General features: G+C 66.0%; 53 protein-coding genes and 1 tRNA gene (2 of these 54 running past the window's edge). 31 read left to right on the forward strand and 23 right to left on the reverse strand.

From position 1 onward, the window contains the following. A protein-coding gene (locus A3CW_RS0123420; protein ID WP_028205739.1) for a glycoside hydrolase family 15 protein crosses the window boundary here: on the forward strand, window positions 1-1,570 show its 3' portion. 293 nt of this gene lie to the left of the window's left edge; 1,570 of the gene's 1,863 nt are visible here — the last part of the coding sequence; its start codon lies off the left edge, out of view; it ends in the stop codon at window positions 1,568-1,570. A 305-nt stretch (window positions 1,571-1,875) separates the two neighbouring features. Beyond that, a complete protein-coding gene (locus A3CW_RS47315) occupies window positions 1,876-3,183 on the forward strand; it encodes a polyhydroxyalkanoate depolymerase (RefSeq protein ID WP_051481659.1) in 1,308 nt (435 codons plus the stop codon). Between the two features lie 131 nt (window positions 3,184-3,314). Here A3CW_RS47315 and A3CW_RS0123430 read toward each other — a convergent pair whose 3' ends face one another. Continuing rightward, window positions 3,315-3,947, reverse strand: a complete 633-nt coding sequence (locus tag A3CW_RS0123430; protein WP_028205740.1) for a TetR family transcriptional regulator — start codon at window positions 3,945-3,947, stop codon at window positions 3,315-3,317. A gap of 444 nt (window positions 3,948-4,391) precedes the next feature. Here A3CW_RS0123430 and rsxB point away from each other — a divergent pair, with 444 nt between their 5' ends. The 3 genes from rsxB to A3CW_RS0123445 all read left to right on the forward strand — a co-directional run bounded on the left by rsxB (window position 4,392) and on the right by A3CW_RS0123445 (window position 6,445). Further along, a complete protein-coding gene (rsxB, locus tag A3CW_RS0123435) occupies window positions 4,392-5,237 on the forward strand; it encodes an electron transport complex subunit RsxB (protein ID WP_028205741.1) in 846 nt (281 codons plus the stop codon). A gap of 35 nt (window positions 5,238-5,272) precedes the next feature. After that, complete coding sequence (gene nth / locus A3CW_RS0123440) at window positions 5,273-5,917, forward strand: endonuclease III (protein ID WP_028205742.1); 645 nt, start codon at window positions 5,273-5,275, stop codon at window positions 5,915-5,917. Window positions 5,918-6,010: 93 nt separating this feature from the next. Next, window positions 6,011-6,445, forward strand: a complete 435-nt coding sequence (locus tag A3CW_RS0123445) for a DUF1841 family protein (RefSeq protein WP_028205743.1) — start codon at window positions 6,011-6,013, stop codon at window positions 6,443-6,445. A gap of 129 nt (window positions 6,446-6,574) precedes the next feature. Here the strand turns inward: A3CW_RS0123445 and A3CW_RS0123450 are convergent, their stop codons facing one another. Further along, window positions 6,575-6,970 (reverse strand): c-type cytochrome, encoded by a 396-nt coding sequence (locus A3CW_RS0123450; protein ID WP_028205744.1) that lies wholly within the window; start codon window positions 6,968-6,970, stop codon window positions 6,575-6,577. A gap of 18 nt (window positions 6,971-6,988) precedes the next feature. After that, complete coding sequence (locus tag A3CW_RS0123455) at window positions 6,989-7,354, reverse strand: c-type cytochrome (RefSeq protein ID WP_028205745.1); 366 nt, start codon at window positions 7,352-7,354, stop codon at window positions 6,989-6,991. A gap of 419 nt (window positions 7,355-7,773) precedes the next feature. Between A3CW_RS0123455 and A3CW_RS0123460 the strand changes: the two genes are divergently transcribed. The 5 genes from A3CW_RS0123460 to A3CW_RS0123480 all read left to right on the forward strand — a co-directional run bounded on the left by A3CW_RS0123460 (window position 7,774) and on the right by A3CW_RS0123480 (window position 13,141). Then, on the forward strand, window positions 7,774-8,625 hold the full coding sequence (locus A3CW_RS0123460; RefSeq protein WP_028205746.1) for an AAA family ATPase: 852 nt from the start codon (window positions 7,774-7,776) through the stop codon (window positions 8,623-8,625). 34 nt (window positions 8,626-8,659) lie between these two features. Then, entirely contained in the window at window positions 8,660-9,832 is a 1,173-nt protein-coding gene (locus A3CW_RS0123465; RefSeq protein ID WP_028205747.1) for a vWA domain-containing protein, read from the forward strand. A gap of 113 nt (window positions 9,833-9,945) precedes the next feature. Further along, window positions 9,946-11,172 carry a benzoate/H(+) symporter BenE family transporter gene (locus A3CW_RS0123470; RefSeq protein WP_028205748.1) on the forward strand — a complete coding sequence of 409 codons (1,227 nt, stop codon included), beginning with the start codon at window positions 9,946-9,948 and terminating at the stop codon, window positions 11,170-11,172. 307 nt (window positions 11,173-11,479) lie between these two features. Continuing rightward, entirely contained in the window at window positions 11,480-12,439 is a 960-nt protein-coding gene (gene tal / locus A3CW_RS0123475) for a transaldolase (protein WP_028205749.1), read from the forward strand. A gap of 276 nt (window positions 12,440-12,715) precedes the next feature. Then, complete coding sequence (locus tag A3CW_RS0123480) at window positions 12,716-13,141, forward strand: VOC family protein (RefSeq protein ID WP_028205750.1); 426 nt, start codon at window positions 12,716-12,718, stop codon at window positions 13,139-13,141. Window positions 13,142-13,177: 36 nt separating this feature from the next. Here A3CW_RS0123480 and A3CW_RS0123485 read toward each other — a convergent pair whose 3' ends face one another. The 5 genes from A3CW_RS0123485 to A3CW_RS0123505 all read right to left on the reverse strand — a co-directional run bounded on the left by A3CW_RS0123485 (window position 13,178) and on the right by A3CW_RS0123505 (window position 18,217). After that, entirely contained in the window at window positions 13,178-14,296 is a 1,119-nt protein-coding gene (locus A3CW_RS0123485; protein ID WP_051481666.1) for an FUSC family protein, read from the reverse strand. A 228-nt stretch (window positions 14,297-14,524) separates the two neighbouring features. Then, window positions 14,525-16,075 (reverse strand): monocarboxylate uptake permease MctP, encoded by a 1,551-nt coding sequence (gene mctP, locus A3CW_RS0123490; RefSeq protein WP_028205752.1) that lies wholly within the window; start codon window positions 16,073-16,075, stop codon window positions 14,525-14,527. Next, window positions 16,072-16,308, reverse strand: a complete 237-nt coding sequence (locus tag A3CW_RS0123495; RefSeq protein ID WP_028205753.1) for a DUF3311 domain-containing protein — start codon at window positions 16,306-16,308, stop codon at window positions 16,072-16,074. The genes mctP and A3CW_RS0123495 overlap by 4 nt, the downstream gene beginning before the upstream one ends. A 303-nt stretch (window positions 16,309-16,611) precedes the next feature. Beyond that, the gene (locus A3CW_RS0123500; RefSeq protein WP_028205754.1) at window positions 16,612-17,553 is read right to left on the reverse strand and encodes a class I SAM-dependent methyltransferase; all 942 of its coding nucleotides are present in this window, start codon (window positions 17,551-17,553) and stop codon (window positions 16,612-16,614) included. A gap of 130 nt (window positions 17,554-17,683) precedes the next feature. Next, complete coding sequence (locus tag A3CW_RS0123505) at window positions 17,684-18,217, reverse strand: energy transducer TonB (protein WP_028205755.1); 534 nt, start codon at window positions 18,215-18,217, stop codon at window positions 17,684-17,686. A 351-nt stretch (window positions 18,218-18,568) separates the two neighbouring features. On the opposite strand from A3CW_RS0123505, the gene A3CW_RS0123510 reads away from it, so the two are divergent. Together A3CW_RS0123510 and A3CW_RS0123515 are read left to right on the forward strand one after the other, a co-directional pair. Continuing rightward, complete coding sequence (locus tag A3CW_RS0123510) at window positions 18,569-19,129, forward strand: hypothetical protein (RefSeq protein ID WP_035513706.1); 561 nt, start codon at window positions 18,569-18,571, stop codon at window positions 19,127-19,129. A 32-nt stretch (window positions 19,130-19,161) separates the two neighbouring features. Next, the gene (locus A3CW_RS0123515; protein ID WP_028205757.1) at window positions 19,162-19,749 is read left to right on the forward strand and encodes a hypothetical protein; all 588 of its coding nucleotides are present in this window, start codon (window positions 19,162-19,164) and stop codon (window positions 19,747-19,749) included. Window positions 19,750-19,818: 69 nt separating this feature from the next. Here the strand turns inward: A3CW_RS0123515 and A3CW_RS0123520 are convergent, their stop codons facing one another. From A3CW_RS0123520 to A3CW_RS0123535, 4 genes are all read right to left on the reverse strand, one after another. Beyond that, window positions 19,819-20,319, reverse strand: coding sequence for a DNA-deoxyinosine glycosylase (locus tag A3CW_RS0123520; RefSeq protein ID WP_028205758.1), 501 nt, complete (start codon window positions 20,317-20,319; stop codon window positions 19,819-19,821). A 19-nt stretch (window positions 20,320-20,338) separates the two neighbouring features. After that, window positions 20,339-20,995, reverse strand: a complete 657-nt coding sequence (locus A3CW_RS0123525; RefSeq protein ID WP_028205759.1) for a chorismate--pyruvate lyase family protein — start codon at window positions 20,993-20,995, stop codon at window positions 20,339-20,341. 113 nt (window positions 20,996-21,108) lie between these two features. Then, window positions 21,109-23,022 carry a molecular chaperone HtpG gene (gene htpG, locus A3CW_RS0123530; RefSeq protein ID WP_028205760.1) on the reverse strand — a complete coding sequence of 638 codons (1,914 nt, stop codon included), beginning with the start codon at window positions 23,020-23,022 and terminating at the stop codon, window positions 21,109-21,111. 132 nt (window positions 23,023-23,154) lie between these two features. Further along, the gene (locus A3CW_RS0123535) at window positions 23,155-24,651 is read right to left on the reverse strand and encodes an aminotransferase-like domain-containing protein (protein ID WP_028205761.1); all 1,497 of its coding nucleotides are present in this window, start codon (window positions 24,649-24,651) and stop codon (window positions 23,155-23,157) included. A 194-nt stretch (window positions 24,652-24,845) separates the two neighbouring features. On the opposite strand from A3CW_RS0123535, the gene A3CW_RS0123540 reads away from it, so the two are divergent. The 7 genes from A3CW_RS0123540 (at window position 24,846) to A3CW_RS0123570 (ending at window position 33,343) form a co-directional block, all read left to right on the forward strand. Next, on the forward strand, window positions 24,846-25,547 hold the full coding sequence (locus tag A3CW_RS0123540) for a VOC family protein (protein WP_028205762.1): 702 nt from the start codon (window positions 24,846-24,848) through the stop codon (window positions 25,545-25,547). Window positions 25,548-25,569: 22 nt separating this feature from the next. Beyond that, the gene (locus A3CW_RS0123545; RefSeq protein WP_028205763.1) at window positions 25,570-26,475 is read left to right on the forward strand and encodes a DMT family transporter; all 906 of its coding nucleotides are present in this window, start codon (window positions 25,570-25,572) and stop codon (window positions 26,473-26,475) included. Between the two features lie 109 nt (window positions 26,476-26,584). After that, window positions 26,585-27,784, forward strand: coding sequence for an aminotransferase-like domain-containing protein (locus tag A3CW_RS0123550; RefSeq protein ID WP_028205764.1), 1,200 nt, complete (start codon window positions 26,585-26,587; stop codon window positions 27,782-27,784). Window positions 27,785-27,855: 71 nt separating this feature from the next. Next, a complete protein-coding gene (locus A3CW_RS0123555) occupies window positions 27,856-28,320 on the forward strand; it encodes a RidA family protein (protein ID WP_028205765.1) in 465 nt (154 codons plus the stop codon). Window positions 28,321-28,453: 133 nt separating this feature from the next. Beyond that, entirely contained in the window at window positions 28,454-29,332 is an 879-nt protein-coding gene (locus A3CW_RS0123560; RefSeq protein ID WP_028205766.1) for a PhzF family phenazine biosynthesis protein, read from the forward strand. A 318-nt stretch (window positions 29,333-29,650) separates the two neighbouring features. Next, on the forward strand, window positions 29,651-32,026 hold the full coding sequence (locus A3CW_RS47325; RefSeq protein ID WP_051481660.1) for a bifunctional diguanylate cyclase/phosphodiesterase: 2,376 nt from the start codon (window positions 29,651-29,653) through the stop codon (window positions 32,024-32,026). Window positions 32,027-32,137: 111 nt separating this feature from the next. Beyond that, a complete protein-coding gene (locus A3CW_RS0123570) occupies window positions 32,138-33,343 on the forward strand; it encodes a chromate transporter (RefSeq protein WP_028205767.1) in 1,206 nt (401 codons plus the stop codon). Window positions 33,344-33,363: 20 nt separating this feature from the next. Here A3CW_RS0123570 and A3CW_RS0123575 read toward each other — a convergent pair whose 3' ends face one another. The 3 genes from A3CW_RS0123575 to A3CW_RS0123585 are packed head-to-tail and all read right to left on the reverse strand — an operon-like array spanning window position 33,364 to window position 37,043. Beyond that, window positions 33,364-34,386 (reverse strand): histone deacetylase family protein, encoded by a 1,023-nt coding sequence (locus tag A3CW_RS0123575; protein ID WP_028205768.1) that lies wholly within the window; start codon window positions 34,384-34,386, stop codon window positions 33,364-33,366. A gap of 23 nt (window positions 34,387-34,409) precedes the next feature. Continuing rightward, a complete protein-coding gene (locus tag A3CW_RS0123580) occupies window positions 34,410-35,675 on the reverse strand; it encodes a Zn-dependent hydrolase (RefSeq protein ID WP_028205769.1) in 1,266 nt (421 codons plus the stop codon). 45 nt (window positions 35,676-35,720) lie between these two features. Next, window positions 35,721-37,043: an MFS transporter gene (locus tag A3CW_RS0123585; protein ID WP_028205770.1), complete on the reverse strand. Its 1,323-nt coding sequence runs from the start codon at window positions 37,041-37,043 to the stop codon at window positions 35,721-35,723. Window positions 37,044-37,194: 151 nt separating this feature from the next. On the opposite strand from A3CW_RS0123585, the gene A3CW_RS0123590 reads away from it, so the two are divergent. After that, on the forward strand, window positions 37,195-38,145 hold the full coding sequence (locus A3CW_RS0123590; RefSeq protein WP_028205771.1) for a LysR family transcriptional regulator: 951 nt from the start codon (window positions 37,195-37,197) through the stop codon (window positions 38,143-38,145). Between the two features lie 38 nt (window positions 38,146-38,183). Here A3CW_RS0123590 and A3CW_RS0123595 read toward each other — a convergent pair whose 3' ends face one another. From A3CW_RS0123595 to A3CW_RS0123605, 3 genes are all read right to left on the reverse strand, one after another. After that, window positions 38,184-38,642 carry a CopD family protein gene (locus A3CW_RS0123595; protein ID WP_028205772.1) on the reverse strand — a complete coding sequence of 153 codons (459 nt, stop codon included), beginning with the start codon at window positions 38,640-38,642 and terminating at the stop codon, window positions 38,184-38,186. A 221-nt stretch (window positions 38,643-38,863) separates the two neighbouring features. Further along, a complete protein-coding gene (gene parC / locus A3CW_RS0123600) occupies window positions 38,864-41,179 on the reverse strand; it encodes a DNA topoisomerase IV subunit A (protein ID WP_028205773.1) in 2,316 nt (771 codons plus the stop codon). 39 nt (window positions 41,180-41,218) lie between these two features. After that, window positions 41,219-43,210, reverse strand: a complete 1,992-nt coding sequence (locus A3CW_RS0123605) for a DNA topoisomerase IV subunit B (protein ID WP_028205774.1) — start codon at window positions 43,208-43,210, stop codon at window positions 41,219-41,221. Window positions 43,211-43,553: 343 nt separating this feature from the next. Here A3CW_RS0123605 and A3CW_RS0123610 point away from each other — a divergent pair, with 343 nt between their 5' ends. Together A3CW_RS0123610 and A3CW_RS0123615 are read left to right on the forward strand one after the other, a co-directional pair. Beyond that, entirely contained in the window at window positions 43,554-43,844 is a 291-nt protein-coding gene (locus tag A3CW_RS0123610) for a nucleotidyltransferase family protein (protein WP_028205775.1), read from the forward strand. Next, window positions 43,841-44,194 (forward strand): HepT-like ribonuclease domain-containing protein, encoded by a 354-nt coding sequence (locus tag A3CW_RS0123615; RefSeq protein ID WP_028205776.1) that lies wholly within the window; start codon window positions 43,841-43,843, stop codon window positions 44,192-44,194. The genes A3CW_RS0123610 and A3CW_RS0123615 overlap by 4 nt, the downstream gene beginning before the upstream one ends. Window positions 44,195-44,228: 34 nt before the next feature. On the opposite strand, the gene A3CW_RS0123620 is transcribed toward A3CW_RS0123615, so the two are convergent. Continuing rightward, entirely contained in the window at window positions 44,229-46,157 is a 1,929-nt protein-coding gene (locus tag A3CW_RS0123620; RefSeq protein WP_028205777.1) for an ATP-binding cassette domain-containing protein, read from the reverse strand. Between the two features lie 219 nt (window positions 46,158-46,376). Between A3CW_RS0123620 and A3CW_RS0123625 the strand changes: the two genes are divergently transcribed. The 9 genes from A3CW_RS0123625 (at window position 46,377) to A3CW_RS0123665 (ending at window position 52,472) form a co-directional block, all read left to right on the forward strand. Beyond that, window positions 46,377-46,601, forward strand: coding sequence for a rubredoxin (locus A3CW_RS0123625; protein WP_081771775.1), 225 nt, complete (start codon window positions 46,377-46,379; stop codon window positions 46,599-46,601). 185 nt (window positions 46,602-46,786) lie between these two features. Further along, a tRNA-Arg gene (locus A3CW_RS0123630) sits at window positions 46,787-46,861 on the forward strand. 107 nt (window positions 46,862-46,968) lie between these two features. Beyond that, window positions 46,969-47,241 carry a hypothetical protein gene (locus A3CW_RS0123635; RefSeq protein WP_028205779.1) on the forward strand — a complete coding sequence of 91 codons (273 nt, stop codon included), beginning with the start codon at window positions 46,969-46,971 and terminating at the stop codon, window positions 47,239-47,241. 118 nt (window positions 47,242-47,359) lie between these two features. Continuing rightward, window positions 47,360-47,623 (forward strand): hypothetical protein, encoded by a 264-nt coding sequence (locus A3CW_RS47330; RefSeq protein WP_051481667.1) that lies wholly within the window; start codon window positions 47,360-47,362, stop codon window positions 47,621-47,623. Between the two features lie 139 nt (window positions 47,624-47,762). After that, window positions 47,763-49,112 (forward strand): DNA (cytosine-5-)-methyltransferase, encoded by a 1,350-nt coding sequence (gene dcm / locus A3CW_RS47335; protein ID WP_081771776.1) that lies wholly within the window; start codon window positions 47,763-47,765, stop codon window positions 49,110-49,112. A 40-nt stretch (window positions 49,113-49,152) separates the two neighbouring features. After that, on the forward strand, window positions 49,153-49,602 hold the full coding sequence (locus A3CW_RS0123650; protein WP_028205780.1) for a very short patch repair endonuclease: 450 nt from the start codon (window positions 49,153-49,155) through the stop codon (window positions 49,600-49,602). Window positions 49,603-49,788: 186 nt separating this feature from the next. Beyond that, window positions 49,789-50,292: a YbhB/YbcL family Raf kinase inhibitor-like protein gene (locus A3CW_RS0123655; RefSeq protein ID WP_028205781.1), complete on the forward strand. Its 504-nt coding sequence runs from the start codon at window positions 49,789-49,791 to the stop codon at window positions 50,290-50,292. 72 nt (window positions 50,293-50,364) lie between these two features. Then, entirely contained in the window at window positions 50,365-51,771 is a 1,407-nt protein-coding gene (locus tag A3CW_RS0123660; protein ID WP_051481661.1) for an MFS transporter, read from the forward strand. A gap of 110 nt (window positions 51,772-51,881) precedes the next feature. After that, entirely contained in the window at window positions 51,882-52,472 is a 591-nt protein-coding gene (locus A3CW_RS0123665) for a hypothetical protein (protein WP_028205783.1), read from the forward strand. Window positions 52,473-52,625: 153 nt separating this feature from the next. Here the strand turns inward: A3CW_RS0123665 and otsA are convergent, their stop codons facing one another. The 4 genes from otsA to A3CW_RS0123685 form a co-directional block, all read right to left on the reverse strand. Further along, a complete protein-coding gene (otsA, locus tag A3CW_RS47340) occupies window positions 52,626-54,098 on the reverse strand; it encodes an alpha,alpha-trehalose-phosphate synthase (UDP-forming) (RefSeq protein ID WP_081771777.1) in 1,473 nt (490 codons plus the stop codon). Between the two features lie 223 nt (window positions 54,099-54,321). Next, entirely contained in the window at window positions 54,322-54,543 is a 222-nt protein-coding gene (locus A3CW_RS0123675; protein WP_028205784.1) for a hypothetical protein, read from the reverse strand. Between the two features lie 163 nt (window positions 54,544-54,706). After that, window positions 54,707-54,928, reverse strand: a complete 222-nt coding sequence (locus A3CW_RS53385) for a hypothetical protein (RefSeq protein ID WP_035513709.1) — start codon at window positions 54,926-54,928, stop codon at window positions 54,707-54,709. A gap of 91 nt (window positions 54,929-55,019) precedes the next feature. Continuing rightward, a protein-coding gene (locus A3CW_RS0123685; RefSeq protein WP_028205785.1) for a sigma-54-dependent transcriptional regulator crosses the window boundary here: on the reverse strand, window positions 55,020-56,067 show its 3' portion. The gene runs 338 nt beyond the window's last position; 1,048 of the gene's 1,386 nt are visible here — the last part of the coding sequence; the start codon falls outside the window, past its right edge; it ends in the stop codon at window positions 55,020-55,022.

Consider the following 56,067-nt stretch of genomic DNA (forward strand, 5'->3'; position numbering starts at 1 on the left):
GCCCGGCAACGGCTGGTCCGAACTCGTGCGCATCGTCGTGGGCCGGCGCGGCACCGTGCGCATGGAAAGCCAGCTCGTGCTGCGCTTCGACTACGGCTTTTCGGTGCCGTGGGTGAGCCGCCTCACCTACGAGAGCGGCATCAAGGCCACGGTGGGCCCGGACACGGTCGTGCTGCGCACGCCCGTGGACCTCCAGGGCGAAAACATGCACACGGTGGCACAGTTTGACGTGAAGGAAGGCGAACGCGTGCCGTTCTCGCTTTCGTATGCGGCCTCGCACTTGCGTCTGCCGCCGCCGCGCGACCCGTTCACGGCGCTTGCGCGCACGGAGAACTTCTGGACCGAATGGGCCTCGCGCAGCACCGTGGAAGGCCGCTGGGCCGAACCCATCCGCCGCTCGCTCATCACGCTCAAGGCGCTGGCCTACGAGCCCACCGGCGGCATCGTCGCGGCGCCCACCACGTCGCTGCCCGAACAGCTGGGCGGCACGCGCAACTGGGACTACCGCTACTGCTGGCTGCGCGACGCGACCATCACGCTCCTCGCGATGATGCGCGGCGGCTACTACGACGAGGCGCGAGCCTGGCGCGCCTGGCTGGGCCGTGTGATGGCAGGCTCGCCCTCGCAGTTGCAGATCATGTACGGGCTCGCCGGCGAGCGCCGGCTGCCCGAATTCGAACTCGACTGGCTGCCCGGCTACGAAGGCGCGAAACCGGTGCGCGTGGGCAACAATGCGGTCGGCCAGCTGCAGCTCGACGTGTACGGCGAAGTGATGAACGCGCTGCACCTCGCGCGCGTGGGCGGCTTGCAGGCCGACGACACCGCATGGTCGATCCAGTGCGCGATGCTCGAACACCTGGAAACGATCTGGACCAAGCCCGACGAGGGCATCTGGGAAACGCGCGGCGGCCGCCAGCATTTCACGTTCTCGAAGGTGATGGCGTGGGTCGCCTTCGACCGCGCGATCAAGTCGGCGGAGAAATTCGAGCTGCCCGGGCCGCTCGATCACTGGCGCGAACTGCGCTCGACGATCCACGCGACCATTTGCGAGCGCAGCTTCAACAAGGATCTGAATTCCTTCACGCAGATCTACGGCGGCACCGATCTCGACGCGAGCCTGCTGCTGATGCCGCTGGTCGGCTTCCTGCCCGCGGCAGATCCGCGTATCGCCGGTACCGTCGCGGCGATCGAGCGCGATCTCATGTGTGAAGGTTTTGTGATGCGCTACCGCACCACCGAATTCAACGATGGACTGCCGCCGGGCGAAGGCACCTTCCTTGCGTGCAGCTTCTGGATGGTCGACAACCTGGCCCTGCAAGGCCGCATGGACGACGCACGCCGCATGTACGAGCGCCTGCTTTCGCTCGCCAACGACGTGGGATTGCTCGCCGAGGAATATGACCCCATTGCGGGGCGCCTGGTCGGCAATTTCCCGCAGGCGTTCTCGCATGTGGCGCTCGTGCATACGGGCCTGAACCTCATGCGGCACGAACAGGAAATGGCGAAGGAAACGGGACATCCCGCGGTCGACGGCGCGTCGGCCGAGCCGGCTGTTGTATCCGCATCGTGAATGTTCGAAAGCGCCTGGACGTTTTCGCGGGCTGGGGTACACTAGGGATGCTGCGTTGCACAACAGCCGGACGGCACAATGCCGTCCGCGCCGCCTGGCAACGGGGCGAAACGCGTGTGCCGCCTTGCAGCGCGCTTGCAGTCACGAGCTGCGAACGCATGCGGGTGTGCCCGCGCTAAAGCCCTCCGGGCGGCGGCCGATAAACAACCTGACTGACCGACCAACCTTGCCGGCCCGCATCTGCTCCGCGCCTCATCCGCGCGCGACCTGGGTGCGAACCGCTCCTTGAAGAAGCCGGAGCGCCCATGCTCTATCAAATCCGTGAATTCCAGCGCGCGTTGCTCAGCCCGCTGACCGCCTGGGCCCAGGCCGCCTCGAAATCGTTCTCGAATCCGACGAGCCCGTTTTCACTCGTGCCAGGCGCCACGCGCTTCGCCGCAGGCTACGAACTGCTCTATCGCCTTGGCAAGGACTACGAGAAGCCCGAGTTCAACCTTCGCCAGATCGTGAAGGACGGCTTCAATATTCCGATCGTCGAGCAGACCATCATCGAGAAGCCGTTTTGCCGCCTGCTGCGCTTCAAGCGCTACGCCGACGACACCGGCGCCGTGGCCGCGCTCAAGGACGAGCCTGCCGTGCTCGTGTGCGCGCCGCTCTCGGGCCACCACGCCACGCTCCTGCGCGATACCGTGCGCACGCTGCTGCAGGACCACAAGGTGTACATCACCGACTGGGTCGACGCGCGCATGGTGCCGCTCGAAGCCGGTCCGTTCCATCTCGACGACTACGTTGCGTATATCCAGGAATTCATCCGCCATATCGGCGCGAAGAATCTGCACGTGCTGTCGGTTTGCCAGCCTACGGTGCCCGTGCTCGCGGCCATCTCGCTGATGGCGAGCCGCGGCGAGGACACTCCGCTCACGATGACGATGATGGGCGGCCCGATCGACGCGCGCCGCAGCCCCACCGCCGTCAACTCGCTCGCCACCGAACATTCGCTCGACTGGTTTGCGAACAACGTGATCCACCCCGTGCCGGCGAACTATCCGGGCGAAGGGCGCGAGGTATATCCTGGCTTCCTGCAGCACGCGGGTTTCGTCGCGATGAATCCGGGCCGTCACACTACCGCGCACTGGGACTTCTACAAGAGCCTGCTGCGCGGCGACGAAGAGGACGCCGAAGCACATCGCCAGTTCTACGACGAATACAATGCGGTGCTCGACATGGCCGCCGAGTATTACCTCGAAACCATCCGCACCGTGTTTCAGGATTTCAGCCTCGCTGAAGGCACGTGGGACGTGGCCGGCGAGCGTGTGCGTCCGCAGGACATTCGCGACACGGCGCTCTTCACGATCGAAGGCGAACTCGACGACATTTCGGGCGCGGGTCAGACGCGCGCCGCGCACGATCTGTGCACGGGCATTGCCGAGGCGAACAAGCATCATCTGACTGCCGAGAAATGCGGCCACTACGGCATCTTCTCGGGCCGCCGCTGGCGCACGATCATCTACCCGCAACTGCGCGACTTCATCCGCCAGCACCAGCAGGCCGCCGGCCACGCGAGCAAGGAAACGCCTGCCCGCGGCCGCTCCGCTCAGGACGCTGTCGCCTGACGAAGGCTTGCGCTTCACTCGAGCGCATGCAGTCCATGCCAGCAGCAAAATCCGCGCGCCGTCCCAGGACGGCGCGCGGCGTTTGTGGAGCGTGAAACGATCTTGCGCGTTCTCCGCGTGCGACTCGTGCGCTACTTGCGCATGAGATACGCGAGCAACATCTCCGTGTTGAGCTGAATGATTTCCGCACGTTCGGCAGTCGTGCTGAAGTCGCGACCGAGCGTGGCGTTGAGCGTGTAGCGGTTCGATATGATGTAGTAGCCCATGCCCGAAAGCGTCACATAGAGGCGCAACGGATCGATGCTGGGGCGAAACAGTCCCGCGGATTCACCGCGCGTGAGAATCGAACCGAGCGTCGCCACGATCGGCGAGATCATCTCGCGAATTCGTGTGGACTTCTGCATATATCGCGCCTCGTGCAGGTTCTCGTTGTTCACGAGCCGCAGCAGTTCGGGATTGTCGCGATAGTAGTCCCACACGAAATGCGCGAGCCGCGTGATCGCCTCGACGGGCGCGAGCCCCGAGAGATCGAGCGCGCGCTCGGCTTCATTGAGCGCGCCGAATGCGTGCTCGAGGACCGCCGTGAATAGTTGCTCCTTGCTGCCGAAGTAGTAATAGAGCATGCGCTCATTGGTTTCCGCGCGTCGCGCGATCTGGTCGACGCGTGCGCCGAACAGGCCGCCATTGGCGAATTCTTCCGCCGCGGCGAGCAGAATGCGGCGGCGGGTGCCTTCAGGATCTCTTTTGATTTTTGGCTGATTCATGGTGGCAGGATCTCGTTAAGCCGCGTTGTCCGGTTTACGTTGTCGGGCAAGACTGCGCCGGGCCTCTCCTCGCCCTGGTATCGACAACGTTGTGCGGGGCGCGCCAGGTTAATGGACAGACACCCTCCGACCTACGGTCTTGCGTTCCTTCTTGTTTGTTTGATGTCGTTGCGAGCCGACATCGTTCTTCCCCCTGTCTGCCTCGTGCGAAGCACGTTGCCTGCCGTGCCCGACATGTACCGCTTACGTCTATTGATTTCCCCTGGACTGCACGGTGCTTCGCATTAAGCGCTTTGATTATGGCACATGGCCCGCCGATGGCAATGCGGGAAATCGGCGATAATGCAGGCTTTGGCGCTGTGCGTGTGCGCCCCTTGAGGCCCGGTGCGAAGCCCTGTGCGCCCGAGGTCACGCCACCGCCCGCCCCGCCCCGATGTAGCGAACGTGAACGATCCCAAAACACTCGCAGATCGCATCGAAGATCTGCTGCCCCAGACCCAATGCACGAAGTGCGGCTATGACGGCTGCCGGCCCTATGCCGAAGCCGTCGCCGCCGGCGCCGCCAACTACAATCAGTGCCCGCCCGGTGGCCTGGAAGGCGTCGAGCGCCTCGCGACACTGCTCGGCAAACCCGTCATCCCGATCAATCCGGACAACGGCGTGGAGCGTGCGCGTCCGGTGGCATTCATCGACGAACAACTGTGCATCGGCTGCACGCTGTGCATGCAAGCATGTCCCGTCGACGCGATCGTGGGCGCGCCCAAGCAGATGCACACCATCGTCAAGGATCAGTGCACGGGCTGCGACCTGTGCGTCGCGCCCTGCCCGGTCGACTGCATCGCAATGATTCCCGTTACGGGCGAAGCGACCGGCTGGGACGCGTGGACGCAGCAGCAGGCCGACGAAGCCCGCGTGCGGCATGACCGGCGCGCCGCGCGCCAGGTCGCCGAACGCAATGCGGCCGAGGCGCGCGCCGCGGCTCGCCGCACCGCCACGAGTGCGCCGCAGGCCCAGGCGCCCCAAGTGCAGCAAGACGCCGCCACGCAGCCCGCCAGCGCCCCCGCCGACGACGCCGAAGCGAAGAAGAAAGCGATCATCCAGGCCGCGCTCGAACGCGCGCGCCGCAAGAAGGCGGAATTGGCCGAACAGGGTGTGGGACCGCGCAACGTCGAGCACGTAAGCGCCGACGTGCAGGCGCAGATCGATGCCGCCGAGGCGCGCCGCAAGCGTATTGGTATCGAGCCGAGCACATCGGACTCACCGCCCGACGACGACAAATCCGCGCGATAGCGCTCCGCAACGCAAAGGCCCCACGCACAACGAGCATGAACGCCACCAAGCGCCGCGCCATCTACGAAACGCTGCAAAGCCTCAATCCGCATCCCACTACCGAGCTGGAATTCAGCACGCCGTTCGAACTCCTGATCGCCGTGATGCTCTCCGCGCAGGCCACCGACGTTTCGGTGAACAAGGCCATGCGCCGGATGTTTCCGGTCGCCAACACGCCGGACGCGGTGCTCGCGCTGGGCGAGGAAGGGGTGGCCGATTACATCAAGACGATCGGCCTTTATCGCACCAAGGCCAAGAACGTCATTGCGACGTGCCGCATTCTCATCGAGCAATACGGCAGCGAGGTGCCGCCGACGCGCGAGGCGCTCGAAGCGTTGCCCGGCGTTGGACGCAAGACCGCGAACGTCGTGCTCAACACGGCCTTCGGCCAGCCGACCATTGCCGTCGACACGCATATCTTTCGGGTTGCGAACCGAACGGGACTCGCGCCCGGCAAGGACGTGCGTACCGTCGAAACCGCGCTCGAAAAATTCACGCCACCCGAGTTCCGCCAGGACGCGCATCACTGGCTCATCCTCCACGGGCGCTATGTGTGCAAGGCGCGCCGGCCCGAATGCTGGCATTGCGTGATCGAGCCGCTGTGCGAGTTCAAGCCGAAGACGGCGCCGCCGGAGCTCTGAGCGAGCGCGAGCGTCCGGGCGTAAAATGTTGGATTCAGGCAGCGCAGCACGACGCTGCGCGATTTAGCGCCTCACCAATACGACCGACTCAAGATGTTCAATCCTAGCCGCGACGAAGTCCGCCACTTTTTCACCGAGACCTGGCGCAAGCAGCGCGCGGGCGAAATCCTCACGCCGCTCGAGGCGATCGCCGCCGACTGGATCGTCGAGCACCCCGAATATCACGCCGAACTCACCGACGCCGTTGCGGCCGCCGCCCAGGACTATTCGCCCGAGCGCGGCCAGAGCAATCCGTTCCTGCATCTGTCGATGCATCTTGCGATCAGCGAGCAGCTTTCGATCGACCAGCCGCCCGGCATCCGCGCCGCGCACGACCGGCTCGCGGCACGCCTCGGATCCACGCACGACGCGCAGCACGCGATCATGGAGTGCCTCGGCGAAACGATCTGGGAAGCGCAACGCACCAACACGCCGCCCGACACCGACGCCTATCTCATGCGCATCGAGCGCCGCGCATCTCGCGATTGACTCGCGACTGAAGCACATCTGAAAGAAATAAGGCCGCAAAAAAACACCCCGCGAACGCCTCGCCGAAAACGAGGCCCACGCGGGGTGTTTCACATGATGCGGCACGCATGGCGCGCGCCGCGCTCACGTCTACTTCTTGTTGACGAGGTCGCCGCTGAGCGACTCGATATACGCGGCGAGATCCTTCATATCGCTCTGCGAAAGGCTCTGCACCTGCGCCTGCATGATCGGATTGTTGCGGCCGAGGTGCGGATTGCTGGTGCCCATCTGGTACTGGCGGAGCGCCCAGTAGATGTAGTCGGCGTGCTGGCCGGCGAGCTTCGGATATTCGGGGCTCACGGGCTTGTTCAGGCCCGGACCGTGACAGGCTGCGCAGTTGTGACTGTCGGCGAGGACCTTGCCATTGGAGGCATTGGCCGCGTGCGCGGGATTGAGCGCGAGCGCGGCGGCCAGTGCGAGCCCGGCGCCCGCGAGCTTGATGGTTGCACCGGCAAACGAAGGCATAGCCGTGTAGGGCTTGTTCATGGGTTCTCCACCTGCCGGTTATTTATTCGGATTGTCTTTCGACGTGGCCGTTTGCGCCGCATAGTAGGCCGCGATGTCGGCGATGTCCTGTTCGCTGAGCGAGGACGCGATCGCGTGCATCGTCTCGAAATGCCGGTCGCCCTTCTTGTAGGCGAGCAACGCGTTCATGATGTACTGCGCGTTCTGGCCGCCCAGAATGGGCACGTGGTAGACCTCGGGGTAAGCGGTGCGGTAGTCGGGAATACCATGACAGCCGATACACATCGCCACCTTGTCCTGACCCGCCTTCGCGTTGCCCACGATGTCCGCGTGAGCCGTGACCGCGAAGCACGCCAGCATGGTGATTGCGCCCGTGATGACGTGCTTGCCGACAATTTTTTTCATAGCATCCAACCTGGCTTGAGGGGATTCGAACGCCCGAACCGCAGGCCACGGCCTGCGCCGCATTACTGCTGTTTTACTTTTGGGGTCGCCGTGCAGGCCGAAAAAAATCGGTCCGAGTATACCGCGACGCCGCGCCGGCCGTCCACCGGCCGCGCCACGCCTGGCGGGCCTCGGAGCGCCTGTGGTGGGCCCGCGATAGGCCCGCAGCGGCCACGCAGCGCGCTGGCGCGCTGGCTCGCCCGCAGACAACCCGGAGGAACCCTGGCACGCGCAACGGACTCGCCGCGCGCCGTCGCGAGACGGCTGGCAGCCCTCGCGACCGTGCCCCAAAGAGCGGACCCAACGATACGCGGTGGCGCGCCGACGCAACACCCCATCTGACTTATACTGGGATTTTTTTCCCAGCGAGCGGATTCACCATGCGCGCCACGCGTTTCGAAGGCTCATCGCAGTACGTCGCCACCGACGACCTCAAGCTCGCGGTCAATGCCGCGATCACGCTCAAGCGGCCCCTGCTCATCAAGGGCGAGCCCGGCACGGGCAAGACCATGCTGGCCGAAGAAGTGGCCGCGGCGCTGGGTATGCCGCTCATGCAGTGGCACATCAAGTCCACCACGAAGGCGCAGCAAGGGCTCTACGAGTACGACGCGGTCTCGCGCCTGCGCGACTCGCAGCTCGGTGACGAACGCGTGAAGGACATCGGCAACTACATCGTCAAAGGCGTGCTGTGGCAGGCGTTCGAGTCGGAGGAGCAAAGCGTGCTGCTCATCGACGAGATCGACAAGGCCGACATCGAGTTCCCGAACGACCTGTTGCGCGAACTCGACCGCATGGAGTTCTACGTCTACGAGACGCGCCAGCTCATCAAGGCGAACAAGCGTCCGCTCGTCATCATCACCTCGAACAACGAGAAGGAGCTGCCCGACGCTTTCCTGCGCCGCTGCTTCTTCCACTACATCAGCTTTCCCGATCCGGCGACGATGCAGCGCATCGTCGAGGTGCACTATCCGGGCATCCGCAAGGAACTGCTCAACGCGGCCATGGAGAGCTTCTTCGAACTGCGCAACGTCGCGGGCCTGAAGAAGAAGCCTTCTACGTCGGAACTGCTCGACTGGCTCAAGCTCCTGCTCGCCGAAGAGATTCCGCCCTCGGCGCTGCGCGCGGCCGACGGCTCGAAGTCCATGCCGCCGCTCGCCGGCGCACTGCTCAAGAACGAGCAGGACATGACGCTGTTCGAGCGCCTCATCTACATGAACCGCCACAACCGTTGACAGGAACCCCGCGCGCGAACGCCGGAGACACCGCATGCTGATCGACTTCTTCTACACGCTGCGCGACGCGAAGCTGCCGGTTTCCGTGAAGGAGTACCTCACGCTCGTCGAAGCGCTCAAGGCGCGCGTGATCGCGCCCTCGCTCGACGACTTCTACTACCTCGCGCGCATGACGCTCGTGAAGGACGAGCAGTACTTCGACCGCTTCGATCAGGCGTTCGGCGCGTATTTTCGCGGCATCGAGAAGAAGTCGGAACTCGCCTTCGAGATTCCCGAAGACTGGCTCAAGAAGCGGCTGGAGCGCGACTTCACGCCCGAACAGCGCGCGCAGATCGAAGCGATGGGCGGCCTCGACAAGCTCATGGAGCGCCTCAAAGAGCTCTTCGAAGAACAGAAGGAGCGCCACGAGGGCGGCAGCAAGTGGATCGGCACGGGCGGCACGTCGCCCTTCGGCCACGGCGGCTATAACCCCGAAGGCATTCGCATTGGCGGCGAAGGCGGCCAGCGCAGCGCCGTCAAAGTGTGGGACGCGCGCGCGTACCGCGACTACGACGACCAGGTCGAAATCGGCACGCGCAACATCAAGGTCGCGTTGCGCCGCCTGCGCCGCTTCGCGCGCGAAGGCGCGGCGGAAGAACTCGACCTCGGCGACACGATCCGCAGCACCGCCGCGAACGCGGGCTGGCTCGACCTCAAGATGGTGCCGGAGCGCCACAACAACGTGAAAGTGCTGATGCTGCTCGACGTGGGCGGCTCGATGGACGATCACATCAAGCGCACGGAAGAACTGTTTTCGGCGGCAAAAGCCGAATTCAAGCATCTGGAGTTCTACTACTTCCACAACTGTGTCTACGACTACCTGTGGAAGAACAACCGCCGCCGCCACGCCGAGCGCACGCCCACGTGGGATCTGCTGCACAAGTTCACGCCCGACTACAAGCTCATTTTCGTGGGCGACGCCACGATGAGCCCGTACGAGGTGCTGCAGCCGGGCGGCTCGGTCGAGTACAACAACCCCGAAGCGGGCGCCGTGTGGCTGCGCCGCCTTGCCGACCAGTTCCCGCACTTCGCCTGGCTCAACCCCGAGCCCGAGCGACTATGGGAGTACCGCCAGTCGGTGTCGGTCATCCGCGAGATTCTCGGCCACCGCATGTACCCGCTCACCGTCGCCGGGCTCGAAACGGCCATGCGCGTGCTGAGCAAATAGGCGCCAGCACTCCCGCCCTTTTCCGCTTCCTCGAGGCGGCGCGTGCCTGAGGGTGTCTTCAGGCCGCGCCGCCCGCTGCCGTCATATCTAAGCAAAATCTGGAGACCACCCGCATGACCACCCCCTCTTCCCCCGACCTGCCAGCGACATTCAGGCCGGGGCCGCTGCGGCCCTTCGCCGACACCTCGGTCGCCACGATCGTGGCCGGCTTCGTCGCGATGATGACCGGCTACACCAGCTCGCTCGTGCTGATGTTTCAGGCCGGCCAGGCCGCGCATCTTTCCGACGCGCAGATCTCCTCGTGGATCTGGGCGCTTTCCATCGGCATGGCCTTGACCACCATCGGCCTGTCGCTGTGGTTCCGCGCGCCCATCGTGGTCGCGTGGTCCACGCCGGGCGCGGCGCTCCTCATCAGCTCGCTGCCGCACGTGCCTTATGCCGAGGCGATCGGCGCCTATCTCGTCTGCGCCGTGCTGCTCACGGCCGTGGGCCTCACCGGCTGGTTCGACACGCTCATGAAGCGCGTTCCCGCGGGCATCGCGGCGGCGCTGCTCGCGGGCATCCTGTTCGAGATCGGCATCGAGATCTTCCACGCCGCGCAGGTGCAGACGCCGCTCGTGCTCACGATGTTCTTCGGCTATCTGATCGTGAAGCGCTTCGTGCCGCGCTATGCGATCGTCGCGACGCTCGTGATCGGCATCGCCGCGGCCGCCATGCTCGGGCTGCTCGACTTCAGCCACTTCCGCGTGGCGGTGGCCAGACCCGTGTTCACGATGCCGGCGTTCTCGCTCACGGCGGTGGTGAGCATCGGCATTCCGCTCTTCGTCGTGGCGATGGCCTCGCAGAACGTGCCCGGCATCGCCGTCCTGCGCGCCGACGGCTACGACCACACGGCCGCGCCCTCCTCGCCGCTCATCGCCACCACCGGCTTGGCCTCGCTCGTGCTCGCGCCGTTCGGCTCGCACGGCGTGAACCTCGCGGCCATTACGGCGGCGATCTGCACCGGCCCGCACGCCCACGAAGACCGCACGAAGCGCTATATGGCGGCCGTGTGGTGCGGCATCTTCTACCTGATCGCCGGCACCTTCGGCGCGACCATCGCGGCGCTGTTCGCGGCGTTCCCGCAGGCGCTCGTGGTGTCGATCGCGGCGCTCGCGCTGTTCGGCTCGATCATGAGCGGCCTCACCAACGCCATGCAGAACCCGAAGGAGCGCGAAGCCGCGCTCATCACCTTCATGGTGACGGCCTCCGGGCTCACGCTGCTCTCCGTCGGCGCGGCGTTCTGGGGGCTCGTGGCGGGTGTCATCACGCAGTTCGTGCTGAACGCGCGGCGCGCCTGACGCGGGCGAGCCGCCGCCGCGTGCGCCTGCCAACGCCGCTGGCACGTCGTGTGCGGCGCGTCTCGCATGCGTCCTGCCCGCGCGAAACGCAACGCCACGCGTTTCCGCCATAAAATGACGATGTGAGCTGCGCCCAGACGCGCGGCAAGATACGCCCCACCCGGCTTCCCGCCCAATCGGCGCGGGCCGGGCCGGAACGGCGCAGCGTCTTTCTCGTTCCGCCCGGCGCGCCCCAGGTTCACGCCTGAAGCGCACCGGCCGTTCAACTCTCACCGATGCAGGCGCGCACGCGCCCACAGGGCCTGACATGACTACCGCACTCGACCAGCTCAAGCAGTACACCACCGTCGTCGCCGATACGGGCGACTTCCAGCAATTCGTGCAGTACAAGCCGCGGGACGCGACGACCAACCCGTCGCTGATCCTCAAGGCGGTCCAGAAAGCCGAGTACCGTCCGCTGCTCGAAAAAACCGTGCGCGATCACGCGAGCGAATCGCTCGAGTCGATCATCGACCATCTGCTGATCGCGTTCGGCACGGAAATCCTCAAGATCATTCCGGGCCGCGTCTCGACCGAAGTCGATGCCCGCCTCTCGTTCGACACGAAAAAGTCGATCGACAAGGCGCACCACATCATCGACCTGTACAAACAGGCCGGCATCGGGCGCGAGCGCGTGCTGATCAAGCTCGCCTCGACCTGGGAAGGCATTCGCGCCGCCGAAGTGCTGCAAAAGGACGGCATCCACTGCAACATGACGCTGCTGTTCTCGCTCGCGCAGGCCGCCGCGTGCGCCGAAGCGGGCGCGCAGCTGATCTCGCCGTTCGTGGGCCGCATCTACGACTGGTACAAGAAGGCCAAGGGCGCCGACTGGGACGACGCGAAGGACGGCGGCGCGAACGACCCGGGCGTGCAGTCGGTGCGCAAGATCTACGCGTACTACAAGAAGTTCGGCCACAACACCGAGGTGATGGGCGCGAGCTTCCGCAACACGAGCCAGATCGTCGAGCTGGCCGGCTGCGACCTGCTCACCATCAGCCCGGACCTGCTGCAGAAGCTCCACGACAGCAACGAGAAGGTCGAGCGCAAGCTCTCGCCGGAAGCGTTCAAGGACACGAAGATCGAGCGCGTGGCCGTGGACGAGCCGTCGTTCCGCTTCCAGCTCAACGACGACGCCATGGCGACCGAGAAGCTCGCTGAAGGCATCCGCGCGTTCGCCGCAGACGCGATCAAGCTCGAAAAGATGATCGAGGAGCTGCGCGCGAAGTAATACGCCTGCGCTCCATGCAGAGCGCATCGAAGTACCGATGACCAGGGGCCGCACATGCCGCATGTGCGGCCCCTTTGTTCGACAGGCCGCCCGGCAACCGCCGTTCCCGTCCGCACTCTCGCAAACCCTGATGACACACCACTCGGTCACGCCCTTCGCGCGCGCCTAGAATCAGGGCAGCGGCGCAACCCGCCGCACGATCCGGCCCCGTGCACACCCTCGCACGGAATCGCACGATAAAGGCCGGCCAACGTCCCGTCCGCAAGGAAACCGACGATGCAAATCCAGCCCTATCTCTTTTACCCCGGCAATTGCGACGAAGCGATCGCGTTTTATGGCGAAGCGCTCGGCGCGAAGGAAGTGATGAAGATGCGCTTCAAGGAAGCGCCGCCGGACCCCGCGCGCCCCATGCCGCCCGAATTCGCCGAAAAGATCATGCACGCGACGCTCCAGATCGGCGACGCGCAGATCATGGTGTCCGACGGCGGCTGCATGACGCAGAACGACAAGTTCCTCGGCTTCGGCGTCTCGCTGACCGGGTCCGACATCGCCACGGCCGAGCGCTACTTCAACGCGCTGGCCAAAGGCGGCACGGTCACGATGCCGTTCCAGAAGACCTTCTGGTCGCCCGGCTTCGGCATGCTGACCGACAAGTTCGGCGTGCCGTGGATGGTCTCGGCGCCGCACGAGCAACCCGCCTGATCCACCGGCGTAACGACTGGAGAAGCGCGCCCGGCGTCACACCATGCGGTGCGTCGCGGCGCGCTCGATGTTCCAGCGCGGCTCGGTCTCGAGGAGCAGCGCGCGCAAGCGCTCCACCTGCTCCTCCACACGCAGGCTGAGCCAGTACGGTCCCTGCATCTGTGGCTCGGGGCAGCCCTGCGGCTGCGCCTGCATACTTCCATGGACGGGCTCGCCCGCCATGACGCCCCCGCCACTCCCCTCCACCACCTGTGCCGCAACCGTGCGCAGCGCCTGCTGCGCCGCCTCGGGGTGACGCCCGCCGCCGAAACGCAGCGCCCGTGCCGTGGCGAGCAGCGCACGGCGCACGGTCTCGCTGCGCTCGGCGAACGCTACGCGCACGAGTGCCTGCTCGTAGCTGCCCGTGCCCGTGCAGAGCATCTCCAGCGCGCTCAGGAGCGAGCGATGCAGGCGCTGCACCTGCTCGAGCCGCGCGAGCGGCACGCCGATCTCCTTGGCGACCGAGGGCATCAGCGCGCGCAGTTGCACGAGCCGTGCGTTCAGGCGCATGAAGGTCTGCACCTGCTCGTCGGAATCGACGTGCACGCCGCCCGCCACCTGCGCGTACACGCGCGCGCATTCGCGCAGATTGTCGGCAAGGCTGTAGCGCCACGAATACGTCGCGTGCAGCGGCAAGGCAAACGAAAACACGAGCGCGATGACGATGCCGAGAATCACGTTGAGCGTGCGCCAGAGGCCCGTATCGATGAGGTTGTCGCCGTGCCCCGCGACGATGCACATGGTGATGGCGGCCAGCAGCGCGACGTAGCCCGGCTTGCCGATGGCGTAGTAGCCGCACACGGCGGCGACGAGCGACATCAGCACGTAGGTGAGCCACAAGGAACCGGTAATGGCCTGCACGACGATGAGCACGAGCCCGATCACGGCGCCGAGCAGCGTGCCGAGCGCGCGTTCGGCGGCCTTCTTGCGGATGTTGCCCTGGTGCTGCAGCCCGCCGATCACGACGAGCAGCGTGACCGAGGCCCAGATGCCGTGCGGAATATGGATGCCCGACGTCGCGAGAATCGAGGCGAGCATGGCGAGGCCCACGCGTACGCTGTGTATCACCTTGGCGTTGCGGTAGCGGTAGTACGGGGAGGTCAACGCGCGCCACATGCGCGCGAGGCGCGAGCGGCGGCGCGGCGGGCGCAGGCGTTGCGCGCCGCTGCGCCCGCGTCGGGAACGGGATTCGGTTTGGGATGAGGCCATGGCACGGGCTGAACGTGAGCCGGATCAGCGATCATCGTGCACCAGAAAAACAAATGCCCGCAACTGTGCGTTGCGGGCATCGGGTAAAAAACAAGCCCTGCGCAAGCCCGGCGGCATGCGCAGGGCCTGAGCGGATCAGCCCTCGACGACGTCGAGATAATCTTCCGGACGCGTGCGATCCGCGCCCTTTTGCATGCCGACCAGATGCACGAGCGCAGAGACGACGACCGAAACCACGAGGTTCACGATCAGCGACCACACCGCGGCGTAGCCCGGAATCGCGATGCCGAACAGGTGGATCGTGAAGATCGAGCCTGCGAGCTTGAGCGAAATGGCCATCCACGTGCCGGTAGCGATGCCCGCCGCCCAGCCCACCAGCAGGCCGCGGTAGTCGAGCATGCGCGTGTAGAGACCGAGCACGATCGCGGGCAGCGTCTGGATGATCCAGATACCGCCGAGCAGCTGCAGCTGGATCGCGTACGTGAGCGGCAGGCCCAGGATGAACGCCACCGCGCCGACCTTCACGATCAGCGAGACCAGCTTGGCGATGTTGGTCTCCTGCTCGTGATTCATGTTGCGGTTGATGAACTCCTTGTGGATGTTGCGCGTGTAGAGGTTAGCCGCCGCAATCGACATGATCGCCGCCGGCACCAGCGCGCCGATACCGATGGCAGCGAACGCCACGCCCACGAACCACGACGGGAAGAAGTGCAGGAACAGCGCCGGCACCGCGAAGTTCGGACCGAAGGCCTTGAAGTACGGCGCGAACTCCGGCATGTCCTTCACACCCGAGGCGAGCGCCATGTAGCCGAGCAGCGCGAGCAGGCCGAGCACCAGCGAGTACGCCGGCAGCATCGCCATGTTGCGGCGGATGGTGTTGCCCGACGACGACGACAGAATCGCGGTGACCGAGTGCGGGTACAGGAACAGCGCGAGCGCCGACCCCACTGCGAGTGTCGCGTAGGCGCTATAGCCGTTCAAACTCGCGGCATCCGGTGACTTGAGCAGCAGCTTGGCCGGCGGCACCGCGCCGAAGATGTGGCCGAAGCCGCCCATCTGCGCGGGAATCACGATGATCGCGACGATGATCGTGATGTAGATGAGGATGTCCTTCACCACCGCGATCATGGCCGGCGCGCGCAGGCCCGACGTGTACGTGTACGCGGCGAGAATCGCGAACGCGATGATGAGCGGCAGGTCGCCGACGAAGCCCGTCGTGTCGAAGCCGAGTGCGCCGATCACCACTTCGATACCCACCAGCTGCAGCGCGATATACGGCATGGTCGCGACGATGCCCGTCACGGCGATGGCGAGCGCCAGCAGGCGGCTGCCATAGCGCGCGCTCACGAAGTCGGCCGAGGTGACGTATTGATGGCGCTTCGCGACGGCCCAGAGCTTCGGGAACACGACGAACGCGAAGGGATAGATCAGGATCGTGTACGGCAGCGCGAAGAAACCCATTGCGCCCGCACCGAACACGAGCGCCGGCACGGCGACGAAGGTGTACGCGGTGTAGAGGTCGCCGCCGAGCAGGAACCAGGTGACGATCGTGCCGAAGCGTCGGCCGCCGAGGCCCCACTCTTCGAGATGCGCGAGGTCGCCCTTGCGCCAGTTTGCGGCGAAGAAGCCGAGCACCGTGACGCCGAGGAAGAACAGAATAAAGACAGCGGTTGCTGTGACGTTCATTGCGCGCCCCCTGCATCGCCCTTGTTGCGGGTCTTCGTCTTGAAGTAGACGAGCGCGGTAATGACAGCGCTGATCAGCACCCAGAGAAGCTGATACCAGTAGAAAAACGGGAAATCCCACAGAGTGGGCTCGATCTTGTTGTAAGACGGCACCCAGACCATCGCGATCCAGGGCAGCAGCAAAAGCCATAGCCAATGCTTGCTTGATTTTCCGGCGTCGGCGTCGTGAGCCATGACGTCTCCTCGTTGCTTATGTAGTTATGCGGCCTTGCTTTGTTTGCGGTCCGCCGCCCGGCGTGAGGCGGCCGTTGGCCTCACGGACGGATAGTCCGCAAGGTCCCCGAAAGCGCTGAAAAGAGTATCGAGGCCACGCCGCACGGTCAAGCAGGGCGGACCCCAATTTGCACGGCGTTGTCAAGAGCCAACGGCTTGCGCCATGTCCCGATAATTGCCCGGAAATGCGCTATGCAGGCGAAAAAAAACCGGCCCTGAGGCCGGTTTTCTGCGCCGCAACGGCGTTGCCGCCGTTCGCGCGGATCAGATCGAGAACGTGGCGCCGTGCTGGCCGCTCGATTCGCGCAGCGCCTTCACCCACTGGTGCGCCGGCAGGCCGAGCTTGCTTTCGAGCAGGCGTGCGCGCTTTTCGAGCGCGTCAAAGCTGACTTCGAGCGCCGGGCCCGAAAACGCGAGCGCGACGCGATTGCCTTCGTGCACTTCGGGCAGCGCGATCACGCGGCCTTCGAAGGCTTCGTTCAGGCGCTTCATGTTGCGCACGAAGCTCGGGTGGTCGCCGAACAGGTTGATCGTCACGACGCCGGCTTCGGTCAGGCACGCGCGCACGGCGCGGTAGAACGCCACGCTGTCGAGCACCGGGCCGCGCGCGGTCGCGTCGTACACGTCGATCTGCAGCGCGCCGATGGTGCCGTGATTGGCGCGGTCCTGCACGAAGTCCCACGCGTCGAGCTCGCGCACGGTGAGGCGCGCGTCGTCATACGGCAGCTCGAACATCGTGCGCGCGGCCACCACGACCGCCGGATTCAGCTCGATCGCCTCGACCTTCGCGGGGCGCAGATAGCGGTGCGCGAACTTGGTGAGCGCGGCGGCGCCCAGGCCCAGTTGCACGATGCGCTCGGGCGTGGCGAGGAACAGCAGCCAGGCCATCATCTGCTGCGCGTATTCCAGTTCGATGTGCAGCGGCTTCGCAAGACGCATCGCGCCCTGGACCCACTCCGTGCCGAAGTGCAGATAGCGCACACCGTTCTCTTCCGAGAACGTGACCGGCGCGAAACGCGGCTTGCGCGGCGCTTCGATGACCGGGGCGTTGTCGAGGTCGTCGGCGGCTGCGGCAGCGCGGCGTGGGCGCTTCGTGACCTTCGCGGTCTTGCTCGCGGTCCCGGTCGCAGTTTCGTTCGACGTCGCGTTGCCGGATTGCTTGAATGCGCGGGCCTCGGCGGAGGCGCGCTTGATGAGAGTCGTCATGTGGAAAATCGCTTGCTGTGGGGGCGCAAATGCAGGTGCATTTGCTCAGGCGACCGAGAGCATAGCATTCGCGGCGCTTCGGGCCAGATTTGGCAGGCACTTCGAGCGCCTGGCCCGCACGCGGCGCGAGTCAATGGCTGTCGTCTGAACGCCCCGCACTGTTGCGTGCGCCATCGATTCCGGGCTGCCCCGGCTGCAACGCCAGCGGATTGACGCGCACGGGATGGAAATGCATGTCGATACGCGCGATGTGCAGCGCCTGCGGTACGGCAGGCAGCGGCGCGGCGGCGTCGATCGCGCGCTCGACGGCCTCGTCGTAGTCATCGTTGCCGCTCGAACGCAGCAGCTTCACCGAGACGATGGAGCCATCCGATGCCGCACGGATCGATACGATGGCTTCCGTATCCATCGGTATTTTCTTCGGATTGTGGAACATGTTGCCACCCAGCTTGCAACTCACGTAGCGCTTCCATTGCCAGGCGCTCAAGGTGGTTTCCGTGGGCGGTGCGAAACCCGGCGTCGCGACGGCCGCGAGGCAGCGGTTCATGACCATCTGCGGCGAAGGGCGCACGTGCGGCCCCACTTGCGATACGTCGTCCGAAGCGCAGGCGCCCAGCATGAGCGCCACGGGTAAAGCGATCAGGGGCAGGCGTTTCTTGTTCATTTTGGTCTCGTGTCCCGGTGGCGCGGGCGCGCACCTCGGCGTGCGCGCGACCATGCTAGCGCGGCCAGGTTGCAGCGCGCTTACGTCTGTGTGCGCCAGCGCTCATACGCGCATCGGAGTCGCCTGTGAACGCGCTCAATGCGCGCCATTGCACGAACTACCCACGCAGGACTGCTGGCGTGTAGCGGCATCGTCATGCACCACGCATATAAGCGGCAAACGCGCGAATTTCGCAGACTCAAGATTCGCAATTCAGCGCCGATATTCCTCCAGGAGAGCATATCTGATCCGACACGCAAGACCGCGAGTCCCCGAGTCAGCAGCGTTCCGCAATCACAAGGTAAAACAACCATGTTCAACACCGTGCGAACAATCGGCGTGATCACGCCGTTCCTGTTTCTGACCGCTTGTGCTGTGGTCGCTCCGCCGTATTCCCCCGACGTCGACAATATTCAGTCGCTCAAGAACGCGACGACCGCACACGCGAAAGTCGGCGCATTCGATTCCCACGCGGACACAAAAAATCCGTATCCGGTTCCCTTGCGCGCAAACAGCTTGAAGTCTCCGGTCGGCAATTCATTCGGCGCCTATCTCGCCGATGCAATGACCAGGGAATTGCAAATGGCCGGCAAGCTTTCTCCGCAAAGCGACGTCGAGATCAAGGCAACGCTACTGGAAAACGACATCGACGTCGGCGTTGCAACCGGTGCTGCGCGACTGTCGGCACGCTTCATCGTGATGCGATCGGGCACCGTGCGTTATGACCAGGTGAAATCCGCGCACACGCAATGGGATTCGGCGTTCGCGGCAATGATCGCCGTACCGAAGGCGCGCGAAGAATATCCGCTCGCTGTGCAGAAGTTGCTCGGCGAACTCTACGCCGACCCGGCCTTCGTCGAAGCAATCCAATAACTCAATCAACCATACAACGGGGAACGAACATCATGACGTTGATTCGAATCATCGCGGCGGCTAGCACGATCGCCGCACTGTCAGGCTGCGCACACGAAATTTCGCTGACCGGCGACGCAAGCACGATTCCGACGCTCTCGACACAACCGCTCGACAAGACCGTGGGTCTCGTCATTACGGACGACAACCTGTCGAAGGAAGTCATTACGCCCGGCGGCGGTGGCGACAAGGTGAGCTATCACCCGTACCACGACCTCGAACTGCCGATGTATGTCGGACTCGGTCACGTATTCAAGAACGTGACCAAACTCAAGAGCGCACCGGATGCGGCAACGATCCAGGCCAAGCATCTCGACTACGTGATCACGCCGACGATCAAGACGACGTCGTCGTCCCCCAGCCTCCTCACGTGGCCGCCCACGGATTTCTCGGTCATGCTTGCCTGCACCGTGACGGACCCGAGCGGCCAGACCGTGACCACCACGGACGTGACGGGAACCGGCCACGCGGAATTTAGTCAGTTCAAGCGTAACTTCAGCCTGGCTGGCCAGCTTGCAACGGCCGATGCGGTGACCAAGTTGCAGTCGGCGCTCGCGACGGCGCCCGAATTGCAGAAGTAACGCCTGCATGGCGCGGCTGGAGCAACCATCCGGCCGCGCTCTTTTGCCGTGTATCGACAGGCGCAGCGCTCACGCCGAAAGCCACTTGCGCAGTTTCTCCCACTCGCGCAACTTTCCGGCGTAAGGCACAGCAGCATACGCCGGGCTGCTTGACGGTAGCGTGACGAGATCGAGTGCAACGTGGCTTGCCGCCAGCGCCTGCGTACCGATCTTCGCAGCCGTCCCGCCGTTGAACGCGATGCACGCCAGATTGGGTAGCGTGGCGATCAGCGTCACGAGGTCGTTCGCCCCGTGATCGCGAATACGGCTATCGAGACTGCCTTCGCGTCTCGCTTGCGCAATGACGTCCCACAGGCCCACGCGATGCTCGAGCAGCACTTGCAGCCGCGCTTCGTAGTTCTTGCCCGGCAGCGCTTCGCCAATCACATCGCCGATCAAATGCCAGAACTTGTTCTGCTTGTGCGCGTAGTACTGCTGCTGCGCAAGTGACGCCTCGCCCGGCAGACTACCGAGGATGAGCACGCGCGTATGCGCATCGACGACGGGATCGAAGCAGCGCTTGAAGGTCATGGCAACAGATGCGGCACGTTCAGCGCGGCGCGTGATGCGCGCGCGAGGCGGTGTGATCGAGCGGGCCGCGTTCGCGTCCGAGATGCACGCCGGTTTCCTCGGCGAGCGGACCGCTTGCAAGGCGCGACCACAGCGCGGGCAGCATGCATTCGGTCACGAGCAACGGCGCGCCCGCGCGCTCGAATACCGAGCGGCGCGCGACGAACGCATGCGGCGCGTGCTTCGGCTCGACCATGATCTCGCGCGCCGCGAGTGTGTGGAGCGGATGCCGCGCGCTCACGCGCCGGCTCACGAGCGCGGAGCGCGCCACACCGCTATCGCTATAGAGGAGTTCCGCGAGCGGCCGCGTGCGCAAGCGGCGCATGGCCTGCCACACGCCTTGACTCGCGGCGAGCGGCGTCACGCTGTGCGCGGCGACGAACGGCACGCCGTCGACTTCGAGCACGATCTCGCGCACCCACGCGCGCTCGCGCGGTGAGAGGCCAAGCGCGGCGCATTCGTCGGACCAGGGCATATCGACGGCTTCGCGCGTGACGCGCACAACGACGCGGCCAAGCGTGCGCAAATGCGCCGTGAGCGAACCGCCGCGCGTGAGCCAGTCCTTCTGGTCGGCGCTCAAGGCGGGCAAGGGCGTGACGCGCCAGTGCGCGTTAGCGGCATCGAATCGAAGAGGCATGGCGCGCATTATAGGCTGCGCGGATTTCAGTTCACTGCGAGCGCGGCGGACCAAAGAAAAACCCCTTGCAGCGGGTAGCCGCAAGGGGTTTCGCTCATGCAAAGCCGCGCGCTTTAGCCGGCGCGGGCAATCAGCAACGCGTTCGTACGCTTCACGAAGCTGGCCGGATCTTCCAGCGCACCGCCTTCCGCCAGCAACGCCTGATCGAACAGGAGATTGCACCAGTCGCCAAAGTCCGCGCTATCGGTGCGCAGCGCCTTCACGAGCGGGTGCTCCGGGTTCACTTCGAGGATCGGCTGCATCTGCGGTGCCTGTTGTCCCGCTGCCTTCAGCATGCGCTGCAGGTAGCCGCTCATGTCGCCTTCGTCGGCCACGAGGCACGAGGGCGAATCGGTCAGGCGGAACGTGAGGCGCACGTCCTTGGCCTTGTCCTTGAGCGCTTCCTTCATGTGCTCGACGAGCGGCTTGAGTGCTTCGCTCACCTTTTCCTGCTGCTGCTTTTCCTCGTCGTTGAGCGCGCCGAGGTCGAGGTCGCCGCGCGCCACGCTCGCGAGCGGCTTGCCGTCGAACTCGTTCAGGAACGACAGCATCCACTCGTCCACGCGGTCCGTGAGGAGCAGCACTTCCACGCCCTTCTTGCGGAACACTTCGAGGTGCGGGCTGTTCTTCGCGGCCTGCCACGTGTCGGCGGTGACGTAGTAGATCTTCGTCTGCTCGGGCTTCATGCGCGCAACGTAGTCGGCGAGCGCGACGGTCTGCTCGTTCGTGTCGTTGTGCGTGGATGCGAAGCGCGCGAGCTTCGCCACGCGCTCGCGATTGGCGTGATCCTCGCCAATGCCTTCCTTGAGCACCTGGCCGAACTCGGTCCAGAGCGTCGTGTACTTCGCCTTGTCCTCTTCGCTTGCTTCGGCGTCCATAACAGCATTCGCCATCTCTTCGAGCATCGAGAGCACGCGCTTGGTCACGCCGTCGCGAATCGCCTTCACGTCGCGGCTTTCCTGGAGGATTTCGCGCGAGACGTTGAGCGGCAGATCGCTCGAATCGACCACGCCCTTTACGAAGCGCAGATAGTTCGGCAGCAGTTGCTCGGCGTCGTCCATGATGAACACGCGCTTCACGTAGAGCTTCAGACCGCTCTTGTGATCGCGGTTCCACAGGTCGAACGGCGCATGCGACGGCACGTAAAGAAGCTGCGTATATTCGCTGCGGCCTTCCACCCGGTTATGCGTCCACGCGAGCGGATTCTGATGGTCGTGCGCGAGGTGCTGATAGAACTGCTGATACTGCTCGTCGCTGATCTCGCTCTTCGAACGCGTCCACAGCGCGCTTGCCTGGTTGATGGTCTCGTACTCGTCCTTCGTGACCATCTCGCTCTTTTCGGCGTCCCATTCTTCCTTCTTCATCTCGATGGGCAGGCCGACGTGATCCGAATACTTCTGGATGATCGACTTGATCTTCCATGCGGAAAGCAGCTCTTCCTCGCCTTCGCGCAGATGCAGCGTGATCGTCGTGCCGCGCTGCGCGCGCTCGATCGTCTCGACGGCGAACTCGCCCTCGCCCGCGCTCGTCCAGCGCACGCCCTCGGCGGCCGCCAGGCCCGCCCGGCGGCTTTCCACGGTGATCTTGTCCGCGACGATGAAGCCCGAATAAAAGCCCACGCCGAACTGGCCGATCAGCGCCGCGTCCTTCTGCTGGTCGCCCGAGAGCTTGCCGAAGAATTCCTTCGTGCCCGAGCGCGCGATCGTGCCGAGGTTCGACACGGCTTCGTCATGGCTCATGCCGATGCCGTTGTCGTCGATCGTGATGGTGCGCGCTTCCTTATCGAAGCCCACGCGGATGCGCAGGTTCGGATCGTTCTCGTAGAGCGCGCTGTTCGCGATCGCCTCGAAGCGCAGCTTGTCCGCCGCGTCCGATGCGTTCGAGATCAGTTCGCGCAGGAAGATTTCCTTGTTGCTGTACAGCGAATGGATCATCAGGTGCAGAAGCTGTTTCACTTCTGCCTGGAAGCTCATGGTTTCTTGTGCCATGGTCGAGAGTCCTCTTTCGTTACAGTTCAAGTCTGACAAATTTGTGGCCGCGAGTTCGCAGTCGAATCGCGGCGCGCCGCCCGCCCAGTTGGGGACAGACGGCGCCGGTTTCAAGAGCCGACGCGCACGAATTCACGCTTGCGCGCCGCCGCCGCGCCGGGCCACGCCTTCGAGATAGTCGGCGAGGAACGCGGGCAGCACCGGGTCGCCGCAGTTGGCGATGTTGAAGCGCATCCACGTCGTGGGCGACTGGTGCGGCGAGAACAGGCTCCCCGGCGTGAGCAGGAAGCCCGCTTCGTGGCCCGCCGCGGTGAGCGCGTCCGCGTCGACGCCGGTGTCCGCCCACAGGAACATGCCGGCGCCCGGCGCCGCGAAGAGGCGCAAGCCGGCGCGCTCCAGCATGCGCGCCGCCTTGTCGCGCACGCCATCCAGCCGCCCGCGCAGGCGCTCCACGTGACGCCGGTAGTGGCCCTCCGTGAGCACGCGGTAAAGCACGCGCTCGTTGAGCTCCGGGCTCGTCATGCCGACGAGCATTTTCTGGTCCGCCACCGCCTGGGTCACGTCGAGCGCACTCGCGATATAGCCCACGCGCAGGTTCGGCGCGAGCGTCTTCGAAAAGCTGCCGAGGTAGATCACGCGGCGAAGCTGGTCGAGGCTCGCGAGGCGCGTGGCCGGATAGCCCGCCGGGCACAGGTCGCCGTAGACATCGTCTTCCACGACGATGAAGTCGTACTGTTCGGCAAGCCGCAGAATCCGGAACGCCTGCGCGGCGCTCAGCGAGGTGCCCGTGGGGTTTTGCAGCACCGAATTGATGACGAGCATCCTGGGCCGCCAGGTCTCGACCAGCGCTTCGAGCGCGTCGAGGTCCGGCCCTTCGGGCGTGTACGGCATGCCGACGAGCCGCGCGCCCTGCGAGGCGAAGCGGCCGAACATCTGGAACCAGGCGGGGTCGCCCACGATCACCGTGTCGCCGGGCTGCACGTAGATGCGCGCAAGCAGGTCGATCGCCTGGGTGATGCCCGAAACGAGCACGATCTGGTCGGGCGTCGCGCCGATCTCGAGTTCCGCCATGCGCGTCTGGAGCTGCTGACGCAGCGGCAGGAAGCCTTGCGGCGAGCCGAAGCCGAGCAGTTGCGTGCCGCTCTGGCGGCCAAGCGAGCGCATCGCGCCGGTCAGCAGTTCGCCGTCCAGCCAGCGCGCGGGCAGATAACCCAGACCCGGCCCTTTTTCTGGCCGCGTGGACGTGTGAAGCATGTTGCGCAGCAGCCAGACCACGTCGATGGTGGGCGGCGCGGGAGCGGCAACCGCGTCGGCGCGCGCCGGGGCGCCCGCGGCCACCGGCTGGCGTTCGCCGCCCGCGACGAGCGCCAATCGCTCGCGCACGTAAAACCCGGAACCGCGCCGCGAGTCGAGATAGCCCTGCGCGACCAGACGCTCGTACGCCTCGACCACGGTGAAGCGCGACACGCCCTTGTCGAGCGCGAGCTTGCGGATGGACGGCATGCGCATGCCGGGGCGGAACACACGCTCCTCGATGCGGCGGCGGCCCCACTGCACGAGCTGGTCGACGAGCGTGAGCGTGGCCGCGTCATGCGGGGCGGGAATCTGGTCTAGCGGTACGGAGGACATGAGGACTCCCTGGACTCGAACTGTACAGAGCACTATCGGGCCGATTGTACCGTTACTGTCTGTCACCATACCGGTACATTTGATTGCATGCGTACCGGTAAGGATTCGGTAGCGGCGTCAGCACAGTCTTCAGGCGCGCGCTCCTGCCCGCTTCCTTCCGGCCCCTGGAAACTTCTGGCTCCGATCGCCCGCCCATGAACGCCTCGCCGCTTCGCCTCGATCACCTCATCGTTGCCGCGCGCACGCTGGAAGACGGCGTGCAGTACGTGAGCGACGCGCTCGGCGTCGCGCCCACGGGCGGCGGCGCTCATCCGCTCATGCGCACGCACAACCGTCTGCTCGGGCTGTGGGGCGGCGTGTATCTGGAAGTCATCGCCGTCGATCCGGCCGCGAAAAGTGGAACAAGCAGTGCAGCGAACGCCCGCGCGCGCCTCTTCGCGCTGGACGACCCTGCCGTCCAGGCGCGCCTCGAACAGGGGCCGTACCTGTCGCATTGGGTGGCACGCGTCGATCCGCCGAAGAGCCTCGCGTGCTGGCGCGAGCAGTATCCCCAGCGCATTCCCGCGCTCGTGCCGATGACGCGCGGCGACTTCTCGTGGCAGCTCACGGTGCCGGAAAACGGCGCCTTCCCGGCCTGGCAAGGCGCGGGCGACGGCATTCTGCCCTCGCTGATCCAGTGGGACACGGCGCATCATCCGTCGCAGGTGCTGGCCGATACCGGCATCGCGCTCACGTCGCTCACCGGCTTTCACCGCGAGGCGCAAGCGGCGCGCGAGCAGCTTCAGTGGCTCGGCGCGGCGCATCTGATCGCCGTGGAGGAAGCCCTCTCGCCCGCGCTCGTCGCGCAGTTCGAAACCCCGTCCGGTCCGCGCACGCTCGGCGCGCCGGCACGCTGATCCGTCGAGCGCAAAGTCCCGCATGAAAGCACGCGAAACCCAAGGCATGCTGCTCGGCCTCGTCGGCGTCATGATCTTCAGCCTGACGCTGCCGATGACGCGCATCGTCGTCGCCGAATTCCACCCGCTTTTGAACGGCCTCGGCCGCGCGCTCGCCGCCGCCGTGCCGGCCGCGCTGCTGCTCGCCATCCGTCGCGAGAAATGGCCCAGCTGGCCGCAGGTCAAGAGCCTCGCCGTGGTGTCGCTTGGCGTGATCGTCGCGTTTCCGGTGTTTTCCGCCTTTGCGATGAAGACCGTGCCGGCCTCGCACGGCGCCATCGTCAACGGCCTGCAGCCGCTCGCCGTGGCGATCTACGCCGCGTGGCTCTCGCATGAGCGCCCCTCGAAGGCGTTCTGGGCCAGCGCGCTGCTCGGCAGCGCGCTCGTGATCGCGTTCGCGCTCCAGGCGGGCGGCGGCTCGCTGCATGCGGGCGACGCGTGGATGCTCATCGCGGTGGGCATCGGCGCGCTCGGCTACGCCGAAGGCGCGCGCCTCGCCCGCCAGCTGGGCGGCTGGCAGGTGATCTGCTGGGCGCTCGTGCTCTCGGCGCCGTTCCTCGCGCTGCCGGTCGGCTGGCTCGCGTGGGCGCATCATGTGGCGCATCCCGGGCCCGTCGCGCTCAAGACCTGGCTCGCCTTCGGCTACGTCACGCTGTTTTCGCAGTTCATCGGCTTTTTCGCGTGGTACGCGGGGCTCGCCATGGGCGGCACAGCGCGCGTGGGGCAGGTTCAGCTGCTGCAGATTTTCTTCACGATGGCGTTCTCGGCGCTCTTCTTCGGCGAGCAGGTCGCGCCCTCGGCGTGGCTCTACGCGGCCGCGGTGATCGCCACGGTCGTGCTGGGCCGCCGCGCGGCGATCCGCACGGCCCCAGCGCCCGCACGCGCATGAGCCGGTTTCGCGTCATAATTCAAGGTTTTCGGCGGCATCCGGCGGCGCGCGATCGCGCCCCATGCCGCCACTGAATCAGTCACCCGCCCCACCCCAACAAGGAGACCCCATGGACCAGAGCGATCTCAAGGCCGCGCCCGCGTGGCAACTGTCCGAGCGTGCAATCAAGCTGACCAGCTCGGCGATTCGCGAAATCCTGAAGGTCACCGAGCGTCCCGAAGTCATTTCGTTCGCGGGCGGCCTGCCCGCGCCGGCCAGCTTCCCGGCCGAGGAAATGCGCGCCGCCGCCGACCGCATCCTGCGCGACGATCCCGCGGGCGCCCTCCAGTACAGCGCGACCGAAGGCTATATGCCGCTGCGCGAATGGGTCGCCGCGCGCCACTCGGTGGGCGGCGTGAAAGTGCGTCCCTCGCAGGTGCTCATCACCACGGGTTCGCAGCAGGCGCTCGACCTGATCGGCAAGGTGCTGGTCTCGCCCGATAGTCCCGTGCTCGTGGAAACGCCTACCTACCTCGGCGCACTGCAATCGTTCTCGCTTTACGAGCCGAAGTACGTCCAGGTCCCGACCGACGAGAAGGGCCTCGTGCCCGAGGGCCTCACGCCCGAACTCACGGCCGGCGCGCGCCTGCTGTACGCGATCCCGAACTTCCAGAACCCCACGGGCCGCCGCCTGCCGCTCGAGCGCCGCCAGGCGCTCGCGGAGTTCGCGAAGCACTCGCCGTTCCCCGTGATCGAAGACGACCCTTATGGCGCGCTGCTCTACGCGGGCGAGCCGCTGCCGACGGTGCACTCGCTCGCGCCCGAGCATGTCGTGCATCTGGGCTCGTTCTCGAAGATCCTGGCGCCGGGCCTGCGCGTGGGCTACATCATTGCGCCCGAAGACCTGCACTTCAAGCTCGTGCAGGCCAAGCAGGCCACCGACCTGCACACGCCGAGCTTCACGCAGCGCATCGTCTACGAGGTGGTGAAGGACGGCTTCCTCGACACGCACATCCCGAAGGTGCGCGCACTCTATCGCGATCAGTGCGAGGCGATGCTCGACTCGCTCAAGCGCAACATGCCCGAAGGCGTAAGCTGGAACCGCCCCGAAGGCGGCATGTTCATCTGGGTGACGCTGCCCTCGAACATCGACAGCATGAAGCTGCTGGCCGAAGCCGTCGCGCAGAACGTGGCCTTCGTGCCCGGCGCGCCGTTCTTCGCCGACGAGCCGCAACACAACAAGCTGCGCCTGTCGTTCGTCACGGTGCCCCCCGCGAAGATCGAAGAAGGCGTCGCGAAGATCGCGGCCCTGATCCGCGCGCACGCCTGACGCATGCCTGGACACGCCTGGCGCAGCGCCAGGCTTTTTCCGACTCAACACCCGAACGAGGAATCCTGATCATGGCTGACATCAGCATCTACGACCGTCTCGAACAGCTCGGCATCACCCTGCCCCAGGCAGGCGCGCCCGCCGCGGCCTACGTGATGAGCGCCCAGAGCGGCAACACGGTGTACCTGTCGGGTCACATCGCCAAGAAGGACGGCAAGGTATGGGCCGGCAAGCTGGGCGAGTCGCTCACGACCGAGGAAGGCAAGGCCGCCGCGCGCTCGATCGCGATCGACCTGCTCGCCACGCTGCACACCCACACGGGCGACCTCAACAAGGTCAAGCGCGTGGTCAAGCTCATGAGCCTCGTGAACTCGACGCTCACCTTTACCGAACAGCACGTCGTCACGAACGGCGCTTCGGAGCTGATCGCCGACGTATTCGGCGAGAAGGGCAAGCACGCGCGCTCGGCCTTCGGCGTCGCGCAGATTCCGCTTGGCGCATGTGTCGAGATCGAGCTGATCGCCGAAGTCGAGTAAGCAACATCAGCGAGCTTTGCTAAGGTGCGCGGACCTGCATCGAGGTCCGCGCACTGGTTCGCATTTTTCTGTTGTGCGTTCGCGCAACCTGGCGCGCCTCTTGCGTCGCTCCCCCTTCCACGATCGTCCCGCCATGACCTACCCCAGCGTCCGCTTCAAACAGGTCGACGTCTTCACGTCGGTACCCTTCAAGGGCAACCCGCTCGCCGTGGTGTTCGACGCTGAAGGCTTGAGCGGCGATGAGATGCAGGCCATCGCGCGCTGGACCAACCTCTCGGAAACCAGCTTCCTGCTCGCCCCCACCGACGCACGCGCCGACTACCGCGTGCGCATCTTCACCACCAAGGGCGAGCTGCCCTTCGCGGGCCATCCGACGCTCGGCACGGCGCACGCGTTCCTTGAAAGCGGCCGCACGCCGAAGACGCCCGGCCGCCTCGTGCAGGAATGCGGCGCCGGTCTCATCGATCTGGCCGCCGCAGAGAACGGCGCATGGGCCTTCGCCGCGCCGCCCGCGCGCGTGACGCCGCTCGCCGCCGCGCAGTTCGACGCATTGCGCGCGGCGCTGCGCCCGGACGCCATCGACTTCACGGCCGCGCCCTGCGGCGTCGACAACGGCGCGCCCTGGCTCGTCGTGCGCGTCGCGTCGGCGCAAGCGGTGCTCGCGCTCGACGTCGACTACGAAGCGATCGAAGCGGTTGCCGCGAGCGTAGGCGCACACGGCGTGGCCGCCTACGGCCCGCATGAGGCCGATGGTCCCGCAACCTTCGAAGTCCGCTGCCTCATGACCGGCCTGGGCAAGGGCGAAGACCCCGTCACCGGCAGCGCGAACGCCGCCATCGCCATGCTGCTCGAACAGCAGAACCGGCGTCCGGGCGCGCGCTATACCGTGCGTCAAGGCACGGCGCTCGGGCGCGACGGGCGCGTGCGCGTCGAATATGACGATGCGGCAAAACAGATCTGGATTGGCGGCCATTCGGTGACGGTCGTCGACGGGACCTGCCGGCTCGGCTAAGCGCCTGCAGCAGCACCCCGCCTCATGCCAGGTGCATCGACCGCGATGCGCCGCCTCGCACCTATGCACCGCACATGGGCATCGCGTGCGTGTTGAGGCGACCCTCGCGTATACCCGGGGGACCACAGCTTCCTTAATCATTCCCCAACCAGTAATATCGAAACATCGGACGCATGACGCGTCCGGCGTGCATTGCTCGCGCGCAATGCGCGTATTCCCCAGCCATCCGTTATTCATGCCGCCGACTCAACCGAGCGCATCATTGCCGTTCTCGCCGCCGCATCCGCGGTGTGAACTCACGCGCCTACGGCGGCCGCGATGAGCACCAACCGGGGTCCGTTCTCGCACGATTCGAGTCTGCGCAACGCGCCCGGCCCGGCATACACGCGTCCGCGCGCGCTGCTCGCCATTCCGCTGCTCGGCGTGCTGGTGCTCGTGCTGCTGTGGGCGGTCATCTTCACGCGGCTCTCGGTCGAGAAGGAAGCGACCCTGCGCGAGGCTACGGCCTCGGCGGCGATCCTCTCGGCGGCGCTCGAACAGCACACCGTCAAGGCGATCCATCAGGTCGACCAGATCACGCGCTTCGTGAAGTACGAGTTCGAGAAGTCGCCGGGCCGCTTCGATCTCGCGAGCACGGTCGAAAAGGGCGTGGTGCAGAGCGACTCGCTCGTGCAGGTGTCGATCATCGACGAGCACGGCACGCTCGTCGCCAACACGGCCGACCCGAATCCCAAGCCCATCGACCTCTCGGACCGCGAACACTTCAAGGTGCACGAGCACGAGAACGACGACCAGCTCTATATCAGCAAGCCGGTGCTCGGCCGCGTGTCCGGCCACTGGACTCTGCAGATGACGCGCCGCCTCAATCACCCGGACGGTTCGTTCGCGGGCGTGGTGGTGGTCTCTGAAGACCCGAGCTACTTCACGAGCGACTTCTACAACAACGCCGCGATCGGCCGCGACGGCGTGATCGCCGTCATCTCGGACAGCGGCGCCGTGCTCGCGCGCCGTACGGGCAGCGCCGAGCGCGCGAACGGCACGTTCTCCGCGAGCGGCGTGTATCCCATTTCCGAGCATGTATCGGGCACCTACGTCGACCCGATCGACCACGTCACGCGCATCGTTTCGTACCGCCATATCGATGGCTATCCGCTCGCCGTGCTGGTCGGTCTCTCGCAGGCCGAGGAATTCGCCGACTACAACCACACGCGCGACGTCTACCTGATGATGGCGACGTTCATCTCGCTCGCCATGCTCTCGTTCTTCGCCGTGGCCACAGGGCTGATCGGCAAGCTGCTCGGGCGCGAGCGCGAGATGTCGCAGCTCGTGCAGTACGACCTGCTCACAGGCCTGCCCAACCGCTACGCCACGCTGCAGCGTCTGCGCCATGAAGTCTCGCAACCGGGCAACCTCGGGCGCCTCGCCATCCTCTTCATCGACCTCGACAACTTCAAGACGGTCAACGACACGCTCGGCCACAACGCCGGCGACATCGTGCTGCAGATGAGCGCCGCGCGCCTCGCCGACGCCGTGGGCGGCGCGGGCACGCTCGCGCGCATCGGCGGCGACGAGTTCGTGGTGATCGTCAAGGGCGACGACATCGAAAAACGCGCCATCGCGCTCGCCGAAGCCACCAACGCCGCGTTCACGCATCCGTTCGACGTGCGCGGCAGCGCCTTCGTGCTGCACGCGAGCACTGGCATCGCGCTCTTCGCGGTCGCGCACGAAAGCGAAATCGATCTGCTCAAGAAGGCCGACCTCGCGATGTACGCCGCCAAGGAGGCCGGGCGCAACTGCTTTCGCTTCTACTCGCCGCAGCTCGCCCACCGCGCCGACCACCTGATGAAGTGGGAGCAGCAGCTGCGTGTCGCGCTCGCCGAGGACCAGCTCTTCCTCGCCTACCAGCCGAAGATCGATCTGCGCCGGCGCTGCATCACGGGCTTCGAGGCGCTCGTGCGCTGGAACCATCCGCAATACGGGCTCATTCCTGCGGGCGAATTCATTCCCGTGGCCGAATCCACGGGCCTCATCGTGCCGGTAGGCGACTTCGTGATCCGCACCGCGTGCGCGCAGCTCGCGCAGTGGCAGCAGCAGGGCTACGAGTCGCTCACGCTCGCCATCAACATCTCGGCGGTGCAGTTCTGGCGCGGCGACCTGTACGAGACCGTGGCGCGCGCCATCGAAGAAACCGGCATTGCCGCGCACCGGCTCGAACTCGAGATCACCGAAACCGCGATGATGGAGTACCCGGAGCTGGTATCGGAGAAGATTTTCGCGTTGAAGCGCCTTGGCGTGCGCGTCGCGCTCGACGACTTCGGCACCGGCTATTCGTCGCTCTCCTACCTGAACCGCTTCGCCGTCGACACGCTCAAGGTGGACCGCTCGTTCGTGCAGGCCATTCCCGCGGACCGCAGCGTGTGCGTGATGGTCTCGGCGATCGTCAATCTCGCGCGCTCGCTCGGGCTCACGGTGGTCGTCGAGGGCACCGAAACCGAAGAGCAGATCGCGTGGCTCTCCGCGCTCGGCCCGATCGAGGCGCAGGGCTTCCTGTTCTCGCGCCCCGTGCCCGTGGAAGGCGTGGCCGCGCTGATCGAACGCTTCGGCGTGTGCAGCGCGACGCAACCGGCGGGCACGCAAGCCGCACGCGAAGATCGCCGCAACGAGCGCCTGAGCGACGCGCCGCAATCGCGCTGACGCGAGGCCAGCGCGCAGGTTGCGCATTGTCCATGCGTTTTCCAGTGAGTTGCGCGAACGGCGTGCCTTCGCGCACAGACCCGCACGGACCTCCGCACGCATGATGCAGCCATGCAAACCCGCACCGACGAAGCGATCGCGGCGCCAATCCGCAACCATCACGAACCGCTGCTGACGCTCTTTCGCGTCGTGCTGACCGTGTCCGCGGTCTCATGGGGCGGCCTCGCGCTCATGGCGCAACTCGAACAGCACTACGTGGAGCGCGAAGCGCGGCTCACGCAGACGGCGTTCTCGGATCTGGTCGCGCTCGCCTGGATGGTGCCGGGGCCGGTGGGCTGCAACGTCGCGGTGCAACTCGGCCACGCGCTGCGCGGGCGCGCGGGCGCCTGGGTCGCGGGCGTGGCGAGCGTGCTGCCCTTCTTCGCGCTGATGACGCTGTTCGCCATTTTCTACCGCACGCCGCTCGTGCATGCGGTCGCCTCGCGCACGCTGCTCGACCATTTCAGCGTGGTGCTCGCCATGCTGATCGGCGTGACCTGGTATCGGCAAACGCGTGCGCTCGTGCGCGGCCCGCTCGAATGGGGCGTGGCGCTCGCGGCCTGCGCGGCCCTCGCGCTCGCGGCGAGCGGCGCGGCCTACGTGGCAATTCTGCTCGCCGCATTTGCCGCGGGCTGGCTCGCGAGCCCTGTGCCTTCGCAGCGGCTCGAACTGCGCGTGACGCGGCGCGACCTGCAGTTGCTCGCCGCGCTTGCCGCGCTGATCGTCGTGTTCGCGCTGCCGCTGCCGCATCGGCTCGACTCGGCGCTGCTCTGGCCGCGTCTCGCAGGCGCGGGCATGACGCTGTTCGGTGGCGGCTTTTCGGCGCTGCCCGTGTTGAAAACGCTGTTCGTCACGCCCGCGGTCGGCATCACCAACGACGACTTCACGCTGGCGTTCACGCTCTCGCCGCTGTCGCCCGGGCCGCTCCTGAACGTGGTGCCCTTCTTCGGCTATCTCGTCGATGGCTGGGTCGGCGCGCTCGTCGCCACGCTCGCGCTGTTCGTGCCGTCGGGCTGCCTCGTCGTGCTCGCGCGGCGGCACCTGCACCGCATGAAGGCGAACCCGCGCTTCGAGCACGCCATGCGCGTGCTGCGCGCCGCGACCACCGCGTTTCTCGCGATCGCCGTCTGGCACATCGCGCGGCACGTGCCGCTGCATCCGCCGTATCTGCTCACGGCCGTTTTCTCGGCGATGTGCTTCGGCAAGCTCAAGCTCCCTGCTTACGCGGTCTACGCGACAGTAGGGCTCGCGTGCGGGGCGTGGCTGCTGCTGGCCTGAAGCGCGCGTTCACGCGCCGATCAGCGCGCTGCCGTAAAACCGCCGAAGAACGCGCGCGCGTTGTCTTCGAGGCTTGCGAGGTGATAGCCGCCTTCCTGCACGATCACCGAAGGCAGGCCGAGCGCGCCGAGCGCCGTGCCGAGCCGGCCGAAGCCCCCGGTGGTCACGGCGACCTTCGACTGCGGATCGTCCTTGTAGATGTCGAAGCCGAGCGCCAGCACGAGCGCGTCCGGCTCGAAGCGCCCGAGCACGCGCAGCGCCGCTTCCACGCGCTCGAAGAAGTCGGCTTCGGACGCGCCATGCGGCATCGGCAGATTGACGTTGTAGCCCTCGCCCGCACCGTTGCCGCGCTCGTCCTCGTAGCCCGCGACCACGGGATAGAAGTTGGTCGGATCGCCGTGGATCGAAATGTAGAGCACGTCGCTGCGGCCGTAGAAGATCTCCTGGACGCCCTGGCCGTGGTGCATGTCGGTGTCGAGAATCGCCACGCGCGCGTAGCGGCTGCGCAGCGACTGCGCCGCGATGGCCGCGTTGTTCAGATAGCAGAAGCCGCCCGCGGCGTCCGCACGCGCATGATGACCGGGCGGACGCGAAAGCGCGTACGACTCGCGCGCGCCCTCGTTCACGCACGCGGCGGCCGCCAGCGCGCTTTGCGCCGACCAGTAGGCCGCACGCCAGGTGTGCGCGCCAATGGGGCAACTGCCGTCCGCGAGATAGCGCGCCGCCTGCGCGAGCACGCCGCGCAGCGGATTCGGCTCGCGCACGTAGATGTTCGACATCACCTCTTCGCCCCAATCTTCGGGCACGCGCTTCCATTCGGTGTGCGCTTCCTCGAGAAAGCGCAAATAGTTCATGTCGTGCACGGCGGCGATGGGCGCGGTGCCGAAGTCGGCGGGCGCCTGCACGTCGAAGCCGAGCGAGCGCGCCGCGGCAACGAGATGCTCCGCGCGCTGCGGCACTTCCTGCGGCTCACGCAACTGGCCGCGCGAGAAATAAGCGCGCGGGTGATGCAGCAGCTGATCGGGGTGAAACCAGGTCTTCACGTTCAGTTCTCCTTCTATTTCCTTTACGCGTCGGCGTCGGCGGCAACGGCCAGGCGCACGCCCGCCCGCGCCGCGACCGCGTTGAGCAGCACGTTCGCGCCGGCGGTGACGTCTTCCGGCAAGGCGTCCTCGGCTTCGTTGTGCGACAGACCGTCCACGCAGGGAATGAACACCATCGCACTCGGGCAGTAGCGCGCGAGGTGGATCGCGTCGTGGCCCGCCCCGCTCACGATACGCTCGTGCGGATAACCGAAGCGCGCCGTTGCCCGCGCGACCAGTTCGACGCACTGCGCGTCGAACGGCGTGGCGGGGCTCGTCCAGCAATGTGCGATCTGCACGCCGAGGCCGCGCTGTGCGGCCACGTCCGCGCATAGCGCGCGCAAGTCGCGCTCCATCGCATCGAGTTGCGCATCGTCGGGATGGCGCAGATCGACGGTGAACGTCAGGTTCGCCGCGATCGTGTTGCGCGACGCGTTCGCGATCTGCGCCTGGCCGATCGTCACCAGACCGAGCGGTGCGTAGCGCGCCATCGTGCGTTCGATCTCGAGCGACATCTGCGCCGCGCCGAACCACCCATCCTTGCGATAGCGCATCGGCGTCGTGCCCGCGTGCGCGGCTACGCCCGTTACGTTCACGTCGAACCAGCGGATCGCCTGGCCGCCCGTCACGACGCCGATGGTCGTGCCGTTCGCCTCCAGAATCGGACCCTGCTCGATATGGGCTTCGAAGTAGGCGTCGACGGCCACGCCTTGCACGGCACGCGTGCCGCGCGCGCCGCACGCGTCGAGCGCGGCGCCGAGCGTCACGCCTTCGGCGTCCGTGCGCGCCAGGGCGTCCGCGAGCGTCATCGCGCCCGCGAACACCGCCGAGCCCAGCATCGCCGGCGTGAAGCGCGCGCCCTCCTCGTTGGTCCACGAGCAGATCTCGATAGGCTTCACGGTGCGTGCGCCCGCGTCGTTGAGCGCGCGCACGACTTCGAGCGCGGCGAGTACGCCGTAGACGCCGTCGAAGCGGCCGCCTTCGGGCTGCGTGTCGAGATGGCTGCCCATCAGCACCGGCGCGGCCTGCGCGTCATCGCCTGCGCGGCGTGCGAACAGGTTCCCCACTTCGTCGGTCCACACCGTCATGCCCGCCTCGCGGCACCAGCGTGCGAACAGGTCGCGGGCACGCTGGTCTTCCTCGGTGAGCGCGAGGCGGCGCACGCCGCCGCCCGCCGTCGCGCCAATGCGCGCCATCTCCATGAGGCTCGCCCACAGGCGCGGGCCGTCGATCTGCAAAAGGTCTTTCATCGGTCCATCCATTTCAGTCGAACTAGTCATTCCACGTGCACAACATCAGCGCGTGCTCAGCGCCTCGGCGGCGGCCGCCTCGTCATGCGCGTGCTGGTGGCGGCGCGCGTCGAGCGCGACGATGCACAGCAGCGAGACGCCCGCGAGGCACGTATAGAACACGGCGAGCGGCCACCACTGCCCCACATAGCGATGCGCGAGCCAGGTACCGACGAGCGGCGTGAGGCCGCCCGCGATCGCGCCGCACACCTGGTAAGAGAGCGAAATCGCGGAGTAGCGCACGCGCGTGGGGAACACGCCGGAAACGAAGCCTGCGATCACCGAATAGAAGCTCGCCATGCAGACCACGGCGATCGCGATGCCGATCACCATCGGCACGACCTTGCCGCTTTGCACGAGCACGAACATCGGATACGGCGAGAGCATCGCAGCGAGCGCCGCGCACTTGAGAAAGCGCGCGCCGCCCATGCGCTCCGCGAGCCAGGCGGCGAGCGGCTGCACGAGGAACTGGATGATCGCGACCGCGAACAGACAGTCGAGAATGAGCGAGCGCGTGATGCCGACGTACTGCGTGGTGTAGGCGATCATGAACGTGTTGGTGAAGTACACGCCCGCAATGCCGATGGTATTCGCGCCGATGCACAGCAGCACGAGACCCCACGACGAGCGGAACACTTCGGCGACGGGCAGCTTGAGCGTGCGGCGCTGGTCCTTGAGCTTCTCGAACTCGGGCGACTCGTTCACGCCGAGCCGGATCATGATGCCGACCACGAGCAGCACCGCCGAAACGAGAAACGGCAGACGCCAGCCCCACGAGAGAAAGTCCGCCTTGTCGAGCGACGTGACCGAGCGGAACGCGAGCAGCGAGAGAATCAGGCCCGCAGGCGAACCCAGCTGCGCGAACGAGGCGAAGAACGTGCGGCGGCCTTCGGGCGCGTGCTCGCCCGCCATCAGCACCGCGCCGCCCCACTCGCCACCCACGGCGATGCCCTGCACCACGCGCAGCAGCACGAGCAGCACCGGTGCGAGCATCCCCACGCTCGCATACGAAGGCAGCAGGCCGACGCAGACGGTCGCGACGCCCATCATCATCAGCGTGGTCATGAGCGCTTTCTTGCGGCCGATGCGGTCGCCGAGGTGGCCGAAGATCAGGCCGCCGAGCGGGCGCGCGAAGAACCCGACGGCGAAGGTCGCGAACGACGCCATCGTGCTCACGAAGCGGTCTTCAGAAGGGAAATACAGTTCGCCGAAAACGAGCGCGGCGGCCGTGGCGTAAATGTAGAAGTCGTACCACTCGATCATCGTGCCGATGAACGCCGCGGCGGCGGCGCGCACCGGTTGCCGGGTGCTGGACTGCGGGTTAGCCATGCGTCGGTCTCCTTCAGGCGCGTTTGGGATGAATTTGTGTTGCATGCACGCTTTATCGCCAGCCACAAATCATTAGTCAAATTTCGCGTTATTATTCAGCGCATAAATTCAACTAATACCCTTGGCGCACCACCACGCCGGGAGACCGCCCATGCGCGCCGACACCACCCGCTTTCTCAACGACCGTCTCGACTGGAACCTGCTGCGCACCTATCTCGCGATCATGCAGGAGCGCAGCCTGAGCCGCGCCGCCGCGCGCCTGTACGTCACGCAGCCGGCCGTGAGCCAGGCGCTCAAGCGGCTCGAAGACGCGCTCGGCCGCAAGCTGATCGAGCGCCGCGGCGCGCAGTTCGTGCCGACCGAGGCCGGCGAGGAGGTCTATCGCATTGCCAGCGACATCTACGGGACGATTTCCCAGCTAGAAACCGGGCTAGACGAACGCACCGCCGACATTACCGGCTCGATCCGCCTGCTCACGGTGAGCCGCATCGAGTCGCGCGTGTACGACGAATTTCTCGCGGAATTCCACACGGCCTACCCGCGCATCGATCTGCAGATCGAAGTGATGCGCTCGTCGGACATCATCTCGTCGCTGCTGCAGAAAACGGCGACCGCAGGCTTGAGCCTGTGCCGCACGCCCATCGACAAGCTGGACATGCGCTGCTTTCTGCGCCAGCGCTACGCGATGTTCTGCGGCCGGCATCACCGGCTCTTCGGGCTCTCGCAGTTGACGATGGACGACCTGCTCGCGGAGAACTTCGTCTCCTTCACGAGCGACCAGATTGGCGACAGCCTTTCGCCGCTCACGGTGTTTCGCGACCAGCGCGGCTTCACGGGGCGGATCGTGGCGTCGTCACCGAGTCTCGACGAGGTGCGGCGGCTGATCTTTGCGGGCTACGGCATTGGCTGCCTGCCCGAGCATACGGTGCGGGACGATCTGGCGCGGCAGCGCCTGTGGCGGCTGCCGCCGGAGGAAGGGCTCGTGGATGTCGATATCCACTTGCTGTGGCATCGCGACCGCAAGCGCAATGCGGCCGAAGAAGCGTTCTTCGACGCGATGGAGCGCTGCATGCAGCGCCATGCGCTCGCGGAGCGCCTGTAGTACCGCTGGCGCGGCCGCGAACGTTGCAGGAGAAACGATTAGAACCCGCGTGCGAGCACCGCAACGCCGATCGTCACGATACCCAGCACGAGATTGATGACGACGAGGCGGCGCACGGTGCCCACGGCGCGCGCGCCGTCGGGCCACTTCTGCGCCTGCACGGCGCGGCGGATGCGCGGAAACACGGCGAACCGGATGTGGCCGAAGATCAGCATCATCAGCACGCCCAGGCCCGCCATGGCATGCAGTTGCCAGGTGGCATGCTCGCCGCCGAACTGCATGAGCAGGAAGCCGCCGGTCAGCAGGATCACGATCACCGAGACCCCCACCCAGTTGAAGAAGCGGCCGAACACCGATTCGATGAGCGGCAGGCGCAACTGCGGCGAGAGGTCCTCGAGCGCCGGGCGCAGACAGAAGTGCGCGAAGATCATGCCGCCCACCCAGACGGCGACGCCCAGCAAATGCAGAAAGAGCGCGACTGCGATCGCGTGGCCCATGCTTGAATTCCCTCGTAACGTGTCATTATCGGCGGCATGTCGACGGGAGTGAGTGCAACGCACTCCCGTCCCGTGCCTTTGCGCGGCATTATTCCATGCCGCGCCGCGATTCGCGCCGGATTTGTGTCGCTTGGTGCTTTAGCACTTTGCGATCCGGAGTTAGCGCTTCAGCGCTTACTCCGGTCCCACGCAGAGCGCTCCGGCCCCATGCAAAGCCCCTTTTACCGCGGCAACACCGGACGCATCTCCGTCACGACCTTGAGCTTCGAGTCCGGCGCGCGGCCCTTGCGTGCGCGCTTGCCGATCTGGGGCGACAGCACCGCGCCCGCCATCAGGTCCTCACCCGCCTTGCCGCCGCGGCCCGTGCCCACGAGCACGACGCCCGCCGCGCTGATCGCGAGCGCCTGCACGAGCTTCTCGTTGTCGTCGAGCTGCATGAGCGTAACGCCACGCCCGCCGCCCGAGAGCGTCTTCATTTCGTCGAGGCCGAACACCAGCAAACGACCGCTCGACGAAAGACACGCCACCTGCAGCGCGTCGGGCAGCATCGGCATCGGCGCGAGCGGCACGCAGCCCTCGTCGATCGTCATGAACGCCTTGCCTGCCTTCACGCGGCTCACCATGTCGCCGATCTTCGCGATGAATCCAAAGCCGTTGCTCGACGCCAGCAGCAATTGCTGTTCCGCATTCGCTGCGAAGTAATGCAGCAGATGCGTACCCGCTTCGAGTTCGATGAGCGACGTGACCGGCACACCGTCACCGCGGCCGCCAGGCAGATTCGCAATCGACACGGAATACACGCGGCCATTGCTGCCCCACGCGATGAGCGTGTCGGGCGTGCGGCACTGGAACGCCGCATAGAGACCGTCGCCGGCCTTGAACGTGAAGCTTTGCGTATCGAGCCCGTGGCCCTTGAGCGCACGCACCCAGCCCTTCTGCGAGACGACGACCGTGACCGGCTCGTCCACCACGCGCGCTTCGAAGCTCGCACGCTTTTCCTGCTGGATCAGCGTGCGGCGATCGTCGCCGTATTGTTTCGCGTCGGCTTCGATTTCCTTCACGATGAGCCGCTTCATCGACGAGTCGTTCGCGAGCAGTTCTTCGAGCTTCGCCTTCTCTTCGCGCAGTTCCGCGAGTTCCTTCTCGATCTTGATCTTCTCGAGCCGCGCCAACTGACGCAGACGGATTTCAAGAATGTCCTCGGCCTGGCGCTCGGAAAGCCCGAACGCGCTCATCAGCGCGCTCTTGGGCTCGTCCGACTCGCGGATGATGCGGATGACCTCGTCGATATTGAGGAAGACGATCATCCGCCCTTCGAGGATATGGATGCGGTCGTCGACCTTGGTGAGACGATGCTGCGTGCGGCGCGTGACGGTGGCGAAACGGAAACCGATCCACTCGCCCAGAATCTCGCTGATGCCCTTCTGACGCGGACGGCCATCCGAGCCGATCATCACGAGATTCAAGGAGGCGTTCGATTCGAGGCTCGTGTTCGCGAGCAACGAATTGACGAACTCGGCCTGGTCGATGCGGCTCGTCTTCGGCTCGAACACGAGACGCACTGGCGCGTCCTTGCCCGACTCGTCGCGCACGGCGTCGAGCAAGCCGAGCATGGTCTGCTTGTTCTGCAACTGCTCGGGCGTGAGCGTCTTCTTGCCGAGCTTGAGCTTCGGGTTGGTGAGCTCTTCGATCTCTTCGAGCACCTTCTGGCCCGAGGTGTTCGGCGGCAGCTCGGTCACCACGAGTTGCCACTGGCCGCGCGCGAGGTCCTCGATCTTCCAGCGCGCGCGCACCTTGAGGCTACCGCGGCCCGACTCGTAGGCCGCCGCGATTTCCGCCTCGCTCGAAATGATCTGGCCGCCGCCCGGGAAGTCCGGTCCCGGCACTTTCTCCATGAGCTCCGCATGCGAGATCTTCGGATTGCGGATCATCGCCACGGACGCCGCCGCAACTTCGCGCAGGTTATGCGAAGGAATTTCGGTTGCGAGACCCACCGCGATCCCCGACGCGCCGTTGAGCAGCAGCATGGGCAGGCGCGCGGGCAGCGTCTTAGGCTCCTGGAACGAGCCGTCGTAGTTCGGCATGAAATCGACGGTGCCCATGTCGATTTCGTCGAGCAAGAGCTTCGCGATGGGCGTCAAGCGCGCTTCGGTGTAGCGCATGGCCGCCGCGCCGTCGCCGTCGCGCGAGCCGAAATTGCCCTGGCCGTCGATGAGCGGGTAGCGCATCGAGAAGTCCTGGGCGAGGCGCACGAGCGCGTCGTAGGCCGACTGGTCGCCGTGCGGGTGGTACTTGCCGAGCACGTCGCCCACCACGCGCGCCGATTTCACGGGCTTGGCGTTGTCGCCGAGACCCATTTCGTTCATCGCGAAGAGAATGCGCCGCTGCACCGGCTTCTGGCCGTCGCAGACGTCGGGCAGCGCGCGGCCCTTCACCACGCTCACCGCGTAGTCGAGATAGGCGCGTTCCGCGTAGTGGCCGAGCGTGAGCGTGTCGCCGTTCGGGGCGTCCGTCACTTCAGCAAAGAGATCGTCCATGTTTCAATCAGTCCGTAATCGTGTGTGCGCCTGCGCGTATCAGATATCCGCTTCGACTTCGTTGCCCTTCTCTTCGAGCCACGAACGGCGCGAAGCCGCTTCGCCCTTGCCCATGAGCATCGTCATGCGCGCGACCGTGGCCTCGTAGTCGAGATCGCCGAGCACGATGGGCGAGAGGCGGCGCGTGTCCGGATTCATCGTCGTGTCCCAAAGCTGCTCGGCGCTCATTTCGCCGAGGCCCTTGAAGCGACTGATGCTCCATTGCGTTTCGCGCACGCCGTCCTTGCGCAGCTTGTCGAGGATCGCTTCGAGCTCGCCTTCATCCAGCGCGTAGAGCTTCTGCGCGGGCTTCTTGCCGCGCGCGGGCGCGTCCACGCGGAACAGCGGCGGGCGCGCCACGCACACGTGACCGCGCTCGATGAGCTGCGGGAAATGCTTGAAGAAGAGCGTGAGCAGTAGCACCTGGATGTGCGAGCCATCGACGTCGGCGTCGGAAAGAATGCAGATCTTGCCGTAGCGCAGATTCGAAAGATCGACGGTCTCGTCGGGGCTGTGCGGATCGACGCCGATCGCCACCGAAATATCGTGCACTTCGTTGTTCGCGAAGAGCCGGTCGCGCTCGGTCTCCCAGGTGTTGAGCACCTTGCCGCGCAGCGGCAGGATGGCCTGGTACTCCTTGTCGCGCCCCATCTTCGCGGAGCCGCCAGCCGAGTCGCCCTCCACCAGGAAGAGTTCGTTGCGCGCGATGTCGGTCGATTCGCAGTCGGTGAGCTTGCCGGGCAGCACGGCCACGCCCGAGCTCTTGCGCTTCTCGACCTTCTGGCCCGCGCGCGTGCGCGCCTGCGCCTGCTTGATGACGAGATCGGCGAGCTTCTTGCCGTGCTCGACGTGCTGGTTGAGCCACAGCTCCAAAGCCGGACGCGAGAACGACGAAACGAGCTTCACGGCGTCGCGGCTGTTCAGGCGCTCCTTGATCTGCCCCTGGAACTGCGGGTCGAGCACCTTGGCCGAGAGCACGAAGGAGACGCGCGCGAAGACGTCTTCGGGCAGCAGCTTCACGCCTTTCGGCTGAAGATTGTGCAGCTCGACGAAGCTCTTCACGGCCTGGAACAGACCGTCGCGCAGGCCGCTTTCGTGGGTGCCGCCCGCAGGCGTCGGAATCAGGTTCACGTACGACTCGCGCGTGAGCGAGCCTTCCTCGCTCCACGCCACGACCCACGCGGCGCCCTCGCCTTCGGCGAAGGTGTCGTCGGTGGTGCGCGCGTCGGCGTAGCGCTCGCCTTCGAACAGCGGAATCAGCAGGTCGGCGCCGCCCATGCCTTCGAGCAGATAGCCGCGCAGGCCGTCTTCGTACTTCCAGCTCTGGCGCTCGCCGGTCTTCTCGATCACGAGCGTGACCTCGACGCCCGGCAGCAGCACGGCCTTCGAGCGCAACAGACGCTGCAGTTCGCCGAGCGGCAGGTTGGGCGAATCGAAATACTTGGGATCGGCCCACGCGGTCACGCGCGTGCCGGTTTTCTTATCGTCGCGCGCGACGTTGCGCGTGGTGAGCTGCCTCGTGACGTTGCCGTCCGAGAAGCCGATTTCGGCGACCTTGCCGTCGCGCCAGACGGTCACGTCGAGGCGCGTGGAAAGCGCGTTGGTGACCGAGACGCCCACGCCGTGCAGGCCGCCCGAGAAGGTATAGGCGCCGCCGGCGGCCTTGTCGAACTTGCCGCCCGCGTGCAGGCGCGTGAAGACGATTTCGACGACGGGCACCTTCTCGTCGGGGTGCAGGCCGAACGGAATGCCGCGGCCGTCGTCCTCGACGGAGACGGAATGGTCGGCGTGCAGCGTCACGGTGATGCGCTGGCCGTAGCCGCCGAGCGCTTCGTCCGAGGCGTTGTCGATGACTTCCTGGATGATGTGCAGCGGATTCTCGGTGCGCGTATACATGCCCGGCCGCTGCCGGACGGGCTCGAGGCCCTTGAGCACCTTGATCGACGCTTCGCTATAGCCAGTGTTTCCAGCGTTGGACTTCTTCGTTGACATGGTGATCCACAGGGGGTTGTCCGCGCGCTTGTCCACAGGTCCTGTGGACATCTGCGGGGAAAACGCGTTGAGCGTTCAAAAAAACCGATACGAAACAACGGGGTGAACCGGCTGCGCGCCGCGGTGGCAGGTGCGCTCGCGGCGGCGCGGTGGTTCGCGCAGTTGTTCGAATTCGCGAGGTATTGTACTGATTTGGGCCCGCACGGCAATTTGCTTGGGGGTTGGCCGTTCGGCCCAGGGGCGGACGGGGGCGGGAGTCGCGTAGAATGAGCCGCGGATGGCACGGGCAGTGCCGTCGCGATTTCATCGGGCCTGTTGCCCTGTTTGGGAGTGTGGAGCTGCCATGAGGCCATCCGAAGCGCTGCGCGCGCACCGCGCCGAGATCCGCGCGATCGTCGCGAGCCATCACGCGACGAATGCGCGCGTGTTCGGCTCGTCGGCGCGCGAGGAGGACGACGAAGACAGCGATCTCGATCTGCTCGTCGATCCGACGCCGCAGACTTCGCTGTTCGATCTTGCGCGCATTCAGTCGCAGCTAGAGGCGCTGCTCGGTGTGCCGGTCGACGTGCGCACGCCGAAGGATCTGCCCGAGCGCATACGGCTGCTCGCCATGGCGGAAGCCGTGCCCGTATGAAAAAGGACGATCTACGCACATCCGACTACATCGAGCACATCCTCACGGCCATCGAGCGCGTCCGCGAATACACCGCATCTGTCTCACTGGAATCGTTTCAAGCCACACCGATGATCATTGACGCCGTCGTGCGGAACCTTGAAATCGTCGGTGAGGCGGCGCGAAACATCATGCTGGACGATCCCGGCTTCATCGACTCGCATCCGGAAATTCCATGGCAGGAAATGTACGGTACGCGCAATCGCATCTCGCACGGTTACTTCGCCAACAATACCGAGGTGGTCTGGCGCACGATTCAGCATGACTTGCCCGACCTGGAACGGCAACTCTTGAGCCTGAAGGCGAGATAAAAAAGCGGCCTTCATCAGGCCGCTTTCTCTCGCATCACTTGCGCTTGCTCTCCAGCTCCTCCCACCGCTCCAGCGCAACGAGCAATTCCTCGTCGATCGCCGCATAGCGTTCAGTCAGGCGCGTGCCTTCCTGCGCGTCCTTCGCGAAGATCGACCCATCTTCGATCTTCGCGCCGATCGTCTTCTGCTCGGTCTCCAGCGCCTCGATACGCTTGGGCAGTTCCTCCAGCTCGCGCTGTTCCTTGAACGAAAGCTTCACGCTGCGCTGGGCATTGCGTCCGGCCGCGCTATCCTTGGGCGCGGCAGCCGCGGGCGCCGCTTCCTTCGGCGCGCGCGCCTCGGCAATCTCCTGCGCGCGGGCGCTCTGCGTCTGCCAGTCCGAGAAGCCGCCCACGTACTCGTGCCAGCGCCCTTCACCCTCGGACGCGATCACCGACGTCACCACGTTGTCGAGGAACGCGCGGTCGTGGGAGACGAGCAGCACGGTGCCGTCGTAGTCGGTGAGCAACTCTTCGAGCAGTTCGAGCGTCGGGATGTCGAGGTCGTTGGTCGGTTCGTCGAGCACGAGCACGTTCGCGGGCCGCGCGAACAAACGCGCGAGCAGCAGGCGATTGCGCTCGCCGCCCGAAAGCGACTTCACGGGTGAGCGCGCTCGTTCGGGCGCGAACAGGAAGTCGCCGAGATAGCTCATCACGTGCTTCTTCGCGCCGTTGATCTCGACCCAGTCGCTGCCGGGGCTGATGGTATCGGCGAGGCTCTTTTCCATGTCGAGCTGCGCGCGCATCTGGTCGAAGTACGCGACCTGCAGGTTCGTGCCCACGCGCACCGTGCCTTCGTCGGGCTTCAACTCGCCGAGAATCAGCTTCAGCAGCGTGGTCTTGCCCGCGCCGTTCGGACCGACGAAGCCGATCTTGTCGCCGCGCATGACCGTCGACGAGAAGGTATCGACGATCGTGCGGCCGCCATAGCGCTTGGTCACGTCCGTGAGTTCGGCGACGATCTTGCCGGACTTCTCGCCCTGCGCGACGTCGAGCTTCACGTTGCCCTGCACGTTGCGGCGCTCGGCGTGCTCGTTGCGCATCTGCACGAGGCGCGCGATGCGCCCCACGCTGCGCGTGCGCCGCGCTTCCACGCCCTTGCGGATCCACACTTCTTCCTGCGCGAGCATCTTGTCGAACTTCTCGTTCTCCACGCGCTCGACTTCGAGCTGCTGTGCCTTGCGCTCCTGGTACTGCGAGAAGTTGCCCGGATACGAGAGCAGCTTGCCGCGATCGAGTTCGACGATGCGCGTGGCCACGCGGTCGAGAAACGCGCGGTCGTGGGTGATGAAGAGCAGGCTCGAACGCTGCGCCACGAGCAGTTCCTCGAGCCAGCGGATGCCGTCGAAGTCGAGGTGGTTGGTCGGTTCGTCGAGCAGCAGGATATCGGGCTGGACGACGAGCGCGCGAGCGAGCGCCACGCGTTTTTGCATACCGCCCGAGAGCGCGCCCACGCGGGCGTCGCCTTCGAGGCCGATCTGCGCGAGCGTCGTGGCCACGCGCGTGCGCCAGCTCCAGGCGTCGGCATGATCGAGCGACGATTGCAGCGTGTTCATGCGCGCGAGCAGCGTGTCGTGTTCGGCGCCTTCGGGCGTGTCCGCGAGCTGGTGCGCGACCGAGTCGTATTCGTCGAGCAGCGCGCGCACGTCGGCGAGGCCCGAGGCGACGGTGTCGAACACCGTGGCGTCGGCGTCGAAGTCGGGCTCCTGCGGCACGTAGACGGTCGAAAGACTCTGCTGGCGCGTGACGAGGCCGTCATCGGGCTTCGCGAGATCGGCGACGATCGTGAGCAGCGACGACTTGCCCGCGCCGTTGCGGCCAATCAGCCCGACGCGCTCGCCGGCTTCGAGCGAAAAATCCGCGTGGTCGAGCAGCGCGACGTGGCCGAACGCCAGTTGCGCGCCTGTGATGGTGTAAAGCGACATGGATGGAAAGCGATGCGTGCGGTGGACCTGAAGGGGGCATTGTACCGGGCCGCGCAGGTCGGGCCGCGCAGGTCGGGCCGCGCAGGTCGGGCCGCGCAGGTCGGGCCGCGCAGGTCGGGCCTCCGCGTTTAGCTTCCCGTTAGCGCGGCGGCACGCGAGCCGTTTTCCGGTAACATCGCGGGTCGCCCGCGCCGCCCGGCCTTCCAGATAAAGGGCCGCATGACGGGCCGCGCATCGAATCGACTAGACGAAGGACACGCTGTGAGCGAAGTAATCGAGTACAAGAGCTGGGTCTGCCTGATCTGCGGCTGGATCTACAACGAGGAAGAGGGTCTGCCCGACGAAGGCATCGCCGCCGGCACGCGCTTTGCGGAGATTTCCGACGACTGGCGCTGCCCGCTGTGCGACGTGGGCAAGGCGGAATTCGCCGTCGTCGAGTTCTGATTACGACGACTCCGCCGGAGCTAACGGGGCGTCATTTTCGCGCCCGAACACGTTTGCTATACTCTTGGCCCTGCGCCGCGATATAGTTCGGACCCGCAAGGCCGAACCGCTTCGCGCGCCGCTCCGCGCCATGACGGGTCACTTGGGAAACATGGCGATCGAACGGAGCCATGCTCGACCTCGCGCTCCCTGTAGTTCAATGGATAGAACAAGTGCCTCCTAAGCGCTAGATGCAGGTTCGATTCCTGCCAGGGGGACCAGCCGCTCGGGCCGCAAAGGCCACGCCGCGAAGTCCGCAACCGGTTCGCCAATCCCCGTCCCGTCTCTTTCGCGCACTCGCGCACCTTCTTTGCCGAGCAGGTTTTCCATGGACATCAACAAGCAACTCGCCGCGCTCACCGCCTCCGAACTCCAGACGGCAGGAGCCAGTCAGGCCACCGCCATCGCCGTGAGCGTGCTGCTGCGCCACCTCAATTCGCCCGAACTCGCCCGCCAACTGGGCGCGGCGTTCGAGAACCACCAGGCCGTGATGCTGCAGACGCCCTGGCCCGAGCAGATGCTGAACTCGTTCGAAGCGACGCGGCGTTTCTTCGAAAGCGCGGCCCAGGTGGAAGGCGCGACGCCGCCGGCTGCCGAATAAATTGAATCTGACCGGCTAATTAGGGGTAAATACTGAGTTATTTTCCCCTAAAGAAGGGAAAAATAGTGCCGTAAAGGCCTTCATGGACTCCACGCGTCCCCTTCCCGCCGGTCATATGATGTCGACCCTCATCGATCAGGATATCGCGCACATTCGTCGCGTGATGCCGCTGTCGCTCGCCGGCGACTTCGGCGGTCCGATTCTCCCCGCGCTCTACTGGCGCCAGCGCCTGCACCGTCTGCTCGACACCGGTCACGTGAACAAAGGCCAGCTGCGCGAAATCGACAGCTTGCTGCTCATCCTCGATCTGCACGAGTTGAACGTCGCCTCGGCCTCAGCAGCCCTGGCGAAGCAGGCAAACGCCAGCCCGCAACACTCCTGACTTCTCCCTGAATTCGACGCTCGCGCGTGCAGGCATTCGTCTGCGCGGCGCACGTTCGCGCACGCACATCGGGAATTCCTGGTGCCGCGGGTCGACCATCGGTCATAATGTCCGCAAAAATACCCTAACGAGGACATCCGTGCTTACGGCCGAACCGAGAGACCTGCTCCAGCAGGCACGCAAGCGTTTCACGCAACAGCAGATCGCCACACACGTCGGCCGCGACGTGAAGACCGTGCGGCGTTGGGAAAAAGGCGAAACGCCCTGCCCCGCGATGCTCGAAGCCGCACTGCGTGAGCTGCTGCAAGGCGGCGCTCACGCCAATGGCGGCGCGGCGCGCTTTCGCTTCATCGACCTGTTCGCGGGCATCGGCGGCATCCGCAAGGGGTTCGAGGCACACGGCGGCGAGTGCGTCTTCACGAGCGAGTGGAACCCGTTCTCGCGCAAGACCTATCTGGAAAACTACGGCGAGGATCATCCGTTCATCGGCGACATTACAGCCGTGGAGGCCGCCGACGTGCCCGATCACGACGTCCTGCTCGCGGGCTTTCCGTGCCAGCCGTTCTCGATCGCGGGCGTGAGCAAGAAGAACGCGCTTGGCCGTCCGCACGGCTTTGCCTGCACCACGCAGGGCACGCTGTTCTTCGACGTCGCGCGCATCATCGCCGAGAAGCGGCCCGCCGCCTTCCTGCTCGAAAACGTGAAGAACCTGGTCTCGCACGACCGCGGCCGCACGTTCGACGTGATCCTCCAGGTGCTGCGCGACGAGCTCGGCTATGACGTGCACTACCGCGTGATCGATGGAAGCCATTTCACGCCGCAGCATCGCGAACGCATCATCATCGTCGGTTTTCGCGAGCCGGCGGCGTTCTCATGGGACGCGCTCGCACTGCCGGAAGCAGGCCCGCGGCTCGCCTCGATCCTGCACCGCACCGACGGCTGCGAGCCGCTGCTGGCGTGGGACGGCGAGCGCTTCTTCGATCACGGCGCGCGCCGCGTGCAGCCGAAGTACACGCTCACGCCGGGGCTCTGGGCCTATCTGCAGCAATACGCCGAAAAGCACCGCGCGGCCGGCAACGGCTTCGGCTACGGCCTCGCGTTTCCCGACAGCGTCACGCGCACGCTTTCTGCGCGCTATCACAAGGACGGCTCGGAGATCCTCGTCTATCAAGGCGAAGGATTGCGCCCGCGCCGCCTCACGCCGCGCGAGTGCGCGCGGCTGATGGGCCTGCCCGACACCTTCCGCATCCCGGTGAGCGACACCCAGGCGTACCGCCAGTTCGGCAACAGCGTGGTGATGCCGGTGATGCGCGAAGTCGCGCGCACGATGATGCCGCATCTCGATGCGTTGCTGGCCGCACAGCACGCAGCACCGCGTGCGGACGCGACGACGGTTCCCACGGTTGCGCACACAACACGCCCCACGCGCACGGCACGCACGTCGCGCGCCACGCGCAACGCGGCGACGGCCACGGCAGGAGGCCGCTGACCGGCGCACGCCGCGGCCAACCGAAGCGAGGCGACAGACGATGGTGGACGTCGTCGATACCGCGACCCGCAGCCGGATGATGTCCGGCATACGCGGACGCAACACGAAGCCCGAAAAGCTGATCCGCAGTCTGCTGCACCGGCGCGGCTTCCGCTTTCGCCTGAACGTGCGCGAGCTGCCCGGCCGGCCCGACATCGTGCTGCCGCGCCGGCGCGCCGTGGTATTCGTGCACGGCTGCTTCTGGCACGGCCACAACTGCGCGCTCTTCAAGTGGCCACAAACGCGCCCCGAGTTCTGGCGCGAGAAGATCGCGCGCAACCGTCTGAACGACGCCAGGGCACTCGCCGCGCTCGCAGCCCAGGGCTGGCGCGTGGCGGTGATCTGGGAATGCGCGTTGCGTGGCGCGCAGCACGATCCGCAGGCGGTCGTCGAGCGGCTGGCCGCGTGGCTCGAAGACGAGTCGTCGGCCTGGTTCGAGGCGCGTTCATAACGCGCCCTCGCCAGGCATCACACGAAGCGTGAGCGCAAGCCGATGCGCCGCGCATGCCAGGCTGCGAAGCTGGCCCTGCTTGAACAGCCCGCAGTGATAAACTCGATCGACCGGCTGCGCACCCACCTTCACGCGTCCCACGTGCTGGCGCAACCGTCCCACGATCCCAAGCGAAGGAGACACCCGATGGCTGATTTCCGACTTTGGTCCGATGACTTTCCCAGCAACGGTTTCATGCCGAAGGCGCAGGAGTTCGACGACCGGGCCTTCGGTGTCGACGGCGACAACGTCTCGCCCGCGCTGCAGTGGGACGAGCCGCCCGCCGACACGCAAAGCTTCGCGCTCACCGTCTACGATCCGGACGCGCCCACGGGCAGCGGCTTCTGGCACTGGGTCGTGGTGAACATTCCGCCCGACGTGCGCTCGCTCGCCCGCAACGCCGGCAAGGCCGACGGCAGCCTGCTCCCGCAGGGCGCTGTGCAGGTGCGCAACGACTACGGCACGGTCGGCTTCGGCGGCGCGGCGCCCCCGCGCGGCGACAAACCCCATCGCTACATCTTCCGCGTGCATGCGCTCAAGGCCGCGCAACTGCCCGTCACGCCGGAAACGACGAACGCGGTGGCGCGCTTCATGACGCATCTGAACGAGGTGGATTCGACCACCTACGTCGGGCTCTATGAACTGAAATAAGCCGCCAGAGAACACCAGAAAACAACATCCAGCCGGCGGCGCACGTCCATCGCGCGGCCGGCTCCCCCGTCGATGCCCACGCTTTCCGAACTCTCCGCCGCTTCCACTGCCGACATCGAAACCGGCCTGCCCTTCCCACAGCGTTACTACGCGATCCTCGTGGTCGCGCTCGGCATCACGCTCGCCGTGCTCGACGGCGCGATCGCCAACGTCGCGTTGCCGACCATCGCCCGGCACCTTCATGCGAGCGCGGCAAGCTCGATCTGGATCGTCAACGCGTATCAGCTTTCGGTGACCATCTCGCTCTTGCCGCTCGCCTCGCTCGGCGACCGCATCGGCTACAAGCGCGTGTATCTGGCCGGCATGGTGCTGTTCACCGTCGCGTCGCTCGGCTGCGCGCTGGCGACCACGCTGCCCGAACTCGCGTTCGCACGCATGGTGCAGGGCTTCGGCGGCGCGGGAATCATGAGCGTGAACACCGCGCTCGTGCGCATGATCTATCCGCGCACGCAGCTCGGTCGCGGCGTCGCCATCAACGCGATGGTCGTCGCGATCGCGTCGGCGATCGGGCCGACGCTGGCCTCGGGCGTGCTCGCCATCGCGACGTGGCCCTGGCTCTTTGCGATCAACGTGCCGATCGGCATCGCCGCGCTCGTGCTGGGCCTGCGCGCGCTGCCCGTGAACGAGCGCCATCCCGCGCCCTACGACTACTTGAGCGCCGTGCTCAACGCCATCGTGTTCGGCCTGCTGATCTTTGCCGTCGACGGCCTCGGCCACGGCCAGAGCAATCGCCTCGTCGCGCTCGAATTCGTGCTCGCGATCGTGATCGGCTGGTTCTTCGTGCGCCGCCAGCTCACGCAGGCCGCGCCGCTCCTGCCCGTCGATCTGCTCGCCAACCCCGTGTTCGCGCTGTCGATCAGCACCTCGGTCTGCTCGTTCTGCGCGCAAATGCTCGCGTTCGTCGCGCTGCCCTTCATGCTGCAGGAGACCTTCGGTTTCTCGCAGGTCGACACGGGTCTCCTCATGACGCCCTGGCCGCTCGTCATCGTCGGCGCCGCACCGCTCTCGGGCGCGCTCTCCGACCGCTATCCAGCGGGCATGCTTGGCGGCATCGGACTCGCGCTCTTCGCGCTCGGCCTGCTCTCGCTCGCTGCGCTCGGCGCGCATCCCACGGTGTTCGATATTTGCTGGCGCATGGCCTTGTGCGGCGTGGGCTTCGGCGTGTTCCAGTCGCCCAACAACCGGCAGATCCTCTCCTCTGCGCCGCGCGAGCGCAGCGGCGGCGCGAGCGGCATGCTCGGCACCGCGCGGCTCACCGGGCAGACGCTCGGCGCGGCGCTCGTGGCGCTGATCTTCGGCGTTGCACCGCAACAAGGACCGACCACGGCGCTCTACGTGGCGACGGCCTTCGCCGCCGTCGCGGCAGTGGTGAGCCTGCTGCGCCTGATGCCGGGCACCGCGGCGCACACGCCGGGCTAAGAGCGGCCTAACCCTGCGCGTGCGCAGGCACTAACATGGATTCAGGGCGAGCCGCATTCGCGGCCGCGCCCGGCGAGTCAACCTGCCAAATCTGGCAAAGGGGGCTTCCCATGTCACTGATCGTTGCTGGTCGGTTCACGACCTTTCCCGCCGCCGAAGCCGCCGCCGAAAAGCTGTATGCGGGCGGCTTCCTCGAAGAAGACGTCAACCTGTTCTTCGTCAATCCGCGCGGCCAGCATGCGCGCCATGGCGTCCAGGGGACGACCATGGGCGCGCCGCCCACGGTCGCCGCCGTGCACCCGCATCACACCCGCAATATCACCGCAGGCGCCGTGGCGGGCGCCGTGGCGGGCGTGGTGATTTTCAGCGCGTTCTCGGCGGCGCTGCCTTCGGTCGTGATCGCGGCCGGCGTGGGCGCCTGGATCGGGGCGCGCATCGGCGCGAGCGTGGGGGCGAAAGCCGCTGCGCAGCAAATGTCGGCCCACCACGAGAGGGTGCATCGCGAGACGCGCAGCGACGGCGTGCTGCTCTCGGTGCACGTCTGCTACGAGAACCAGGATCTCGCCGCGCAGTTGCTGCGCGACGGTGGTGCAGCCGATATCGAGTGCGCGTCGGGCCAATGGCACGACGGACACTGGGCCGATTTCGATCCGACCCGGCCGCCGATGCCGTTCGCCGCGCCGAGCGGCCAGCGGATCTGAGCGCGCGCCGCGCCGCGTATCGCCGCGTGCCGAACACGCGGACGCAAAAAAACGCGGCGGCCCGAAGGCCGCCGCGTGGATCCATTTGCGTCGAGAGAACGCTAGACGGCCAGGGACGGCACGCACGCCGCCTCGCCTCTCACCGATGCCTCGCTACGCGCGCGCGGCACCCTGCGCCTGTTCGGGCGCGGGCGTCGGCATCGAAGCTTTCCCCGCCGGCGCGGCGTTGCGAGCCCTGGCCGTGACCGAAGCCGCCGTCGCGACGCTGCGCAGGTCGGCGAGGAACGTATCGCGCCACACCGAAAGATTGTTCTCGCGCAGCGACACCATCATGTCGTTGTAGCGCGAGACGCGCTCGGCGTGCGGCATGGAGAGCGCGCGCTCCAGGGCCTCGGCCGTCTGGTTCAGGTCGTAGGGATTCACGATCAGCGCACCGGGCATTTGCTCCGCCGCGCCCGCGAACTGCGAAAGCACCAGTACGCCGGGATCGTCGGGATTCTGCGAAGCCACGTATTCCTTCGCCACGAGGTTCATGCCGTCGCGCAGCGGCGCCACGTAACCCACCTGCGCCTCGCGGAATAGCGCCATCAGCAGGTTGCGCTCGTACTTGCGGTTCAGGTACTGGATCGGTGTCCAGTCGAGCTGCGCGAAACGGCCGTTGATGCGGCCCGCCTCGCCTTCGAGATTGCGGCGAATCGTCTGGTAGGTCTGCACGTCGGAGCGCGTCGGCGGCGCGATCTGCAGGAGCGAGACACGGCCATGCCAGCCCGGCCCGTTCTGCAGCAGGCGCTCGAACGCCTGGAAGCGCTCGGCGAGCCCCTTCGAATAATCGAGCCGGTCCACGCTCATGATCAGCTTGCGTCCGCGCATGGCGTCGCGCAGGCTGCGCACGGCCTTGCGGTCGGAGAACTGCGACGAGGCCTTGGCAATGGCCTCCGGATAGATGCCGATGGGGTACGCCCCGACCTTCAGGAAGCGGTCCCACGCGTGGACCATGCCGTCGTCGCTCGCCGTGCCATGGCCGCCGCGCTCGACGTAGTCGAGAAACGCCTGGCGATCAGCGCCGGTCTGGAAGCCGACCACGTCGTAGTGGCACATGAACTTCATGAGTTCTTCGTGCGGCGGCACCGAGCGCATGACTTCGGGCACCGGCAGCGGAATGTGCAGGAAGAAGCCGATCGGGTTCTTCACCCCGAGATCGCGCAGGCAGCGCGCGAACGGAATCAGGTGATAGTCGTGCACCCAGATGATGTCGTCGGGCTCGATGAGCGGCTGCAGCTGGCGCGCGAGCGACACGTTCACGCGCAGGTAGCCGCCGTACTCCTGGCGCTCGTAGCGCGCGAGGTCGTTGCGGTAGTGGAACGTCGGCCAGAGCGTCGTATTCGAGAAGCCCTTGTAGTACTGGTCATAGTCACGCCGGGTGAGACCCACTGTCGCGTAGGTGACGCTGCCCTGCTGCTCGATGACCGGTGCGCACGGCTCTGCGACGGTCTCGCCGCTCCACCCGAACCACACACCGCCGGTTTCCTTGAGCGCGTCCAATACGCCGACTGCGAGTCCGCCCGCTGCGGGACGGCCCTCCTGGGTCGGCGCAACGCGATTCGATACCACGATCAGTCTGCCCATTGCGGCTCTACCTCCTGTTTCGTTGGGTCCGAAGACGATGCTTCAGGTACGTATGCAAGACGCGTGCCGGTTCGGCAGGGTCTGGAGCAAAAATCATTTCTCACAACCGACGGCGCGAGCAAATTCCGCGCGGCAAGCACGCAAGTGCGGAATACCCCGGTGATCTGTCAGGCCAGGAAACCGGCCTGCACACAGCGCGCGGCGAACTGCGGTTCGAAGCGGATCAGGCGTCCTGTTCCGAGCCGAGATCGCGCTGGTACTCGATGCCCTCAGCCCGCGCCCCGCCTTGGTTGTGCTCGCCGTCGGGCGGCACGCCAGGCGCCGCGCGATTCTGGCCTGCGGGGTCCGGCGCGTCCGACTGTTGCGGACTGCTTTTCTCTTGCGAATCGCGCGGGCCACGCTTGCCCGTGTAACGTGCGGAGCGGCGCAAGGCAGGATGTCTCATGTCGATGCCTCCAGCGGCAAGGCGGCCACGCGGCCGTGGCGCTTTTTTATAGTCTAGGGTTCGCCGCGTGAATTCGCCGGTAAAAATGGTGGAGCCTTTGTAACTAGTACATAAAAACCGTCAGCGTCAGCTGATGGCTTCGGCGGCCCGTGCGAGCAGAAGCTCACGTGGCGGGCAATGCGCCACGCGAACGATGAAATCGAGAGGAGACCGAAGGGTCGAATGGATACGCCGTATGCGGCACTTCACCCGGTTGCGCCGGTGGATCGCCGATGGGCGGCACGTCGGGCTCGCCGGGCTGATCCGGCGGTGGTTCGTCGGGCTGCGGGGTATGCGCGAGCCAGGGCTTCACGCGGACGGCATCACTGGTTTTGCAGCTCGGCATCTTTCGCTCCTCATCATGGACGCGAAACTCACACTGCAAGCGTCGTACCGCCCGCGCGAACGCGCCATGCAGACGCGCTCGCGGATGCTGCTCAGACGCCGGCTACGCGCGCGGGCGCGTCGCCCTTGCCGGCGCTTTCGTTGCCGTACTCCACAAGACGGTTATAGAGCGTCTTGAGGCTGATGCCGAGGATTTCCGCCGCCCGCGTCTTCACGCCGCCGCATTGCTCGAGCGTCGCGAGAATGAGCTGGCGATCGGCGTCGGCGAGCGAGGTGCCGAACGGGATCGTCACCGCCGTGCCGGCAATCGGCTTCGAGAGCGAGATCTGCAGCGGCACCGTCGCCGTGAAATCGCCGTCATTGCCCGACATGATGTGCGCGCGCTGCACGTAGTTTTTCAGTTCGCGCACGTTGCCGGGCCACGGGTAGGCCGCCAGCATGTCGCGCACCGCCGCGGGAAACTGCTTTTTCGTGCCGTGACGCTCGTTCAGTTCGTCGAGGAACGCCTGGGCGAGCAGATCGACGTCCTTGCCGCGCTCGCGCAGCGGCGGCAGGCTGATCGGAAACACGTTCAGGCGGTGATAAAGGTCCAGACGCAGCTTGCCTTCGGCGACGGCCTGCTCCGGGTCGCGGTTGGTCGCCGCGATCAGGCGCACGTCGGTCTCGATTTCCTTGGTCGTGCCCACGCGCATGAACATGCCGGTCTCGAGCACGCGCAGCAGCTTCACCTGCAGCTCGATCGGCATTTCGGTGATTTCGTCGAGGAACAGCGTGCCGCCGTTGGCGCGCTCGAAATAGCCCTTGTGCTGCCGGTCGGCGCCCGTAAACGAGCCGCGCTCGTGACCGAACATCTCGGATTCGATCAGATTCGGCGAGATCGCCCCGCAGTTCACCGCGAGGAATTCGTGCTTGCGGCGCAGGCTCAGCTGGTGGATGGTCTGCGCGGCCACTTCCTTGCCGGTGCCCGATTCGCCCACCAGCATCACCGAGGCGGGCGTAGGCGCGACCCGGCTGATCTGGTCGTAGACCTCCTGCATGGTCGGCGAATTGCCGAGCATCAGGCCGAAGCGCCCCATGCGGCGCAACTCGCCGCGCAGCGTGCCGATTTCGGCCTTGAGGTCGCCCGCGCGCGGCAGGCGG

This window comes from Paraburkholderia nodosa DSM 21604 (assembly GCF_000519185.1).
Lineage (GTDB): Bacteria > Pseudomonadota > Gammaproteobacteria > Burkholderiales > Burkholderiaceae > Paraburkholderia > Paraburkholderia nodosa.

Bases quoted from the DNA above. Each gene is read 5' to 3' on its own strand.
- A3CW_RS47315 (WP_051481659.1), top strand. From the start codon at position 1,876: ATGCTCTATCAAATCCGTGAATTCCAGCGCGCGTTGCTCAGCCCGCTG.
- A3CW_RS0123430 (WP_028205740.1), bottom strand. From the start codon at position 3,947: ATGAATCAGCCAAAAATCAAAAGAGATCCTGAAGGCACCCGCCGCCGC.
- nth (WP_028205742.1), top strand. From the start codon at position 5,273: ATGAACGCCACCAAGCGCCGCGCCATCTACGAAACGCTGCAAAGCCTC.
- A3CW_RS0123445 (WP_028205743.1), top strand. From the start codon at position 6,011: ATGTTCAATCCTAGCCGCGACGAAGTCCGCCACTTTTTCACCGAGACC.
- A3CW_RS0123450 (WP_028205744.1), bottom strand. From the start codon at position 6,970: ATGAACAAGCCCTACACGGCTATGCCTTCGTTTGCCGGTGCAACCATC.
- A3CW_RS0123455 (WP_028205745.1), bottom strand. From the start codon at position 7,354: ATGAAAAAAATTGTCGGCAAGCACGTCATCACGGGCGCAATCACCATG.
- A3CW_RS0123460 (WP_028205746.1), top strand. From the start codon at position 7,774: ATGCGCGCCACGCGTTTCGAAGGCTCATCGCAGTACGTCGCCACCGAC.
- A3CW_RS0123465 (WP_028205747.1), top strand. From the start codon at position 8,660: ATGCTGATCGACTTCTTCTACACGCTGCGCGACGCGAAGCTGCCGGTT.
- A3CW_RS0123470 (WP_028205748.1), top strand. From the start codon at position 9,946: ATGACCACCCCCTCTTCCCCCGACCTGCCAGCGACATTCAGGCCGGGG.
- tal (WP_028205749.1), top strand. From the start codon at position 11,480: ATGACTACCGCACTCGACCAGCTCAAGCAGTACACCACCGTCGTCGCC.
- A3CW_RS0123480 (WP_028205750.1), top strand. From the start codon at position 12,716: ATGCAAATCCAGCCCTATCTCTTTTACCCCGGCAATTGCGACGAAGCG.
- A3CW_RS0123485 (WP_051481666.1), bottom strand. From the start codon at position 14,296: ATGTGGCGCGCGTTGACCTCCCCGTACTACCGCTACCGCAACGCCAAG.
- mctP (WP_028205752.1), bottom strand. From the start codon at position 16,075: ATGAACGTCACAGCAACCGCTGTCTTTATTCTGTTCTTCCTCGGCGTC.
- A3CW_RS0123495 (WP_028205753.1), bottom strand. From the start codon at position 16,308: ATGGCTCACGACGCCGACGCCGGAAAATCAAGCAAGCATTGGCTATGG.
- A3CW_RS0123500 (WP_028205754.1), bottom strand. From the start codon at position 17,553: ATGACGACTCTCATCAAGCGCGCCTCCGCCGAGGCCCGCGCATTCAAG.
- A3CW_RS0123505 (WP_028205755.1), bottom strand. From the start codon at position 18,217: ATGAACAAGAAACGCCTGCCCCTGATCGCTTTACCCGTGGCGCTCATG.
- A3CW_RS0123510 (WP_035513706.1), top strand. From the start codon at position 18,569: ATGTTCAACACCGTGCGAACAATCGGCGTGATCACGCCGTTCCTGTTT.
- A3CW_RS0123515 (WP_028205757.1), top strand. From the start codon at position 19,162: ATGACGTTGATTCGAATCATCGCGGCGGCTAGCACGATCGCCGCACTG.
- A3CW_RS0123520 (WP_028205758.1), bottom strand. From the start codon at position 20,319: ATGACCTTCAAGCGCTGCTTCGATCCCGTCGTCGATGCGCATACGCGC.
- A3CW_RS0123525 (WP_028205759.1), bottom strand. From the start codon at position 20,995: ATGCCTCTTCGATTCGATGCCGCTAACGCGCACTGGCGCGTCACGCCC.
- htpG (WP_028205760.1), bottom strand. From the start codon at position 23,022: ATGGCACAAGAAACCATGAGCTTCCAGGCAGAAGTGAAACAGCTTCTG.
- A3CW_RS0123535 (WP_028205761.1), bottom strand. From the start codon at position 24,651: ATGTCCTCCGTACCGCTAGACCAGATTCCCGCCCCGCATGACGCGGCC.
- A3CW_RS0123540 (WP_028205762.1), top strand. From the start codon at position 24,846: ATGAACGCCTCGCCGCTTCGCCTCGATCACCTCATCGTTGCCGCGCGC.
- A3CW_RS0123545 (WP_028205763.1), top strand. From the start codon at position 25,570: ATGAAAGCACGCGAAACCCAAGGCATGCTGCTCGGCCTCGTCGGCGTC.
- A3CW_RS0123550 (WP_028205764.1), top strand. From the start codon at position 26,585: ATGGACCAGAGCGATCTCAAGGCCGCGCCCGCGTGGCAACTGTCCGAG.
- A3CW_RS0123555 (WP_028205765.1), top strand. From the start codon at position 27,856: ATGGCTGACATCAGCATCTACGACCGTCTCGAACAGCTCGGCATCACC.
- A3CW_RS0123560 (WP_028205766.1), top strand. From the start codon at position 28,454: ATGACCTACCCCAGCGTCCGCTTCAAACAGGTCGACGTCTTCACGTCG.
- A3CW_RS47325 (WP_051481660.1), top strand. From the start codon at position 29,651: ATGAGCACCAACCGGGGTCCGTTCTCGCACGATTCGAGTCTGCGCAAC.
- A3CW_RS0123570 (WP_028205767.1), top strand. From the start codon at position 32,138: ATGCAAACCCGCACCGACGAAGCGATCGCGGCGCCAATCCGCAACCAT.
- A3CW_RS0123580 (WP_028205769.1), bottom strand. From the start codon at position 35,675: ATGAAAGACCTTTTGCAGATCGACGGCCCGCGCCTGTGGGCGAGCCTC.
- A3CW_RS0123585 (WP_028205770.1), bottom strand. From the start codon at position 37,043: ATGGCTAACCCGCAGTCCAGCACCCGGCAACCGGTGCGCGCCGCCGCC.
- A3CW_RS0123590 (WP_028205771.1), top strand. From the start codon at position 37,195: ATGCGCGCCGACACCACCCGCTTTCTCAACGACCGTCTCGACTGGAAC.
- A3CW_RS0123595 (WP_028205772.1), bottom strand. From the start codon at position 38,642: ATGGGCCACGCGATCGCAGTCGCGCTCTTTCTGCATTTGCTGGGCGTC.
- parC (WP_028205773.1), bottom strand. From the start codon at position 41,179: ATGGACGATCTCTTTGCTGAAGTGACGGACGCCCCGAACGGCGACACG.
- A3CW_RS0123605 (WP_028205774.1), bottom strand. From the start codon at position 43,210: ATGTCAACGAAGAAGTCCAACGCTGGAAACACTGGCTATAGCGAAGCG.
- A3CW_RS0123610 (WP_028205775.1), top strand. From the start codon at position 43,554: ATGAGGCCATCCGAAGCGCTGCGCGCGCACCGCGCCGAGATCCGCGCG.
- A3CW_RS0123615 (WP_028205776.1), top strand. From the start codon at position 43,841: ATGAAAAAGGACGATCTACGCACATCCGACTACATCGAGCACATCCTC.
- A3CW_RS0123620 (WP_028205777.1), bottom strand. From the start codon at position 46,157: ATGTCGCTTTACACCATCACAGGCGCGCAACTGGCGTTCGGCCACGTC.
- A3CW_RS0123625 (WP_081771775.1), top strand. From the start codon at position 46,377: ATGACGGGCCGCGCATCGAATCGACTAGACGAAGGACACGCTGTGAGC.
- A3CW_RS0123635 (WP_028205779.1), top strand. From the start codon at position 46,969: ATGGACATCAACAAGCAACTCGCCGCGCTCACCGCCTCCGAACTCCAG.
- A3CW_RS47330 (WP_051481667.1), top strand. From the start codon at position 47,360: ATGTCGACCCTCATCGATCAGGATATCGCGCACATTCGTCGCGTGATG.
- A3CW_RS0123650 (WP_028205780.1), top strand. From the start codon at position 49,153: ATGGTGGACGTCGTCGATACCGCGACCCGCAGCCGGATGATGTCCGGC.
- A3CW_RS0123655 (WP_028205781.1), top strand. From the start codon at position 49,789: ATGGCTGATTTCCGACTTTGGTCCGATGACTTTCCCAGCAACGGTTTC.
- A3CW_RS0123660 (WP_051481661.1), top strand. From the start codon at position 50,365: ATGCCCACGCTTTCCGAACTCTCCGCCGCTTCCACTGCCGACATCGAA.
- A3CW_RS0123665 (WP_028205783.1), top strand. From the start codon at position 51,882: ATGTCACTGATCGTTGCTGGTCGGTTCACGACCTTTCCCGCCGCCGAA.
- otsA (WP_081771777.1), bottom strand. From the start codon at position 54,098: ATGGGCAGACTGATCGTGGTATCGAATCGCGTTGCGCCGACCCAGGAG.
- A3CW_RS0123675 (WP_028205784.1), bottom strand. From the start codon at position 54,543: ATGAGACATCCTGCCTTGCGCCGCTCCGCACGTTACACGGGCAAGCGT.
- A3CW_RS53385 (WP_035513709.1), bottom strand. From the start codon at position 54,928: ATGCCGAGCTGCAAAACCAGTGATGCCGTCCGCGTGAAGCCCTGGCTC.